Source organism: Klebsiella sp. K47 (assembly GCF_051858335.1).
Classification (GTDB): Bacteria; Pseudomonadota; Gammaproteobacteria; order Enterobacterales; family Enterobacteriaceae; genus Klebsiella; species Klebsiella pneumoniae.
Map to the genome: position 1 here is coordinate 1 of NZ_JBPYUI010000022.1, position 56529 is coordinate 56529.

Here is a 56529-nt window from a genome sequence, read left to right on the forward strand (position 1 = left end):
GGCAGGACGCCCGCCATAAACTGCCAGGCATCAAACAAGTGAAGAGCCCATCCTGTCGGATGGGCTTTTTGCGTTTCTGTCGTCCGGCCAGCGTGCCGGCATGCCTCCCCGGTGGCGCTGCGCTTACCGGGGCTACGTCCCTGTGGCCGGACAAGGTGCGCAGCACCGCCTCCGGGAAAATCCCTCCTATATCACCGTCGATAAATGACTATTGCCTCTCTAACCAACTCACAATAAATGTCGCGATCTGTGGTACATCATTTAAATCCAGCAGCGGAAGTGAGGTCGCGATCGATACATCGCTGGCCACGGCGATGGTATGCTCATCAATTACCAGCTCTTCTACACGATGGCCGCTGTTTTGCCGAAAAAGCAGGATCTTCGGCACGGATTCATGTTTGAACCCCTCCACTAAAACCAGGTCCAGTTTGCTGGCATCCATTCGACTGACCAGCCATGTGAGATCTAATTCCGGCTTCTCTGGCGTCTCGGTCATCAATGCCCACCGCTGTTCGCTGGCGACAATAGTTTGCGCAGCGCCCGCCTTACGCAGTTCATAGCTATCTTTGCCCGGCTTATCCACGTCCATATCATGATGGGTGTGCTTTATCAGTCCCGGGCGTAATCCTAGAGCGCAAAGCTCAGGGATAAGACGCTTTAATAATGTTGTTTTTCCGGTACCGCTCCATGCGGCGATCGCCAGTAATGGGATCATGATGGCTCCTGCATCTGCTGCAAATCTTCGAGCGTATTTACATTAATGAAAGCAGTTTTCACATCGCTGAAATTCACCGGGCGCCCACCCATTTGTCGCATAAAAACCATCACCCTGCGCTCTCCATGTGCCAGATAAGCCTCCAGTTCCGGAATGATTTGACGATGAACTAATGCAACGGCAGGATGATCCCGTTCGCCGTCATGGGCCCAAACGACCGGTGCGTCCCCTCTCTGCTGGATAAAGCGCTCCACCAAAAAGGACGGAATGAACGGCGTGTCGCAGGGGCAAAAAACAAACCATGGGCTCGCGACCTGCTGCATCACAGCAAGCATTCCGGCCAGCGGCCCCTGATAACCCTCCTGTATGTCTCGAAAGACCGGATATCCGCTGGCACGCCACTGTTCAAGATGACGATTGGCGCTAATGACTAACTCATCTACCTGCGGGGCTAATGCTTCCGCGACGTGTCGCCAGAGAGGGCGACCATTTAGCGCCTGTAATCCTTTATCAATGCCGCCCATCCGCGTGGCCCTGCCGCCCGCCAGCACGACGCCGGTTATCGCCTCGCTTTGCATATGAATATCGCCTCTTTCATTGTGGGATTGACCCTGTTAACTTGTCCCTATCAAGAGTAAGGAGCATGACCATGAAATGTAAACGTCTGAATGAAGTAATTGAACTCCTCCAGCCAGCCTGGCAAAAAGAGCCTGAACTGAACCTGATGCAATTTTTGCAGAAGCTGGCGAAAGAGGCCGGCTATGATGGCGAACTGAGCGATCTTTCCGACGATATTCTGATCTATCACCTGAAGATGCGCGACTCTTCCAAAGATGCTGTCATCCCGGGTATTCAGAAGGATTATGAAGAGGATTTTAAAACCGCGCTGCTGCGCGCCCGCGGGGTAATAAAAGAGTAAAAGGTTGTAAGCGCTACCGCGTAAAGTGCAATGAGATGATATCCTGAACTATTCGTACGATTATCGGATGTCAGGATGCACGATAAGGCTTTTACTTTTCAGACGCTTCGCCCGGATACCATTATCGATGGGTTATTCGATCTGGGTATGCGGGTGGACTCCGGTCTCACCCCGCTAAACAGCTATGAGAACCGCGTTTATCAGTTCCAGGACGAAGAGCGCCATCGCTATGTGGTAAAGTTCTATCGTCCTGAGCGCTGGTCCGCAGAACAGATCCTTGAAGAACACCAGTTTGCGCTTCAGCTTGTAGAAGATGAAGTGCCCGTTGCTGCGCCGCTCTTATTTAATGACAGCACGCTTCATCAGCATCAGGGATTCTACTTTGCCGTTTTCCCAAGCCTTGGCGGTCGTCAGTTCGAAGCGGATAACCTTGATCAGATGGAATGGGTTGGCCGCTACCTGGGGCGCCTGCACCAGACTGGCCGCAAACAGCGCTTTACTGCCCGCCCGGAAATTGGCGTGCAGGAGTACCTGCTGGAACCGCGTCAGGTGTTTGAGCAGGCGACGCTGATCCCCTCTGGCCTGAAGGCCGATTTCCTGAAGGCGACCGATAAACTCATTGCTGCCGTCATGGAGCAATGGCACGGCCGCGGGAACACGTTGCGCCTGCACGGTGACTGCCATGCCGGTAATATCCTCTGGCGCGACGGACCACTGTTTGTCGACTTAGACGATGCGCGCACCGGCCCGGCGATTCAGGATCTGTGGATGCTGCTCAACGGCGATAAGGCTGAACAGCGTATGCAGCTGGAGACTATTGTCGAGGCCTATGAGGAATTCAGCCCCTTTAACAGCGATGAAATCGCGCTGATTGAACCTTTACGCGCTATGCGACTGGTTTATTATCTGGCGTGGTTGCTCAGACGCTGGGACGATCCCGCTTTCCCGGTCAATTTCCCCTGGTTAACCGGGGAGGATTACTGGCGGGGGCAGACGTCGACTTTTCTTGAGCAGGTGAAGGTTCTACAGGAACCCCCGCTTCAGTTAACGCCAATGTATTAATGTGATATATCCAGGAGAGAGTAAATCATGAAAAAAGTTTGGCTGGCGCTGGCTGGTATGATTCTGGCTTTTAGTGCATCCGCTGCCCAGATCACCGACGGCAAGCAGTACATCACCCTTGATAAGCCTATTGCTGGCGAGCCGCAGGTGCTCGAGTTCTTTTCGTTCTACTGCCCGCACTGCTACCAGTTTGAAGAAGTGCTGCATGTCTCTGACAATGTGCGCCAGAAACTGCCGGAAGGCACTAAAATGACCAAATACCACGTTGAGTTCCTGGGTCCGCTGGGCAAGGATCTGACGCAGGCATGGGCGGTGGCCATCGCGCTGGGCGTTGAAGACAAAATTACTGCGCCGATGTTCGAAGCCGTGCAGAAAAACCAGACTGTGCAGAGTGTGGCTGACATTCGTAAAGTGTTTGTCGACGCTGGCGTGAAAGGGGAAGACTACGATGCCGCATGGAATAGCTTCGTGGTGAAATCTCTGGTCGCTCAGCAAGAGAAAGCGGCAGCCGATCTGCAGCTGCAGGGCGTACCGGCTATGTATGTTAATGGTAAATACCAGCTGAATCCGCAGGGGATGGACACCAGCAATATGGATGTCTTCGTCGCTCAGTATGCGGATACCGTGAAGCAACTGGTAGAGAAGAAATAAAAAAACGCCGGTCACTGACCGGCGTTACTTTATCTGTTTTGCAATAGCTACCGTTCTTTGTCCCGCATGATGTCAGTCAACTGACGGTCTTTCTCTTCCCATAGGCCATTCAGCCAGCGCTGGAAGCTGCGCTTAAAGTTCTTATCGTTAACGTAATCGCCGTGCAGCTCTTCGCCAATAGGGACCAGATTGATACGGACCACAATGCGCGTCAGGCGGCCGCTTAACATATCGTAAAATGGTCTTGTATGATTATCCGGGTAGCACAGCGTGACGTTCAGCAGTTTATCGAACTGCGAACCGAGTACGTTGAGCGCCATGGCGATACCAGCGGCTTTCGGCGGTAACAGGTTGTGGTAAGGAGAGCGCGTTTCGCGCTTTTTTTCTTCGGTAAAACGCGAGCCTTCTACAAAATTGACGATAGTCGTCGGATGCGCGCGAAATTTTTCACACGAACGGCGGGTGGTTTCGACATCTTTACCGCGGCGCTCCGGGTGACGAATAAGATAGCTGCGCGAGTAGCGGCGCATAAAAGGCATATCCAGCGCCCAGCAGGCGAGGCCAATGAAGGGTACCCACGCCAGCTGTTGTTTAAGGAAGTACTTATTCATCGGAATATGCTTGCGGAACAGCACGCACAGCACCACGATGTCTGCCCAGCTGTGGTGGTTGCTGATCAGCAGATACCAGTTCTTTTTGTTCAGGCCTTCCAGACCCTGGACGTCCCATTTTAGCCAGGGATTGAGATGCAACAGCAGCGCCAGCCCTTCGCACCAGCAGTACATCATAAAATTGCAAAAAACGGATATAGAGCGCCATACCGCTGGAATGGGGACCAGCAGTTTAATCAGCCCGGCGACGATGATCGGTACAGAGCAGATAATGGTGACTAAGATGGTTAAGGCGATACTCAGCGGAAGTGTTATCGCAGCGAGTAATCTCGACATAGTTAGTTTATTCAGAAAGTTAGGCTGACAAAGAGCGCCTTTAAGCTGCGCAAGAGGCTGATTTTACCAGAAAACGCGGCAAATGACGGGTCTTACCAGAACAGAAAAAAACAAGGATCTTCTATCCACATGGAAGATTAGGTCATCAAATTAATGCCAGGATCGTTGATCTGTTTTTAAGTGGTTGATAAATAGTAAATAATACTATTTATTCATTTATTTTCAGGGGCGGATAAGCTGACGTTGTAAAACTATGCACAAAGTTATCCACAAGCTAAGTTGTCGCGCGATCGCGACGAGCGTTGAATCTTTTCCGCGAATTGCGGGAAAAATTCAGGATTTCATGCCCGTCTGTGGCATCCTTTATCCATAATCTGATAAACAGGCACGGAAATTATGGTTCAGATCCCAGAAAACCCTCTCATCCTCGTTGACGGCTCCTCCTATCTTTATCGGGCGTATCATGCGTTTCCGCCGCTGACTAACAGCGCAGGGGAGCCCACCGGGGCTATGTACGGCGTACTGAATATGCTGCGCAGTTTGATACTGCAGTATCAACCGACTCATGCCGTCGTGGTCTTTGATGCGAAAGGGAAAACCTTCCGTGATGAATTGTTCGAGCATTACAAATCTCACCGCCCGCCGATGCCGGACGATCTGCGCGCGCAGATTGAGCCGTTGCATAAGATGGTGAAAGCGATGGGGCTGCCGCTGATGGCTGTCCCGGGCGTCGAAGCTGACGATGTGATTGGCACCCTGGCGCGGGAAGCGGAAAGGGCAGGTCGCCCAGTCCTGATCAGCACCGGCGATAAAGACATGGCCCAGCTGGTGACGCCGGGCATCACCCTGATCAATACCATGACCAACACTATCCTCGGACCGGATGAGGTGGTTACTAAGTACGGCGTCCCGCCGGAGCTGATTATTGATTTCCTGGCGCTGATGGGCGACTCCTCGGATAACATTCCCGGCGTGCCGGGCGTGGGCGAAAAGACCGCCCAGGCGCTGCTGCAAGGCCTCGGCGGTCTTGATACGCTGTATGCGGAACCGGAGAAGATCGCTGAACTGAGCTTCCGCGGCGCGAAAACGATGGCGGCGAAGCTCGAGCAGAACAAGGACGTGGCTTATCTCTCTTATCAGCTGGCGACCATCAAAACCGACGTCGAGCTGGAGCTCACCTGCGAAGAGCTGGAGGTGCAGCCGCCGGCGGCAGACGATCTGCTGGCGCTGTTCAGACAGTATGAATTTAAGCGCTGGACCACCGACGTTGAGGCCGGAAAATGGCTGCAGGCTAAGGGGGGCAAACCGGCTGCGAAACCTGCAGTGCCTGCAGCAGCGGCAGAAGCGGAAGAAGAGGTTGAAGCCGCTACTGCACTTTCAGCAGAGCATTATGTCACTATCCTTGATGAGGCTACGCTGCTCACCTGGATCGATAAGCTGAAGCAGGCGCCGCTCTTTGCCTTTGATACGGAAACCGACAGCCTGGATAACATCTCCGCCAACATGGTTGGTCTTTCATTCGCTGTTGAGCCAGGCGTGGCCGCCTATGTCCCGGTAGCGCATGATTATCTTGATGCGCCGGATCAGATCCCGCGCGAGCGCGTGCTGGCGCTGCTTAAACCGCTGCTGGAGGATGAGAAGGTGCTCAAGGTCGGGCAAAATCTCAAATACGATCGCGGCATTTTGGCTAATTACGACATTGAGCTGCGCGGGATTGCGTTCGATACCATGCTCGAGTCTTACATTCTCGACAGCGTGGCGGGCCGCCACGATATGGACAGTCTTTCCGACCGCTGGCTGAAACATAAAACCATTACCTTCGAAGAGATCGCTGGCAAGGGTAAGAATCAGCTCACCTTTAACCAGATTGCGCTGGAAGAGGCTGGTCGCTACGCGGCGGAAGATGCCGACGTTACGCTCCAGCTGCATCTGAAGATGTGGCCGAAGCTACAGCAGCATGAAGGCCCGCTGAATATCTTCCAGCATATTGAAATGCCGCTGGTGCCGGTGCTGTCTCGCGTTGAGCGCAACGGCGTTAAAATCGACCCCGCCGTGCTGCATGCGCACTCGCAGGAAATTGCCCAGCGCCTGGTTGAGCTGGAGCAGCGAGCACATGAGATCGCCGGGGAAGCGTTTAATCTCTCCTCCACCAAACAGCTGCAAACGATCCTGTTTGAAAAACAGGGTATCAAGCCGCTGAAGAAGACGCCGGGCGGTGCGCCGTCCACCTCTGAAGAGGTGCTGGAAGAGCTGGCGCTCGATTATCCGTTGCCGAAAGTGATTCTGGAGTATCGTGGGCTGGCGAAGCTGAAGTCGACCTATACCGATAAGCTGCCGCTGATGATTAACCCCAAAACGGGCCGCGTGCATACCTCCTATCATCAGGCGGTCACCGCCACCGGCCGTTTGTCGTCTACCGATCCAAACCTGCAAAACATTCCGGTGCGTAACGAAGAAGGGCGCCGTATTCGCCAGGCGTTTATCGCGCCGGAAGATTACGTCATTGTCTCGGCGGACTACTCGCAAATCGAGCTGCGCATTATGGCGCACCTGTCGCGGGATAAAGGCCTGCTGACCGCCTTCGCGGAAGGGAAGGATATTCACCGGGCGACGGCGGCTGAAGTATTTGGCTTACCGCTGGACAGCGTCAGCAGCGAACAGCGGCGCAGTGCGAAAGCCATCAACTTCGGTCTGATCTACGGCATGAGCGCCTTTGGCCTGGCCCGCCAGCTGAACATCCCGCGTAAAGAAGCGCAGAAGTACATGGATCTTTATTTCGAACGTTATCCGGGCGTCCTGGAGTATATGGAGCGCACCCGCGCACAGGCGAAGGAGCAAGGGTATGTTGAAACGCTGGATGGCCGTCGACTCTATTTGCCGGATATCAAGTCCAGCAATGGCGCTCGTCGTGCCGGCGCGGAGCGTGCGGCGATTAACGCCCCGATGCAGGGGACGGCTGCGGATATTATCAAGCGGGCGATGATTGCCGTTGATGAATGGCTGCGGAGCGAGAAACCTCGCGTGCGGATGATCATGCAGGTTCACGATGAACTGGTCTTTGAAGTGCATAAGGATGAGCTCGATGCCGTATCGAAAAAGATCCACGAACTGATGGAGAACAGCACTACGCTGGCGGTACCGTTGCTGGTGGAAGTGGGCAGCGGCGAAAACTGGGATCAAGCGCACTAAGTATACTAAGCGCAATGCGATTTTCTGTAAGTAAGCAACATAACTTATAGAGTTTTGTGAGGATCATTTGAATTTGCTATGTAAATAGTGAAAAAAAACTACAAAAAATGCTTTATCCGTGAGCGAAAGAAGAGTAAAGTTATTCGCGTAGGGTACAGAGGTAAGATGTTCTATCTTTCAGACCTTTTACTTCACGTAATCGGATTTGGCTGAATATTTTAGCCGCCCCGGTCATTTATGACCGGGGCGTTTTTTATTGCGCGAAAGAAAAGTTTTAGGCTGTGAAAACAACGTAGTATGAACGTCCGGATAGGGCGCTACGCGCCGTTATCCGGAAAAAGCGGGGGTTACTCGGCGTCTTCGACGGCTTCTTGCGGCGGGATTTCGTTAAACCAGCTATCCAGCTTCTGTCGCAGCTTATCGACGCCAGATTTTTTCAGCGAAGAGAAGGGTTCAACCTGGACATCGCCATTGAAGGCCAGTACCGCTTCACGCACCATATTCACTTGCGCTTTACGCGCGCCGCTGGCGAGCTTATCGGCTTTGGTGAGCAGTACCAGCACCTGAATATCGCTCTCTACCGCCCATTCGATCATCTGCTGATCGAGATCTTTAAGCGGATGACGTATGTCCATCAGCACCACGAGACCCTTCAGGCACAGACGTTTTTCCAGGTATTCCCCCAGCGCGCGCTGCCACTTGATCTTCATCTCTTCGGGTACTTGCGCATAACCATAGCCGGGCAGGTCGACAAGGCGCTTGCCCTCAGCGACTTCGAACAGGTTAATCAGCTGCGTACGCCCCGGGGTTTTGGAGGTACGCGCCAGGTTCTTCTGATTAGTCAGCGTATTCAGCGCGCTGGATTTTCCCGCGTTGGAGCGGCCGGCGAACGCCACTTCAATACCGGTATCGGCAGGAAGATGGCGGATATCTGGCGCGCTAGTGACAAAGTGCGTCAGTTGATAATTCCAGTTGGTCAAGACGGTCGTCTCCGTTAAAACAGGCTATGGCAGGGATTATACCTGAACAGCAGAAAAAGGCTGTTTTTACCGCACGCCGTTCCTGTAAGTAAAAACCATATGGTTTGTGAGACATTGACTATTCTTTGTATAGGACATACCTGAGGAAAATAAGAAAAAACATATTTAAAGTGTTGAAAATTAATTAATTATAGAAATAGAGAATTCTGAAAATAGATTTTTAACTGCCAGACTGGTTGTCGATTTTTGTCAACAAGGTAAAGTAATACACAACGGCGGGGATGCTGAAAGGATTAGGACTCAGGACGAGGAGTCAGGAAGCGCCAGGAGGCGAAGACCACAGGATAGTCAGGATGACGCGCGTCTTGGAGACGTTTTACAGGGAAAAGGAAGAAACAGGGACCGTTGGACGCTAAGGGAAAGACAGGGTGAGTCGTTAGCGAACAGGGAAAGAAGAGCCCGTTAAGGGTGGTCAGTGAGGAAAAAGGCGACAGAGTAATCTGTCGCCTTTTTTCTTTGCTTGCTTTCTGCTAGATTCCGCCTCAATTCTATACTGAATACTACTGTCTGAAGATTACACATCATGAAAAAACCGACATCCGCCACCCGTGGCAAATCCGGCCGCAAGTCGCGTGAAGAGTTAAATCAGGAAGCTCGCGATCGCAAACGGCAGAAGAAACATCGTGGCCACGCGGCAGGCAGTCGCGCGAACGGCGGCGATGCGGCTTCAGCGGGTAAAAAACAGCGTCAGGCGCAAGATCCGCGCGTGGGTAGCAAAAAACCGATCCCGCTGGGCGTGAGCGAAAGCAGCGCTCCAGCCCCCAAGCAGCATAAACCAAAGAGCGAGAAACCTATGCTTTCACCGCAGGCTGAGCTGGAGTTGCTGGAGAATGATGAGCGCCTGGACGCGCTGCTGGAACGTCTGGAAGAGGGCGGCACCCTTAATGCTGAAGAGCAGAGCTGGGTGGACGCCAAACTGGATCGCATTGATGAGCTGATGCAGCAGCTCGGCCTCTCTTACGATGATGAAGATGAAGAAGAGGAAGAGCGTCAGGAAGATATGATGCGTCTGCTGAAGGGTGGAAACTAACATTTGCATCCCATCGGATTCCCGGTACTCCTTATAACCCTTCTGGTTATATGTTATCTGCTGTGGTTATTCGTTAAACTACAACGGTTGTCGCGGCGTCAGAAATGGCTGCGCAACCGGCTCATGACCCGCGGTGCGGTGGGGCCGGGACGGCGTACCCGTCGGCGGCACCATCGGAAGGAGTGAGCATGTCTGAGCAGATAATCGACTGGGATCTGGCCCTGATCCAGAAATATAACTATTCCGGGCCGCGCTATACCTCGTATCCCACCGCGCTGGAGTTTTCACCGCAATTTGGCGCGGCGGAATTCGATGCCGCTGTGGCCCGTTACCCACAGCGTCCCCTGTCGCTGTACGTGCATATCCCGTTTTGCCATAAGCTGTGTTATTTCTGCGGCTGCAATAAGATAGTCACCCGCCAGCAGCATAAGGCCGATCAATATCTCGATGTCCTTGAACAGGAGATCATCCACCGCGCGCCGCTGTTTGCCACTCGCCAGGTGAAGCAACTGCACTGGGGGGGCGGCACGCCAACTTATCTCAATAAGTCGCAAATCAGTCGCCTGATGGATCTGTTGCGCAGCCATTTCCATTTCAGCGCGGAAGCCGAGATCTCCATTGAGGTCGATCCGCGTGAAATCGAGCTGGATGTCCTCGATCATTTACGCGCTGAGGGTTTCAACCGCCTGAGTATGGGCGTACAGGACTTCAATAAAGAGGTTCAGCGTCTGGTTAACCGTGAGCAGGACGAAGCGTTCATCTTTGATTTGCTCAACCATGCGCGGGAGATTGGTTTTACCTCGACCAATATCGACCTCATTTATGGCCTGCCGAAGCAAACGCCGGAGAGCTTCGCCTTTACCCTGCAAAAGGTCGCCGAGCTCAATCCTGACCGCCTGAGCGTGTTTAACTATGCGCATCTGCCCACGCTCTTTGCCGCTCAGCGGAAGATTAAAGATGCCGATCTGCCCTCCGCTGAGCAGAAGCTGGAGATCCTGCAGGAAACCATCGGCTCGCTGACGACGGCAGGCTATCAGTTTATCGGCATGGACCATTTCGCCCGTCCCGATGATGAATTAGCGGTCGCGCAACGTCACGGCGTACTGCATCGTAATTTCCAGGGCTACACCACTCAGGGCGATACCGATCTGCTGGGGATGGGCGTTTCGGCGATCAGCATGATTGGCGACAGCTACGCCCAGAACCAAAAAGAGCTCAAGCAGTACTACCAGCAGGTAGCAGAGCAAGGGAACGCCCTGTGGCGCGGGATCGCGTTAACTCGCGATGACTGTCTGCGTCGCGACGTGATTAAGGCGTTGATCTGTAACTTCCAGCTGGATATCGCGGCGGTCGAGGCGCAGTGGGACGTGGATTTTGCGTCTTATTTCGCCGAGGATCTGAAGCTGCTGGCGCCGCTGGCGCATGACGGGCTGGTGGCTGTGGATGATAAGGTCATTCAGGTGACGGCGAAAGGTCGCCTGCTGATCCGCAACATCTGTATGTGCTTTGATGCCTACCTACGGCAAAAGGCCCGGATGCAGCAGTTCTCACGGGTTATTTAATGTTTTCCCCCTCTCCCGCAGGAGAGGGGGAACAATTAGCTGAACAGCCCGACCAGCGCAGCGCACAGCACGGCAGCGACTGCCGTTTGTGGCGTGTGACTCGCAGCGGCGCCGCTCGATATCATACTCACCAGTGATTCAAACATGATGCTCTCCCCTAATGCCGGGGACGATCATACTCAACTCATCGGAACAGTAAAGTACAAAATAGCAGCACTTTGCGCCGATCGGCTATTTTTCATCATGCTGTTGAACCCTACTCCATACCCAACTCTTTTAGCTTACGCGTCAGGGTATTACGTCCCCATCCCAGCAGGCGCGCAGCCTCCTGTTTGTGCCCCTGAGTATGGCGCAGGGCGGTCGTTAGCAGCGTGCGCTCCATTTCGGGTTGCGCTTCTGAGAGCAGGTTTTGATGACCGGATCGCAACGCCCGATCGGCCCACTGACCCAGCAGCGTCGCCCAGCTGTCAGGCTGCATCTGCGTTGGGCTATCAGGAATCGTGGTCTCAAACAGTTCGCTCGGCAGATCCTGCGTCAGCACCTCCTGGCCGGCGGCCATGACGGTGAGCCAGCGACAGGTGTTTTCCAGCTGACGGACGTTGCCTGGCCACGCCAGGCGGGTCAGCGCTGTCTCCGTTTCCGGATGCAGCTGTTTGGCTTCAACGCCGAGCTCGCGGGCGGCTATCTGCAGGAAATGGCGGGCCAGGCGTGGAATATCTTCCCGGCGCTCGCGCAGCGGCGGTAAATGCACCCGGATGACGTTCAGGCGGTGGAACAAATCTTCACGAAATTTCCCCTCCTGCACGCGCTGTTCCAGGTTCTGGTGGGTGGCGGCGATGATCCGCACATCGACCTTGACCGGCGCGTAACCGCCCACGCGATAAAACTGACCATCCGCCAGCACGCGCAGCAGACGAGTCTGGACATCAAGCGGCATATCGCCAATTTCATCCAGGAACAGCGTACCGCCGTCAGCCTGTTCAAAGCGACCCTGACGGACGGTATTGGCGCCGGTAAAGGCTCCTTTTTCATGGCCGAACAGCTCGGACTCAATCAGGTCCTTGGGGATCGCCGCCATATTCAGCGCGATAAACGGCGCTTTTGAGCGTGGACTATGGCGATGCAGGGCATGTGCGACAAGCTCTTTACCGGTACCGGATTCGCCATTGATCAGCACGCTGATGGATGAGCGCGACAGGCGGCCAATAATGCGAAAGACATCCTGCATAGCTGGCGCTTCGCCGATGATGTCGGCGGTTGGGCTACTTATCGGCGCATTTCGCGGCTGCTGCTGCTCTTGATAGTGGCTTATCGCCCGGTCGACGAGGGCGACGGCTTCATCGATATCAAAAGGTTTGGGCAAATAATCAAACGCGCCCTGCTGATAAGCGCTGACCGCGGCGTCCAGATCGGAATGCGCGGTCATTATGATGACCGGAAGCATTGGATGGCGCTGCTTAATCTGTTTGAGCAGCGCCAGACCATCCATTCCCGGCATACGGATATCTGACAGCAGTACATCCGGGGTTTTGGTGGTGAGGGCATCTAGCACCTCATTGCCGCTTTCGAACGTTGTGCAGCTCAAGCCGGCTCCGGTGAGCGCGCGTTCAAGCACCCAGCGGATGGAGCTATCGTCATCAACGATCCAGGCTATCCCTCGTTGCATAAACACCTCTACTTCCGAATAGGCAGGTATACCGAAAATTCGGTATGACCCGGCCAGCTGGTGAATTCAATTTTGCCGGAGTGCTGATCGATAAGGCTACGGGCGATAGATAAGCCCAGGCCGGTACCGCCTTCGCGGCCGCTGACCATCGGATAGAACAGCGTATCCTGGAGATGGGGCGGAATACCCGGGCCATTATCTTCAACGTCGATGCGGGCGGCGAGGCGATAACGCACCCCGTGCAGCGTCAGCTGGAAAGCGGTGCGGGTGCGAAGAATAATTTCGCCCCCTTCCGGCCCCAGAGCCTGCAGCGCATTACGGACGATGTTCAGCAACACCTGTTCAATTTGATCCGGGTCGTGGGGTAGCTCTGGTAGGCTGGGGTCGTAATCGCGGATCAACTTCACGTTGTCCGGCAACTCCATGGAAACCAGTTTAACTACCCGTTCGGCGACTTTGTGGATGCTTTCGGTAACGTGCATGCCCGGATGCTGTGGTCCGAGCAGGCGGTCGACCAGATTTCTTAGCCGGTCGGCCTGCTCAATGATCACTTTGGTATATTCCGTTAGCGCCGGGTCGGGCAGCGCTTTGCTGAGCAGCTGGGCCGCGCCGCGCAGGCCGCCTAACGGGTTTTTTATCTCATGCGCCAGGCCGCGGACGAGGTCGCGAGCGGCGACCTGCTGCGCATGCTGCAGCTGCTCCTGGCTCAGGCGGCGCTGATTATCCATCGGGGCCATTTCCAGCAGAATAAAGCCTTCCGGCAGCCGCTGGGCGGTCAACGACAGGATGTGCGAACGGCCATCGATAACCAGCGTCACTTCGTTATCGGTAAACCCCTGGCCCGCCTGCAGGCTCTCCTGCATCAGCCCGATATTCAACGAAAAATAGCTCAACAGCTCAGGTAATGGGGTGCCAAACAGTTTGCGCGAGCTCTGCGCCAGCAGCTGCTGCGCCGCAGGGTTGGCAAAGTGCACCGCCAGGTCATCATCGACCAGTAAAATACTGTTGATAAGGGAGTTAAGGATCTGCCCAGCATCGGGCAGTGTGCCTGTTGCCATTCGACAGTCTCCTGAAAATGAATGCACCAATTTAGTGCAGTATAGCTTTTTATCGGTAAAAAGCTCGCGAGATCAGCGTGTTGGTGGAGAAAAAAGCCCATCCTGAGATGGGCTGAAAGTTTCCACGGCAACAAAATATCCCGGGCATCTCGCGCCACAACACGACATACCCTGGATTTACAGCAAAATTAGACGCTGTAGTACAGTTCGAACTCAACCGGATGCGGAGTCATGCGTACGCGGTCGTTCTCTTCCATACGCAGGGCGATGTAGGCATCGATAGCGTCATTGGTGAACACGCCGCCAGCGGTCAGGAACTCGCGGTCAGCATCCAGGGCCTGCAGGGCTTCTTCCAGAGAACCGGCAACCTGCGGGATCTCTTTCGCTTCTTCCGGCGGCAGGTCATACAGGTTTTTATCCATTGCTTCGCCCGGATGGATTTTGTTCTTGATACCATCAAGGCCAGCCATCAGCAGCGCCGCAAAGCACAGGTACGGGTTGGCAGCCGGGTCCGGGAAGCGCACTTCGATACGACGCGCTTTCGGAGAGGTCACCACCGGAATACGGATAGAGGCAGAGCGGTTACGGGCAGAGTAAGCCAGCATAACCGGCGCTTCGTAACCCGGGACCAGACGCTTGTAGGAGTTGGTGGTCGGGTTCGCCAGGGCGTTGATGGCTTTAGCGTGTTTGATTACGCCGCCGATGTAGAACAGCGCCTGCTCAGACAGACCGGCGTATTTGTCGCCGGAGAACAGGTTGGTCCCGTTTTTCGCCAGAGACATATGGCAGTGCATGCCGGAGCCGTTGTCGCCGAACATCGGTTTCGGCATAAAGGTCGCGGTTTTACCAAAGCGGTGAGCGACGTTGTGAACAACGTATTTGTAAATCTGAATTTCATCCGCTTTTTTGGTCATGGTATTGAAGCGGGTTGCCACTTCGTTCTGACCTGCGGTTGCTACTTCATGGTGATGGGCTTCAACAACCAGACCCATCTCTTCCATGATCATACACATGGTGGAACGGATGTCCTGAGAAGAGTCTACTGGCGGAACCGGGAAGTAACCCCCTTTCACGCCCGGACGGTGACCTTTGTTACCGCCTTCGTATTTGGTAGAGGAGTTCCACGCACCTTCAATGTCATCGATCGCGACATGGGAGCCGGAGATAGAGGCACCAAAGCGGATGTCGTCGAACAGGAAGAATTCTGGTTCTGGCCCGAACAGGACGGTATCAGCGATGCCGGTGGCGCGCAGGTACTCTTCAGCGCGTTTCGCGATGGAGCGCGGGTCACGGTCATAGCCCTGCAGGGTGCCTGGCTCGAGGATATCGCAGCGGATGATCAGGGTCGGTTCTTCGTAGAACGGGTCAATGACCGCGGTGGACGCGTCCGGCATCAGGACCATGTCAGATTCGTTGATACCTTTCCAGCCACCAATCGAGGAGCCATCAAACATTTTGCCTTCTTCGAAGAATTCGGCATTTACCTGATGAGACGGAATCGTGACGTGCTGTTCTTTACCTTTGGTATCGGTGAAGCGCAGATCGACAAACTTCACTTCGTGCTCGTTCAGCATCGTCAAAACGTGTTCAGCGGACATACTTAAACTCTCCCGGATTGGTCATTGTCGTCGTGGTAACGAAAACTTCATACTGCTTAAAAGTGGCGTTGTTGCCTTAAAAAATATAAAGCGAAATCTGTGCCAACTTTTAAATGCCCTATAAAACGCTGTATCATGCGCACCATAGTGCAAAAGGACTGCACCATGATGGAGATAATGCACCAAAATAGTGCTTCAGTGTGAACATTGAGCACCATTTTGGTGCAATTTTTGTTACGGTGCCCTTTTATCGCTCCGTGAAAGCGGTCACAAAGAAACTCTGCAATACTTGTTTGCGGAGGATGTTTGTGATCCTGTTCAGTCCTTCGCTTAATACGTGTACAATAACGCGCTATTTCTAATGCCTGAGGCAAAGTTGTGATCGAAAATCTGCGTAATATCGCCATCATCGCGCACGTTGACCATGGTAAAACTACCCTGGTTGACAAGCTGCTACAGCAATCCGGTACGTTCGACGCACGTACTGAAGCACAAGAACGTGTGATGGACTCCAACGATTTGGAGAAAGAGCGTGGGATTACCATCCTCGCGAAAAACACCGCAATCAAATGGAATGATTACCGTATCAACATCGTTGATACCCCAGGGCACGCCGACTTCGGAGGTGAAGTTGAGCGTGTTATGTCCATGGTTGACTCTGTGCTGCTGGTGGTAGATGCCTTTGATGGCCCGATGCCGCAAACGCGCTTCGTGACCAAAAAAGCTTTTGCCCACGGTCTGAAGCCGATCGTGGTCATCAACAAAGTTGACCGCCCGGGCGCGCGTCCGGACTGGGTTGTCGATCAGGTGTTCGACCTGTTCGTTAACCTCGATGCGACCGACGAACAGCTGGACTTCCCGATCGTTTACGCGTCCGCGTTGAACGGTATCGCGGGTCTGGATCACGAAGACATGGCTGACGACATGACCCCGCTGTACCAGGCGATTGTCGATCGCGTGCCGGCGCCGGACGTTGATCTTGACGGTCCGCTGCAGATGCAGATCTCCCAGCTGGACTACAACAACTACGTTGGTGTTATCGGCATCGGCCGCATCAAGCGCGGTAAAGTGAAGCCGAACCAGCAGGTCACTATCATCGATAGCGAAGGCAAAACCCGTAACGGTAAAGTCGGTAAAGTGCTGACTCACCTGGGTCTGGAGCGAATTGAGAGCGACGTAGCTGAAGCTGGCGACATCATCGCGATCACCGGTCTGGGCGAGCTGAACATCTCCGACACCATCTGCGACCCGCAGAATGTCGAAGCGCTGCCGGCCCTGTCCGTTGATGAGCCGACCGTTTCCATGTTCTTCAACGTCAACACCTCTCCGTTCTGCGGTAAAGAAGGTAAGTTCGTTACCTCTCGCCAGATCCTGGACCGTCTGAATAAAGAGCTGGTGCACAACGTGGCGCTGCGCGTTGAAGAAACCGAAGACGCTGATGCGTTCCGCGTTTCCGGCCGTGGTGAACTGCACCTGTCCGTTCTGATTGAAAACATGCGTCGTGAAGGTTTCGAGATGGCGGTTTCCCGTCCGAAAGTTATCTTCCGCGAAATCGACGGCCGTAAACAAGAGCCGTTCGAGAACGTGACGCTGGACGTCGAAGAGCAGCACCAGGGTTCTGTCATGCAGGCGCTGGGCGAGCGTAAAGGCGACCTGAAAAACATGAATCCGGACGGTAAAGGCCGCGTACGTCTCGACTACGTGATCCCAAGCCGCGGTCTGATCGGCTTCCGTTCAGAGTTCATGACCATGACCTCCGGTACCGGTCTGCTGTACTCCACCTTCAGCCACTACGACGACGTTCGTCCGGGCGAAGTGGGCCAGCGTAACAACGGCGTACTGATCTCCAACGGTCAGGGTAAAGCGGTAGCGTTCGCGCTGTTCGGTCTGCAGGATCGCGGTAAGCTGTTCCTCGGCCACGGCGCTGAAGTTTACGAAGGCCAGATCATCGGTATTCACAGCCGTTCCAACGACCTGACGGTAAACTGCCTGACCGGTAAGAAACTGACCAACATGCGTGCGTCTGGTACTGACGAAGCCACGGTTCTGGTTCCGCCGGTTAAGATGACCCTGGAGCAGGCTCTGGAGTTCATCGATGACGACGAACTGGTAGAAGTTACTCCGACCTCTATCCGTATCCGTAAACGTCACCTGACCGAGAACGACCGTAAACGCGCGATGCGCGGTGCAAAAGAAGAGTAATTTTTCTTCTTGTTGTTCGCTAAACCCCGCCTCACCGGCGGGGTTTCTTTTTTTCATTCCTGCATCACACGCCAATAGTCAAATCCAGCCTTTCCCGCTAAAGTTAATTTTCCACGGCGCGGAAGGAGACAAAAATGCTCTATATCTTTGATTTAGGTAATGTGATTGTCGACATTGACTTCAACCGGGTATTGGGAGCCTGGAGCGATTTAACCCGCATCCCGCTGGCGACGCTGAAGCAGCATTTCACCATGGGTGAGGCTTTCCATCAGCATGAGCGCGGCGAGCTCAGCGATGAAGACTTTGCCGCCGCCATGTGCCATGAAATGAATATGCCCCTCAGCTATGAACAGTTTGCTCACGGCTGGCAGGCGGTGTTTGTCGCGCTGCGCCCGGAGGTGATTACCATCATGCATAAACTTCGTGCCCAGGGGCATCGGGTGGTGGTGCTCTCCAATACCAATCGTCTGCACACCACGTTCTGGCCCGATGAATACCCGGAAGTGCGCGCGGCCGCCGATCGCATTTATTTGTCGCAGGAGATGGGATTGCGTAAGCCTGAAGCGCAAATTTATCTGCGAGTACTGGAAGAAGAGGGGTTTTCCGCCGCAGATACGGTCTTTTTTGATGATAACGTCGATAATATAGCAGGGGCCAACCGGTTGGGGATCACCAGTATCCTGGTGACTGGTAAGGAGACCATCCCTGACTATTTCGCGAAACAGCTATGCTAAAAACCGTTCATCAAAAATTACTCCACCATACCCGGCCGCTGCTGGCGTGGCTAAAGCTGCTGTGGCGGCGCATTGATGAAGACCATATGACCACCCTGGCGGGGAACCTCGCCTATGTGTCATTACTGTCCCTGGTGCCGCTGATTGCCGTCGTGTTCGCGCTGTTTGCGGCCTTTCCTATGTTCTCCGAAGTCAGCGTGCAGATCCGTCATTTTATCTTCGCCAATTTTATTCCGGCGACCGGGGATGTAATCCAGGGATATATCGAGCAGTTCGTGGCCAACTCCAGCCGCATGACCGCCGTAGGCGCCTTTGGCCTGATCGTCACCTCGCTGCTGCTGATGTACTCGATCGACAGCGCGCTAAACACCATCTGGCGCAGCACGCGCAGCCGCCCCAAAGTTTATTCCTTTGCCGTTTACTGGATGATCCTGACCCTCGGCCCGCTGCTGGCGGGCGCCAGCCTGGCGATCAGTTCCTATCTGCTGTCGCTGCGCTGGGCAAGCGACCTGGACGGCGTAATTGATAATCTGCTCCGCCTATTTCCGCTGATCCTCTCCTGGGCAGCGTTCTGGCTGCTCTATAGTATTGTACCGACAACCCAGGTACGTAACCGCGACGCGGTGATCGGGGCGCTGGTGGCGGCGCTGCTGTTTGAGGCAGGTAAAAAGGCGTTTGCCCTCTATATCACCACCTTTCCGTCCTATCAGCTAATTTATGGCGTGATTTCGGTGGTGCCGATTTTGTTCGTCTGGGTGTACTGGACCTGGTGTATCGTCTTGCTTGGCGCTGAAATTACTGTCACTCTCGGTGAATACCGCAAACTTAAAACAGAAGAAACAGAACAACCATGATTGCATTAATTCAACGCGTATCCCGTGCAAGCGTTACCGTGGCGGACGAGGTGACGGGCGAAATTGGCCCGGGGCTTCTGGTGCTGCTGGGCGTCGAGAAAGACGATGATGAACAAAAGGCGAATCGCCTTTGTGAACGCGTGCTGGGCTACCGCATCTTCAGTGATGCGGAAGGGAAAATGAACCTGAATGTCCAGCAGGCGGGCGGCAGCGTGCTGGTGGTTTCGCAATTTACGCTGGCGGCCGATACCGAGCGGGGGATGCGACCGAGCTTCTCGAAAGGCGCTGCCCCTGACCGCGCTGAGGCGCTGTATGAGTATTTCGTCGCCCGCTGTCGCCAGCAGGAAATGCACACCCAGACCGGAAGATTCGCTGCGGATATGCAGGTTTCTTTGGTCAATGATGGTCCCGTGACCTTTTGGTTGCAGGTATGACCCAGCTTCCGGGCAGGCTGCGGGTAACAAAAGAGAGTACGACTATGTATCACCTTCGTGTACCGCAAACAGCAGAAGAGTTAGAGAGCTACTACCAGTTCCGCTGGGAGATGCTGCGTAAGCCGCTGCATCAGCCAAAAGGATCGGAACGCGACGCCTGGGATGCGATGGCGCATCATCAGATGGTGGTGGATGAAGAGGGCAATCTGGTTGCCGTCGGCCGACTGTATATCAATGCGGAAAATGAAGCCTCCATTCGCTTTATGGCCGTTCATCCCTCGGTGCAGGATAAAGGGCTGGGGACGCTGATGGCGATGACCCTGGAGTCGGTAGCGCGTCAGGAAGGGGTTAAGCGGGTCACCTGTAGCGCGCGCGAAGATGCGGTGGAGTTTTTCGCCAAGCTGGGCTTTGTGAATCAGGGGGAGATCACTACCCCGACCACCACGCCGATCCGTCATTTTCTGATGATCAAACCGATCGCGTCGCTGGACGATATTTTGCACCGTGGCGACTGGTGCGCGCAGCTCCAGCAGGCGTGGTATCAGCATATCCCGCTGAGTGAAAAAATGGGCGTACGCATTCAGCAGTACACCGGGCAGAAATTTATAACCACCATGCCGGAAGCGGGGAACCAGAATCCGCACCATACGCTGTTCGCCGGCAGCCTGTTTTCGCTCGCTACCTTAACCGGATGGGGGCTTATCTGGCTGATGCTGCGCGAGCGGCATCTGGGAGGCACCATTATTCTGGCGGATGCGCATATTCGTTACAGCCAGCCCATTAGCGGCCGCCCCAGCGCCATCGCCGACCTCGGTTCTCTGAGCGGCGATCTCGACCGACTGGCGCGCGGGCGTAAAGCCCGCGTGCAAATGCAGGTGGAGCTTTTTGGCGACGATAAACAGGGCGCCGTTTTCGAGGGGATCTACATCGTGCTGCCGGCGAAGCCCTTTGGTTCGTACGAAGAGGGCGGCAACGAGGAAGAGTAAGCGCCTGCGGCAGTTATCGTCCTGGCGATGCCACACGCCAGGCGATATCCCGCATGGCATCACGCGCGGCGTTGCTGACGCCTCCCAGCTGAAAGAAGCCGTGGATCACCCCCAGATAGCGCTGACAGGAACTCTCCACCCCTTGCTCCGTCAGCCTTCGGTACAGCACTTCGCCCTCATCACGTAAAGGATCGAACTCCGCCGTCAGAATGTGTACCGGTGGCAGCCCGTTAAAATCTTCGCGCCAGAGCGGACAGGCATCCGGATGGTTTGCCGGCGTCGAGGCGAGGTACATTTCGTAGCCGCTCAGTAGCGTGTCCCGGGTAATCACATAGTCATCGCCATTGCTGAGGTAGCTCGCCATGCTGGCGGTGGGGTCAAGCATCGGATAAATCAGGATCAGTTGCGCGGGTTGCCACGCCGCTTTCGCTTTCAGGCGCAGGGCCGTGACCAGAGCGAGGTGCCCGCCGGCACTGTCGCCAGCCAGGGTGATACGTGATGCGTCAACGCCAAGCTGCTCCGCGTGCCGGTGGATAATCATGACACCTTGTTCTGCGTCATCGTGCGCCGCCGGAAAGGTATGCTCCGGCGCCAGGCGGTACTGTACAGCGATCACCCGGCAACCGCTGAACATGGCTAACTGACGGAGTTGGTTATCGTGGGTGGTAAAGCCGCCGCTGACAAAACAGCCGCCGTGGTAGTAGATAAGCGTGGGTAGCAGGCCGTCGGCAGTGGGCGGTGAAACGACGCGGAAGTGCATACCCTCCAGGGTGATATCCTCCACCCGCACTCGCGTTTCCGTCTCCCCGGCGAGTACCGCACTGGCGATATAGCCGGCCCTCCGATCATCAATATGCTGATCGCGTGATGACGGACGACCTGCCGCAATAAATGCCTCAACCAGCGAAGCAATCCCTTTTTCCAGCGCCATATGAAGTTCCTTATACTGTTTTAATATCCAGTGTTATAACCTGGATTATGGCGAAAAGACAGGCCTGTTGAGGTCGCCTGTGCATTATGGAAAGCGGCTCGCAAAAAAGAGTTTACCTGACAAAATCCTGTTTGTTTCCGATTTCAAAAGCTGTAGATTGCTCATAACTTCATCACTGGTGATATACTTGAGGTATATATGAGCATGATGGCTGAAAGGGATATGGGCAGAATTCTTCTCGATTTATCAGACGATGTCATTCAACGTCTCGATGACCTCAAAGTGCAGCGTAACATTCCGCGAGCGGAACTGTTACGTGAAGCGGTTGAACAATACCTGGAGAAACAAGATCGAGCTAAAGATACCATCTCCAGTGCGCTGGGTCTGTGGCAAGACTGCGAAGAAGACGGCATGGAATATCAACGTCAGCTACGCAAGGAGTGGTAATGACCTCCGGATCTGCGCTTTTTGATACCAATATTCTTATTGATTTATTTAGCGGGCGTCGCGAAGCCAAACAGGCGCTGGAGGCCTGGCCACCGCAGAATGCGATCAGTCTGATTACCTGGATGGAGGTGATGGTTGGCGCTAAAAAATATCACCAGGAGCAGCGCACGCGAATGGCGCTGAGCACCTTTAATATCATTAACATCTCACAGGATATTGCAGAGCGAAGCGTTGCGCTGCGGCAGGAGTATAAGCTTAAGCTGCCGGATGCCATCATTCTGGCGACGGCGCAACTCCATCGTCTGGAACTAATTACGCGGAATACGAAGGATTTTGCCGGTATTCCTGGCGTAGTCACGCCGTACGAAATCCACCCTGAATAATTCGAGTGGCAGGAGGACGACAAGTGAGCGACAGACTCGTCTGAAACGAATATCTCCAGCCAAAGGTTGGCCTCTGATAACGGTCAGTGACGCGTGTGAATAATCCCTGCGCACGTTCGTGTCACAAGAAGGAAAACGGGCGACAAGAGCCGCCCGAAATCATACTGCAGAACTTACTCCCCTTCGCCGGGGAACATGAACGGGTTAATTGAGCTTCTGGCGAAGCCCTCCTGTTCCATGCGGGCGTCGAGCACCAGGGAGGCCAAATCGTCGGCGACGGCTTCGACTTTCGGATCCTTCTCCTGATACATAATCTTCAGGTAGGTTCCGCAGTCGCCGCAGCTTTCGGCTTTCACCGCCGCCTGCTCGTTGTCCAGCGACCAGTAGTGCAGGTCGCGGCTCTGCTCGCAGTTGCTGCACTTGACGCGTACTACGTGCCACTCAGTTTCGCACAGGTTGCAGTGCAGATAGCGTAGCCCCTGAGTGGTGCCGATTTGCACGATGCTGGAGACCGGCATCGAGCCGCACACCGGGCAGAACTGGCGCTGTTCGCCGTATTCGGCGCGCGCTTTTCCTGGGATCAGACTGGCCATCTGCGCCCAGTAGAGCGACAGCGCAGCCCAGATGAACGGCGCTTTGTCGCTACTGACGGAGGCGAAATCGGAAACAAACAGCGCGCTGGCCATCTGCTCCAGCTCCTGCTCAGAGGCTTTTTCCAGATTCTCAATGACCGCCAGCGCCGGGCCGCTCATCTCCGGCTTCAGCTCGGCAATCAGCGAGTGCAACAGCTTGTGCCAGTGCTTGTCGCGCGGCAGGACGTGGATATCCAGCGGCGGCTTGCCCTGTTCGCTGGCCGCTTTAATGCGGGCGGTGAGATCCATCTGCAGCGGATGGTCGTACAGCACTACTTCCTGGGCATGGGCAATCAGCGCGGCAAAGCGCAGGTAATCGCCTAGCGGGTTATTAGCGGCCAGCTCGCGCAAGCGTTCAGCGCGGCGGTTATACAGATTTTTCAGCCTGGGGAACAGTAACGGCGGAATTGCTTCCGCCGTGCGTTTCTCGCTCGAACCCAGCTCGTCTTGCGGGATTATGCGAATACTCATTCAGATGACTTTTCCTGTTTCTGGCGGACCTCTCGGTACCAGCGCGGGTGATGTTTCTTCGCCCACGTTTTGGTAACCCAGCCTTCCACCATCGCGGTAATGGTGCCTTTCACCCAGAGGGCGGCGTAGATATGCACCATGATAACCACAATTAACGCCACTGCGGCAAATGAATGCAGCATCAGCGCAAATCGGATCACCGGGATTGAGAAAGCCGGCGCAAAATACGGACGCCAGATGATCACACCGCTCACCAGCAGCAGTACCAGGAAGATAATCGCCGCCCAGAATACGCATTTCTGGCCGAAGTTATAGCGCCCGGTATCGCCCACCTCCTCGTTGACGACGATCTTACGAATATTCTTCGCCCAAAAGATATCATCCCGATTGATTAGGTTGTGATGCCAGTAACGGAAAAACATGATGATAAACGACGCGAACATCACCACCCCGACGAACGGGTGGAGAATTCGCGCCAGCTGCGGCGTGCCGAGGATATGCATCAGCCAGTTAAAGGACGGGAAGAAAAAGCCTAACCCGCTCACCGCCGCCAGGACGAAGCAGAAGGCGGTGACCCAGTGGTTGATGCGTTCCGGCGCCGTGTAGCGCACGATGGTGTCACGTCTTTTCATTTGCGCACCTCGTCTTTCTCTTCATGCAGATTGTCCTCTTCCTCTTCCGCGCGGTTCGGACCGACGCCGACGTAGTGGAAGATACTGGCTGCGAAGGTCGCGGCGAAGCCGACGGCCGCCAGCGGTTTCCAGATGCCTTTCCAGAACTTGACGGTCTGGCTGATCTCCGGGTTTTCCGGCAGGCCGTGGTACAGATTCGGCTTGTCGGCATGGTGCAGCACGTACATGACGTGGGTGCCACCGACGCCGGCCGGATCGTACAGGCCCGCATTGTCATAACCGCGGGTTTTCAGCTCAGCCACGCGTTCGCCGGCCAGCGTTTTCATATCCTCTTTGGAGCCAAAGTGGATTGCGCCGGTCGGACAGGTTTTCACGCAGGCAGGCTCCTGGCCGACGGTCACGCGGTCTACGCACAGGGTACATTTGTAGACGCGGTTGTCTTCCGGGTTCAGACGCGGTACATCGAACGGACAGCCGGCGATACAGTAGCCGCAGCCGATGCACTGCTCGGACTGGAAGTCGACAATGCCGTTGGCGTACTGAATGATCGCGCCTTCTGACGGGCAGGCCTTCAGGCAGCCCGGGTCCGCGCAGTGCATGCAGCCATCCTTGCGGATGAGCCATTCCAGCTTGTCGTTTTGTTCCACCTCCGAGAAGCGCATGACCGTCCATGACTTGGCGGTCAGGTCCGCCGGGTTGTCATACACCCCGACATTGTGACCGACTTCATCACGAATATCGTTCCATTCGGAGCAGGCCACCTGACAGGCTTTACAGCCGATACAGGTGGTGACGTCGATAAGCTTCGCCACCTCCTGCTGGTGGTCCCGCGCCTGAGGCGCGGGGGTGAAACCGTTAGTCGCGGAACGACGAATAATATCTTGCGATTGGTAAGCCATAAGTCGTCTCCGTTACACCTTTTCCACGTTCACAAGGAAAGCTTTGAACTCCGGCGTCTGCGTATTCGCATCACCGACGAACGGCGTCAGGGTATTGGCAATAAAGCCTTTTTTCGCCACGCCCTCATAGCCCCAGTGAATAGGAATGCCGATGGTATCGATATCCTTACCGTCAACTTTCAGCGTGCGAATACGTTTGGTCACCACCGCCTTGGCTTTGATATAGCCGCGGTTGGAGGAAACTTTCACGGTATCGCCGTGGCCGATGCCGAGCTTATTCGCCAGTTTTTCCCCGATCTCTACGAACTGTTCCGGCTGGGCGATGGCGTTAAGCAGCGCATGCTTGGTCCAGTAGTGGAAGTGCTCGGTCAGACGGTAAGTGGTGCCGACGTACGGGAACTTCTCGGCCTTACCCATCTGCTCGAGATCGCCTTTGAAGACGCGAGCGGCCGGGTTAGAGACCACGTTCGGGTGCAGCGGGTTGGTTCCGAGCGGCGTTTCAAACGGCTCGTAGTGTTCCGGGAACGGTCCTTCCGCCATCTTGTCGATAGCGAACAGACGGCCCATCCCTTCCGGCTGCATGATAAACGGACCGACGTCGCTGCCAGGCGCGGCGGCGCTGTAGTCCGGAATATCCACGCCGCCCCATTTGGCGCCGTCCCATTTCAGCAACTGACGCTTCGGATCCCACGGTTTACCCTGCGGGTCCGCGGAGGCGCGGTTATACAGGATGCGGCGGTTGAGCGGCCAGGCCCAGGCCCAGCCCAGGGTATTGCCGAGACCGGATGGATCGGCGTTATCGCGGCGCGCCATCTGGTTACCTTCCGGCGTCCAGCTCCCGGCGAAGATCCAGCAGCCGCTGGAGGTGGTGCCATCATCTCGCAGCTGCGCAAAGGAGCTCAGCTGTTGGCCTTTCTTGACGATCACCGCGCCGGTTGCCGGGTCGGTGATATCCGCCAGCGCTTTACCGTTGCTTTCCATCGCCACTTCTTCCGATGCCGGCTCGTGTGGCGTGGAGTAGTTCCACGTCATGTTGAGCACCGGCTCCGGCGCCGGGCCACCCTCTTCGGCATACATCTTACGCAGGCGAGTGAAGATACCGGCGAGAATTTCACCATCGGTGACGGCGATCCCCGGGGCGTCCGCGCCTTTCCAGTGCCACTGCAGCCAGCGGCCGGAGTTGACGATAGACCCATTCTCTTCGGCGAAGCAGGTGGAGGGCAGACGGAACACTTCGGTCTGGATTTTCGCCGGATCGACATCGTTCGACTCACCATGGTTTTGCCAGAAGGTGGACGTTTCGGTATTGAGCGGGTCGATAGTCACGAGGAACTTCAGCTTCGACAGGGAAGCGACGACCTTGTTTTTGTTCGGGAACGAGGCGACCGGGTTAAAGCCCTGGCAAATATAGCCATTCACTTTGCCCTGATTCATCATCTCGAAGTACTGCAGAACGTCGTAGCTCTTATCCCACTTCGGCAGCCAGTCATAGCCCCAGCTGTTTTCCGCGGTGGCTTTGTCGCCGAAGAAGGCTTTCATCATGGAGACGAAGAACTTCGGATAGTTGCCCCAGTAGTTGACCTGGTCTTTCAGCAGCGGCTTCGGCGTGTTAGCCGTCAGGTAGGTCTGCAGGTCGGCCTGTTTTTCGTTCGGCAGCGACATGTAGCCTGGCAGGCTGGTGGAGAGCAGGCCGAGGTCGGTCAGACCCTGGATATTGGAGTGGCCGCGCAGGGCGTTGACGCCGCCGCCCGCCATCCCCATGTTGCCGAGCAGCAGCTGGATCATCGCCATGGTGCGGATATTCTGCGCACCGATGGAGTGCTGGGTCCAGCCGAGAGCGTACAGGAACGATGCGGTCTTATCCGGCGCGCTGGTTTCAGCAATGTATTCACAGACTTTGAGGAAGTCGGCCTTCGGCGTACCGCAGATGTTTTCGACCACATCCGGGGTATAACGGGAAACATGCTGCTTCAGCAGGTTCCAGACGCAGCGCGGATGTTGCAGCGTAGTATCGCGTTTGGCGAAGCCGTTTTCGTCCAGCTCATAGTTCCAGCTGGTTTTGTCGTACTGGCGTTTTTCTGCGTTATAGCCGCTGAACAGCCCGTCGTCGAAGCTATAGTCCTCACGCACGATCAGGCTGGCGTTGGTGTAGGCTTCGGTGTATTCGCGGTTGAATTTTTCGTTATTCAGCAGATACAGGATCACGCCCGACAGGAAGGTAATGTCGGTACCGGAACGAATCGGGGTATAGAAATCAGCCACCGACGCCGTACGCGTAAAGCGCGGATCGATAACGATGAGCTTGGCGCCGTTATGAATTTTGGCTTCCATCGCCCAGCGGAACCCCACCGGATGCGCTTCTGCGGCGTTACCGCCCATCACTACGACCAGGTTGGCGTTTTTAATATCAACCCAGTGGTTGGTCATCGCACCGCGACCAAATGTTGGAGCAAGACTTGCTACCGTTGGTCCGTGTCAGACACGCGCCTGGTTATCCACCGCCAGCATCCCGAGGGCGCGGGTGAATTTTTGCGTTAAATAGCCGGTTTCGTTACTGGAGGCGGAGGCGCAGAGCATCCCGGTAGTCAACCAGCGGTTGACGGTGGTGCCGGCGTCGTTTTGCGCGATAAAGTTGGCGTCGCGGTCCTCTTTCATCAGCTTGGCGATGCGATCGAACGCTTCGTCCCAACTGATTTGCTGCCATTTATCGGAGCCTGGCGCGCGATATTCCGGGAATTTCAGGCGGCTTTCAGAATGGATAAAGTCCACCAGACCAGCCCCTTTCGGACAGAGCGCACCACGGTTGACCGGATGATCCGGATCGCCTTCGATATGGAAAATGGATGCTTTGGCGTTTTTCGCGCCGTCGCCGAGGCTATACATCAACAGCCCACAGCCGACAGAACAGTATGTGCAGGTGTTACGGGTTTCGCGCGTGCGCAGCAATTTGTACTGCCGTGTCTCCGCGAGCGCAGTTGCCGGGGCAAAGCCCAGCGCTGCTGCCGTGGTTCCCGCCATACCGCCAGCGCAGATCTTAAAGAACTGCCTTCTGCTGACCTGCATGGTTCGCTCCTTGTTTCGACATTGTCACATGTAGTTATTTGCTTTGCGGTGAAGGCCGCAAAGGTTCAGAATTAGGGCAAATTTCCCTCATTCCTGAAGGGATAAAAACAGAATACCACATTGTGTGTATGCCTGTTCCAATACGGTTAAAGCAAAGTGAACAAGAAGCCTCTCGAACAAATCAAAAATGTGACGAATGTCACAGGATATCGCCAGGTCTCCCTCTGGAAACGCGAGGATCTGCAACACCCTCAGCCAGATGAGTTAGCGGAAGAGGTGCCCGTCGCGCTGGTCTACAACGGTATCTCCCACGTGGTGATGATGGCCTCCCCGAAAGATCTGGAGCAATTCGCCGTCGGCTTCTCCTTATCCGAAGGGATTATCGAGCACCGGCGGGAGATTTTCGGCATGGACGTGGTAGCGGTGTGCAACGGCCTTGAGGTGCAGATTGAGCTCTCCAGCCGGCGTTTTATGGGCCTCAAAGCCCGGCGTCGCGCGCTGGCCGGGCGCACCGGCTGCGGCGTATGCGGCGTCGAGCAGCTCAATGATATTGGTAAGCCGGTCCAGCCGCTGCCGTTCACTCAGTCGTTCGATTTAGCCAATCTCGATCAGGCCCTGGCGCATCTTAACGACTTTCAACCGGTTGGCCGGCTCACCGGCTGTACTCACGCGGCCGCGTGGGTCCGGTTGACGGGCGAACTGGCGGGCGGGTTTGAAGACGTTGGCCGGCATGTCGCCCTGGATAAATTGCTGGGCCGGCGGGCGGAAGTCGGCGAGGGGTGGCAGCATGGCGCCGCGCTGGTCTCCAGCCGCGCCAGTTATGAAATGGTGCAGAAGGCGGCGATGTGCGGCGTCGAGATCCTGTTCGCGGTCTCGGCGGCCACCACCTTAGCAGTGGAAGTTGCCGAGCGCTGCAATCTGACGCTGGTGGGCTTTTGCAAGCCGGGCAGGGCGACAGTTTACACCCATCCGCAGCGTTTAATTGCGGGTTAAATATTGGTCAATAAATTTGAACAATGACAGCAAATCCTTCCGCTTTTTGTTTAGCGATGTGCGGGATACTATTTAACACATCAAGGCACAGCGCCTTATCTAAACAACTAAATGAAAGGGTTTATATCATGAAAAGCATCAAAACTTTTGTCGCAGTAATCGCTATGGCCGCCTCTTTCGCTTCCTTCGCTGCTGAAACCGTGACCGCAACCGCCTCCACAATGGACGGCGCGGAAGCGAAAATCGCCGCACAGGCGCAGGCTGCCGGCGCTTCGTCTTACAAAATCACCGAAGCGTTTACCGGCAACCGCGTGCATATGACTGCCGAACTGAACAAATAAGCGTATAGCAACTGTCGAAAGAGCGCCTCAGGGCGCTTTTTTTGTTTTTGTTTTCCGCTTCCCGTCTCTGCGAAATTTGCCAATATTTTCCTCTGCTACGAAAAAAATGTGGCACTAATCACGTTTCCGTTCTTTTCTTAAATCCTCCTTTTTATGGCAAAGGAAAGGTCAGCACGCCTGAATATCTCGATTTTTTAACGCCATGAAATTTAAAGATATTAAAAACAGAAAGCGATGGAGATCACTCTCTTTAAATGGGATATGTATCACAAAAATAGGTGTTTCGCCGTACCTGTCAACTATTCACTGCGGTAATTTAATACGCATTATGTGATCTTCATTGCAAATAGAAGGCTTGTACTCAGGGAAAAATGTTGTCAGGCAAATGAGCGAGGATGCGTCATGAAAATTGGTATCGTTATTAGCGGCGGGGATGTTTCTGGAATGAATAATTTTATATTCCAGATAGCCAGGCAGGCTAATGCTGATATCACGCTGTTTAATGGCGGTATTCCAGGGCTACTGGAGAAAAGTCATCAGGATATGGCGTGGCGCGATCTGGTTGATTATTCAATTACCGCGGTGCCGATCATTACCTCGGGGCGAACCAGTCGCAAACTGCAGCGCAGTGAATATGAAAGCATTGCTAAAAAACTTAAATCTCTGCGTATTGATGTGCTCATTATGGCCGGGGGGGATGGCAGCCTGCAGTTTCTGAATACCCTTAGTGAATTTGAGATTAATTGCTTTGGTGTGGGAATGACTATCGATAATGATGTGTATGGCAGTGATTATACGATTGGTTTTTCCACGGCCTGTGAGCAAATTATTAAAGAAGTCTCTCGTTTAAGAAATACCGGAAGAGCGCTGCCCGGTCGGGTTTTTATGGTTGAGATATTAGGAGGCTATTGTGGAGAACTAACGTTGCAGTCCGCCATTAAATGTAATGCGGATATTGCCCTGATCCCGGAGGCACAGATGCCGTTGGCCGTGCTCGCGGAACGGATTACCCGGAAGCTGAGTACGCAGAATAGCGTCGTTATCCTCTGCTCAGAAGGCTATACCAAAGAGTACTCTCCCGGCTTTCAGGGGGCGATTGATACCATGATTAAACAGCTGGAACCACAAATAGGTGTCCGTATCCGTAAAACGATCGTCGGCTATGGTTTACGCAGCGGTGATCCAACCTGCGAAGAGATTTATCAGGGCACTATTATGGCCAGTGAAGTGGTTCGCTGTATTCAGTCAGGTATGAAAAATAAAGCCATAATAATTAATTCCAGTAACAAACCTATTCCGATTGATTTAGTCAGTATGAAAAAACGTCTGGTCGATACTGAAGGACATCATTATAAACTTGCCAAGCAACTCAATATTATTTGAGGAGACCCTCCATGCTGAAAATTTTATGCGTATGTGGCTGCGGCCTCGGTTCAAGCTTTGCCATTGAAATGACGGCGAAGGCAGTTTTAAAGAAGCTGGAAATTCCCGCTCATATTGAACACACCACCGTTTCCGAAGCTGGGGCTTTTAAATCGGATATGATTCTGACGCAAAAAACCTTTGCCGACATCTTAACCGCCGATGCCAGTGAAGAAGAAATTAAACGTGTCGTGGTATTGAATAAACTTACTGATAAAGAGGAGATTGAAACTAAGATCGTCGCATTCTTAAAAGAACGTCATCTGAAGGTGGCTGATTATGAATAGCTTCGTTGCGTTTATCGTTAAGGATTTACTCGGCCAGGCATCCATTCTTATTGCTTTTATTGCCATGCTTGGCCTGATCCTGCAAAAGAAATCGCCAGGCAAAACCGCGGAAGGGACATTTAAAACGCTGCTCGGTTTCTTAATTATGATGGCCGGGATAAACATCATTGTCGCCACGCTGACCTTCCTGAATGATATCTTCACCCAGGGATTTGGCATGAAAGGCTATATTACCGATGTGGCCGCCATCGCCGGGTTAGCGAATCGGGAATTAGGTTCGGAGGTGGCGCTGACGCTGCTGGTGATCTTTGCCGTCAATATTATTATCGCCCGTCTGACGCCGCTGAAATATATTTTTCTGACCGGCCAGGCGCTGCTGTGGATGGCGACGATCGGCGCCGTGATTGGCTATAAGTCCGGGCTCACCGGCGTACCGCTGATTTTAACCGGGGGCATCTTCGGCGGCGTGATGGCGGTGTTAATGCCGGCCCTGGCGCAGCCGGTGGTCAGGCGCATTACCGGGTCTGACGATGTGGCCCTGGGGCACTTCTGTACTATCGGCTATCTGGTGCAGGCTGCGGTCGCTAAAGTTGTCGGAAAAGGCTCTCGCTCCACGGAAGATCTCGAACTGCCTGATAACTTTAAGTTTCTGCAGGATACCTATCTGGCCATGGCGGTGGTGATGGTGCCGATGTATCTCATCCCGGCTATCGCGGCGGGGCCTCAGTACATCGCGCAGTTCTCCGGCGGCATTAATTACCTGATGTATGCCTTCATGCAGTCCATTCAGTTTGTCGCCGGGGTCTTTGTCCTCTATAGCGGCGTGCGTTTATTACTCAATGAGCTGGTGCCGGCTTTTCGCGGTATCGCGATGCGTATTGTCCCGGATGCAAAGCCCGCTCTCGATTGCCCGGTGCTATTTCCCTATGCGCCGAATGCGGTGATTGTTGGATTTCTGGCAACGACTGTCGGCTCGATTATCGGCATGCTGGTTTTCCCGATGTTCGGCCTGGCGATGATTCTCCCCGGGCTGTTAACCAACTTTTTCGCCGGCGGTACGGCAGGGGTATTTGGCAATGCGCTGGGCGGACGTCGCGGGGCGATGATCGGCGGGGTGATTCACGGCCTGTTTATCACATTTCTGCCGGCCATTCTGGTACCCATGCTGGAGAGCTACGGCTTTACGGGCGTCACCTTCAGCGATTCAGACGTCATCAGCTCCGGTCTGGTATTAGGCCACGCCTTCCAGAATAACTGGCTCTTTGTCGCCTTGTTTATTGTGTTTGTCGCCGCACTGGCATGGTTTGTAAACGTTAAATCCGCTAAGCCGAAAGGGGAAAGTGTTCATGAGTCTGTATAATTTTAATGAGATTTTAAAAATCGCTCAGGAAAGAGATTTTAAAGCGATTGGCTCGTTTAACTTGCACTGTATTGAGATGTTACCGGCTTTTTTCAAAGCCGCGCAAAACAGCCGCAGCCCATTAATGATCCAAATATCAACCGGTACCGCAGAGTATCTGGGGTATCGGTTACTGGTCGATGCCGTGCGTTCATTAGCAGACAGTGAAAATATCCCGACCTGCCTGCATCTCGATCACTGCTCCGATATTAAAGCCATCGAGACGGCAATGAATGCGGGCTTTTCTTCGGTGATGTACGACGGGTCTCACTTAAGCCTCGAGGAAAATATCGGTAACACGCGGATTGTGGTGGAAATGGCCCGGCCGCGGAATATTACGGTAGAAGGTGAGCTGGGGGCGATCGGCGGGTCAGAGGATGGAAAAGCGGTGGCTGCCGAAGATATCTGTTTTACTACCGTCGAAGACGCGACGCGTTTTGTGAAGGAGACACAGGTCGATATGCTGGCCGTCTCCGTGGGCACTGTGCATGGCCTGTACACAGGTAAAGCGCAGATACAGCATGCGCGGCTGAAGGCGATAAGCGAAGCGACGGGCGTGCCGCTGGTCCTGCATGGCGGCACAGGTGTCAGCGATGAGGATATGCGGCTGGCCGTCACCGAAGGGATTAATAAAGTGAACGTCGGAACGGAAATGAACGTGCAGTGGGTCGATCGCTGTAAATCAACGTTTGAGAAAGGAAAAGTAAATGACAGCGTACGGAAATTTTTAATTCCCGCCAACCAGGCAGTGACTGCCGTATTAATGGAAAAAATGGCGCTATTTAAATAGCGTTTTTACCGACACATATCTTTTGTTGCCCTGTCTTCCGCCAGGGAGGGAGCTTGCTATGTTTGAATCATTGAAAACGCTGTGGAAAAAAGAGCAAAACCCGCTGCAGGATTATGATCAACAGTCCCGTCAGCTGGCGGAAGAGATCGCCAGACTGGAAGGCGAATTACAGCGCCAGCCCGATAATAGCGACGTGCAAAAAACATTGATGTTGACTTACAACCGGGCATTATCGGTATATGCCAAAAGTAAGAGCCACCGGCAGGATATCGATGCGCTGTTTCTGCAGATTGATAATTTACGCAATATTATTCGCCGCAATATCTAGGAACAGAGAATGACCATAAAAGAACTGCTTATTGAGGCCGATGCCATTCAGGTTGGCGTTGTGGAGTCCGACTGGCAGCGGGTAATAAAGCTGGCTGCCCGCCCGCTGGAGGCAAAAGGCTTTATTTCGACGGAATATAGCCAGGCGGTGATCGACAATACTTTAAATCATGGCGCTTATTACGTTTTTGATGAAGGGATTGCCATCCCCCATGCCCGCCCCGAATGCGGCGTCAGACGCAACTGCTTTAGCCTGGTGGTGCTGGAAAAGCCTATTCCCTTTGCGGACAGTGAAAAAGCGGACATTGTTATTATGTTTGGCGCCCGGGACAGCAATGCGCATATCGAGGAGGGCATCCGTTCCATCGTCGCGCTGCTGGATAATAATGACACCATGGCCAAACTGCGGACGGCCCGCAGCCGGGAGGAGGTTGTCGCATTACTATGAACAGACATCTGACCCCAGGCTGCAAAACGGCCATTTTAATCAACGGCATTCCGGCGTCGGGGAAGAGCACCATTACCCGTTTGCTGGCGGAGACCTTTAGCCTGCCGGTATTGACGATCGACGGCATCAAAGAGCCGTTTATGGCGCGCCTGGCCCCTGTCGACCGGCCGATGAATCGCCAGCTGGGCTGCGCGGCGTATGAGGTGATCTGGTCGATTGTCGGCGCATCGCCTGCCAGCATGGTCTGGTTGATCGACGCCTGGTTCGGCTTTCAGCCGCGGGAGACCTTGCAGAGACTGCTACAGCAGGCGGGCGTGGAGCAGGTGATTGAGGTCTGGAACCATATCTCTCCGGAGCTGGCCGTCGCGCGCTATGCCTCGCGGCTGGCGACGCGGCCGCCGGGCCACCCCGGAGAAGAGTATTTGCCGGAGCTGGCCCAGCTGGCCGGGCGGGCGCAGCCCATGTCGTTAGGACCTGTACTGACGATAGACCAGCGGCACCCGCTGCAAATCGAACCGGTTATTCAGTGGCTTGAAGGCACGATCGCCGGACAGCACAGCGGTTTTACAGATTACGCTTACTCGTCCTAGGGCATACCCGCCAGGCGCAGCAGCGCGGTCACCACGGCGGCGGCGATAATCACGCCGATCAGCGGGACCTTGCGCCAGGCGAGGAACACAGCGAAAGCAACGCCCAGAACGCGCGCCATACCGGCGAAATGTGCGCCCTCATAGAAAGTGGTGGCCAGGGCGACGGAAAAAAGCAGCACCGTCGCCGCATCGGAAAGCAGCGCCTGCGAGCGCTCGGAAAATGCCAGCCGATTGCCGAGCTTCGCGCCGCCGAGGCGCATCAGATAGGTTCCCAGCGACAGGATGGCGATACCGGCGATAAACAGCGTCATATTGCCCATTATTTTTTCCTCGACAGTAAACCGAACAGCGAAAGCAGCACCGGCAGCCCGGTGGGCACAAACGGTACGGCGGCAAGCGCCAGCGCGGCGCCGCTGGCGGCGCGGATCAGCGTAGTGCGGTTTTTAAAGGCCGGGATCACCAGCGCCAGCAGGATCGCCGGGAAGACCGCATCAAGCCCGATGGTTTCCGGCGCTGGCAGCAGTTTGCCGACGGCCGCGCCGGTTAGCGTACCGAGGGGCCAGATCAGCGCGACGCCAGCGCCGCACAGCCAGTAGGCCGCTTTGCGCTGCGCGGGGGTGGGCTGCGACAAGCCAAAGACCACGCTCTCGTCGTTCATAATGTGGCATCCGATAAAGCCTAAGGCGCGCCGACCAACCAGTTCGCGTACGGTCACCCCGAACGGGATATGACGCGCATTGACTAACAGGCCGGCGGCGGCGGCGGCCAGCGGACTACCACCGCTGGCGACAATGCCGATAAACATGAATTCAGAAGCGCCTGCCAGCACGGACACCGAAAGCAAGAGCGGCACCCATAAAGGGAAGCCGTAAGCCACCGCCAGCGACCCATAGGACATGCCCACCACCCCGACGGCAAGGCAGACCAAAACAATCGCTTTTATCGTGTCTCCGCTGAGACTGGAGAGAGTTTGTTTCATATCACTTAGCCATATCGAACGAATTTCCATTATAATGAACACATAATGATCGTTTTTCAAGGCGAACGAATTGTTCGATATAAAAAACAAGGGGCGGGTATGACACAGCCAATCAGCGTTATCGCCAAAAGTCTGGTGCGGGAGCGGGCGCGGACCGGGCTTTCGCTGGCGGAAGTCGCGCGTCGGGCGGGTATCGCAAAATCCACGCTATCGCAACTGGAGTCCGGCAACGGCAACCCGAGTCTGGAAACGCTGTGGTCGCTCTGCGTAGCGCTGGATATTCCATTTGCCAGGCTGCTTGAGCCGCAGGTGAACAAAACGCAGGTGATCCGCCGCGGCGAGGGGACCAAAGTGGTGGCAGAGCAGGCGAACTATCAGGCCATTTTGCTGGCCGCCTGTCCGCCCGGCGCGCGTCGGGACATCTATTTGCTGCTCACCCAGCCCGGCGCCGACCGCATTTCGCATCCGCATCCGCCAGGCTCGGTGGAACATATTATCGTCACCCAGGGGCGGGCGCGGGTAGGGCTGACGTCGGCGCCGGAAGAGCTCGGCGAGGGCGACTATATCTGCTACCCGGCGGATCAGGAGCATGTTTTTCAGGCGCTGGAGCCGGATACGCAGGCCCTGCTGATCGCTGAGCAAAACTGACATCGCGTCGGCGGGGGACGCGCGCTCGCTGGACGTCATAGCCATATTGCGGGAAACTAGCTTTCCTATGCGAAAACAGGGATTTTTATGTCGCTGAAAGCCATTGCCAAACAACTTGGGATCTCCGTCACGACCGTCAGCCGGGCGTTGAACGGCTACGACGATGTGTCGCAGGAGACCCGCGCCCGGGTTGAGGCTGAAGCGCAGCGCCGGGGCTATCGCCCCAACACTTTCGCCCGCCGCCTGAAAATGGGCACCATCGATGCCGTTGGTCTCGTCTTTCCTGTCCGCCCCGCGCCGCTCAACAATAACGTTTTTCTCGAGATGGTCGGGGAGATCAGCCATGAGCTGGCGCGCCATGACATTGATTTGTTGCTGATCGCCGATGATGAGCAGGCGGATAAACATGGCTATATGCGCATGGTGCAGGGCCGTCGCGTCGATGCATTAATCGTGGCCCATACTCTGGATGACGATCCGCGGCTGGCGCAGCTGCAGGCCTCCGGCTTTCCGTTTCTGGCGCTCGGCCGTAGCCGCCTGGCGCAGCCCTACGCCTGGTTTGATTTCGATAACTATGCCGGCACCTGCCGCGCCACCCGCCATCTGATTCAACAGGGCCACCAGCGTATCGCTCTGCTGGGCGAGAACAACAATCAGGCGTTTATTTTGCAAAGGCGTAACGGCTACCTCGATGCCCTGCGCGAGGCGGGGTTATCCGATGCATGGCTGCGTAGCGTGCCGGCGACGCGCCGCGGCGGCTATCAGGCCACGCTGGAGCTGCTGCGTCTGCCTGAGCCGCCTACCGCGATTATCACCGACTGCAACACCCATGGCGATGGCGCCGCGATGGCGCTCGCCCACCTGGGGCGTTTAACCGGCGACAACCGCGTCGCCCTGGTGGTATACGACGGGCTGCCGCAGGACAGCATCATTGAGACCGATGTCGCCGCGGTGATCCAGTCCACGCGCCAGGGCGTGGGAAGGCAGATTGCTGATATGGTGCGTCGCTTAATCGCCGGGGAGGATCTCGCCACGCTGCAGGTGCTATGGCAGCCGGAATTTTTCCCGGGTGAAACCGCCTGATCTTACCCCTTTTTAACCCGTAATTCTGAAGCCGATCACGGATCCGAAACGTTTTGGTTGGCATCCGAAACGTTTCGGATCAACAGTAAGACATTCCTTGTAATGGAGATGTCTGATGTCTGATTCGCTGATTCACCTGCAAAGCGCCGGTGCCGATGTTGTGATTAAAACCCGCCCTTTCGCCGAAATTGTCTACTGGGGACCGCATTTAAGCCACTTTTCGCCGCAGGATGCCGACAGCCTGACGCGCCCGGTCGCCAACGGCAGACTGGATGTCGATTCGCCAGTGACCTTAATGGCGGAGCTGGGCCATGGTCTGTTTGGCGCGCCGGGCATTGAAGGCCATCGTCAGGGGCTGGATGCCTCTCCGCTGTTCACCACCAGCGAAGTGCGGCACGAGGGCCAGACGCTGACCCTGGTCAGCGAAGATCCGCAGGCCGGCCTGCGCCTGCAGAGCGAGATCGCGTTGGATGCCAGCGGCGTGCTGAGCGTGCGCCATGGCGTGACCAATCTGCGCGTCAGCCCATGGCAGGTGGATCGCCTGGCGGTCACATTGCCGGTCGCCGAACGCGCTCGCGAGGTGATGGCTTTCCATGGCCGCTGGATCCGCGAGTTTCAGCCTCATCGCCTGACGCTGGAGCACGACAGCTTTGTGCTGGAGAACCGCCGCGGGCGCACCTCTCACCAACATTTCCCGGCCCTGATCACCGGCAGCCGCGCCTTTAGCGAGATGCAGGGTGAAGTCTGGGGCGTGCATCTGGCCTGGAGCGGTAACCATCGCCTGCGGGCGGAGGTGAAAACCGATGGCCGTCGCTATCTGCAGGCCGAGGCGCTCTATCTGCCGGGCGAAATGGCGCTGGCGGAAGGGGAAACCTTGTGGACGCCGTACCTGTATGCCAGCTACTCGGCGAATGGGCTGAACGGCATGAGCCAGCAGTTCCATCGTTATCTGCGCGAACGGATTATTCGTTTCCCGGGCAACAAACCGCGCCCGGTGCATCTCAACACCTGGGAGGGGATCTATTTCGACCACGACCCGGACTACATCATGCGTATGGCCGACGAAGCGGCGGCCCTGGGCGTCGAGCGCTTTATTATCGATGACGGCTGGTTTAAAGGGCGCAACGACGACTGGGCGGCGCTTGGCGACTGGTATCTCGATGAGAAAAAATACCCCTACGGCCTGACGCCGGTTATCGATCACGTGAAGTCTCTGGGTATGGAATTCGGTATCTGGGTGGAGCCGGAAATGATTAACCCGGATTCCGATCTGTACCGGGCGCACCCGGACTGGGTGCTGGCGCTGCCGGGCTATACCCCGCTGACCGGCCGCCATCAGTTTGTCCTGAACCTCAACATTCCCGAAGCGTTTGATTATCTGCTGGAGCGGATGAGCTGGCTGCTGGGCGAGCATGCGGTGGACTACGTGAAGTGGGATATGAACCGCGAGTTGGTGCAGCCTGGGCATCAGGGACGCGCCGCTGCGGACGCGCAAACGCGCCAGTTCTACCGCCTGCTGGATACGCTGGTGGCCCGTTTCCCGCACATTGAATTTGAATCCTGCTCCTCCGGCGGCGGACGGATCGATTATGAAGTCCTCAAACGCAGCCATCGCTTCTGGGCGTCTGACAACAATGACGCCCTTGAGCGCAACACCATCCAGCGCGGCATGAGCTACTTCTTTCCACCCGAGGTAATGGGCGCGCACATTGGCAATCGCCACTGTCATGCCACCTTCCGCCAGCATAGTATCGCCTTCCGCGGCCTGACGGCGCTGTTCGGTCATATGGGCCTTGAGCTGGATCCGGTGAGCGCTGATGAAGAAGAGCGCGCCGGATACCGAAAATATGCGGCCCTGCATAAACAGTGGCGCGACGTGATCCATCACGGCGTGCAGTGGCGAATAGATATGCCGGACGCCACCACCCTTGCCCATGGCGTCGTCAGCCCGGATAAAGCGCAGGCGATCTTCCTCGTCAGCCAGCTGGCGATGCCGGACTACACCCTGATGGCGCCGCTGCGCCTGGCGGGCCTGGAGGCGAGCGCCCGCTATCAGGTGACGCTCCTCGATCATCCGAACATTCAGATCACCGGCGAGGGCGGCCACACCATGCGGAAGCTACCGGCATGGATGACGACGCCGCAGACGGTGAGCGGTGAGTGGCTGCAGCAGGCGGGGCTGGCGCTGCCCATCCTCGACCCGGAAAGCGCCATTCTGATTGGTCTGCAACGCGTGTGATGGTATCGGGCCGCGCTGCGGCCCTTCTTGAGGAAAATATAATGAACCCGACCGTCTGTACCCACAAAAACAACCCCAACTTCTGGATTTTCGGGCTGTTCTTCTTTCTCTACTTCTTCATCATGGCCACCTGCTTTCCGTTTCTGCCGATCTGGCTGTCGGACGTCATCGGCCTGAATAAAACCGAAACCGGCCTCGTTTTCTCCAGCCTGTCGCTGTTCGCCATCTGTTTCCAGCCGATCCTCGGAGTGATCTCTGACAAGCTGGGGCTGAAAAAACACCTGATGTGGATCGTGACCGTTCTGCTGGTGCTGATTGCTCCCTTCTTCCTTTATGTTTTCGCTCCGCTGCTGAAAACCAATATCTGGCTCGGGGCGCTGAGCGGCGGCGCCTATATCGGCTTTGCATTCTCCGCAGGCGCCGGCGCGATGGAGGCCTATATCGAACGGGTAAGCCGCAACAGCGGGTTTGAATACGGCAAGGCGCGCACCTTTGGCTGCCTGGGATGGGCGCTGTGCGCGACTACCGCCGGAATGCTGTTCAGCATTAATCCCGAATGGGTGTTCTGGATGGGGTCAGCCGCCGCGCTGCTGCTGGTGGTGCTGGTGGCCATCGCCAAACCGCAGGCCAGTCAGTCCGCGCAGGTAATGGACTCGCTCGGCGCCAATCGCCCGGCGATCGATTTAAAAACGGCGGTGCGCATGTTCCGCCAGCGTAAGATGTGGATGTTTATTCTGTATGTTATCGGCGTGGCCTGCGTGTATGACGTTTTCGATCAGCAGTTCGCCACTTTCTTCAAATCGTTCTTCGCGACCCCGGAAGCGGGCACCCGCGCCTTTGGTTTCGCCACCACCGCGGGAGAAATATGTAACGCCATCATTATGTTCAGCTCGCCGTGGATTATTAACCGTATCGGAGCGAAGAATACCCTGCTGATCGCCGGGATGGTGATGGCGGCAAGAATGATTGGCTCTTCCTTCGCCACCACCGCCGCGGAAGTCGTAGCGTTGAAAATGCTCCATGCGCTGGAGGTGCCGTTCCTGCTGGTGGGCGCCTTTAAATACATCACCGGCGTGTTTGACGTCCGGCTGTCGGCGACCATTTATCTGGTGGGCTTCCAGTTCGCCAAGCAGGTGGCGGCGATCTTTCTCTCCGCTTTCGCCGGCAATATGTACGATCGGATCGGCTTTCAGGATACCTATATGATCCTCGGCGGTATTGCCCTGACCGTCACCTTAATCTCCGCGTTTACGTTAGCGGGTAAGACGAAAACCGAGCCGCTGCGCGATAATGCAATGACCGTTTAAACGACCGGCCTCCCGTCTGGAGGGAGGCCAGTTATTTTTACGCCAGATAAAACACTTCTTTGAGCTCCGCGCTCAGCGGGCTGTTGTCCGGGTTGCTGGGCATCACCTCGCGCATGTATTTCCACCAACGCTGGCATACTTCCGTGCTGGCGACCGCTTCCCAGCGGGCTTCCGATTCAATCTCCACCGTCGCGAACAGGAGATGGCGTTCTTTATCGAGATAAATGGCGTAGTGGTGCGCGCCGTGATCCTTCAACACTGCCTCCAGCTCCGGCCAGATGGGGTTATGGCGGCGCTGGTACTCCTCGTGCGCGTCGGGGTTCACCTGCATGACGAAGGCTTTACGGATCATAAGGCCTCCAGATAGAGCTCGCGAACCTCATCGCGGCTGGCGGGGCGCGGGTTACACGGCGCGCATGGGTCGGCCAGCGCTTTATCCAGCCAGCCTTCGATATCGGCTTTGCTGACGCCAAGCTGGCTAAAACCCTGGGGGATCCCTACGCGTTTGCTCAGCGTGCGGATGGTATTGATGGCCTCCATGCTGGCAGCTTCATCGCTCATGCCGCGAGTATCGACGCCCATCGCCTGCGCCACGCGGGCAAAGCGCGCCACCGCGTTCGGGCGGTTAAAGTTTTCGATGATCGGCAGCAGGATGGCGTTGCATACCCCGTGCGGCAGGTTGTGGGTGGCGCCAGGCTGATGGGCCAGGGCATGTACCAGCCCGAGACCGGCGCTGTTGAACGCCATGCCCGCCAGATACTGGCCAAAGGCCATCTGCTCGCGGGCCTGCAGATCGTGCCCATCGTCTACCGCTTTCGGCAGCCACAGGTTAATCAGACGAATGGCCTCGAGGGCGTTGGCGTCGGTCAGCGGATGGGCGCCAACGGAGACAAAGGCCTCGATGGCGTGGGTCAGGGCATCCATGCCGGTGGCGGCGGTAACGGCTGGCGGAATGTCGAGCATCACGCTGGCGTCGTCGACGGCGATATCCGGGATCAGGTTCGGGTCGATAATCACCTCTTTCACCTGCCGCTCGCTATCGATAATTACCGCGTTGCTGGTCATCTCCGCCGCCGTGCCGGCGGTGGTATTAATGGCCACCAGCGGCACGCCAGCGTTTTTCACTTTGCCGACGCCGGAGTAGGCGGTGGAGGGGCCTGGGTTGGCGGTGAGGATTTTTATCGCTTTGGCGGTATCAATCGGGCTACCGCCGCCGAAGGCGATCAGGTAATCGCAGCGGGCCGCCTGGTAAGCCGCATAGCCTTGCTGCACCAGCGCTTCGGTGGGGTTGGGGAATACCTCGTCAAATAGCTGATAAGCCATCTGCTGTTCATCCAGCGCGGCGAACAGGCTGTCCAGCAGGCCCAGCTTCACCAGCTGACCGTCGGTGACGATCAGCGCCTTGCCCCACTGTTTGCCCGCTACCAGCTTGACCATATCACCGATCGCGCCTGCGCCGTGGAGGCTGATTTTAGGTAGTGCCAACATAAAACTCATGATAATTCTCCTTAATGTTGATTTTGGGAAATCCGTTTCCCCTCACCCCGACCCTCTCCCGCAGGGAGGGGGCCAAGGTGAGGGGGAAATTAACATCGTCTTCGCTGCATCATCCGCCGGGTAATAATCGGCAGGGAGATCACCACGATCAGCATGGCGCCGATAATCACCGACATCACGATGCCGGGGACGTTCAGCAGGCTCAGGCCGAAGGTCACCAGCCCCATCAGAAAGGCGGCGATGATCACCCCGGGCATGCTGCCGGAGCCGCCGAGAATATTGACGCCGCCGAGCACCGCCATGGTGACAACCGCCAGCTCCCAGCCCATCGCCAGGGTGGGGCGGGTACTGCCGAGCCGTGAGGTCAGCAGGACCGCCGCCAGCCCGGCCATCAGCCCAACCAGCGCGAACAGCACCAGGTTATGACGCTTAACGTTAATCCCGGAGAACCAGGCGCCGGTCGGGTTATTGCCGATGGCGTAGGTCCGGCGACCAAAGTTGGTTTTATGCAGCAGGAAGGTGAAGGCGGCCGCGAGGAGGATAAACAGCGCAAACTCAAAAGAGAGCGCCCCCCACACGTACCCCTGGCCGAACCAGGCAAAGCTCTCCGGATAGTGGTTGAGTGCCTGATCGCCCAACAGGATATAGGTGATGCCGCGATACAGGCTCATGGTGCCGATGGTGATCACAATGGACGACAGGTTAAAGCGGGTCACCAGCAAGCCGTTGAACAGGCCGCACAGCAGACCTACGCCCAGGCCGATGACCACCAGCAGCGGAGTGTCCATCCCCGCTGCCGCGCAGAAGCCCATCACCGTTGAGCTGAGAGCCATCGTCGAGGCTACCGACAGATCGATTTCCCGGGCGATAATCAGCATCGCCATCGGCAGGACGACGATCGCCTTCTCGGTAAAGGTAAAGGTGGCGTCCGACAGGTTCCAGATATTGAGGAAGTACGGGGAAGCCACGGCGTTGCCGATAAATACCGCCAGGGTGACCGCCAGTAAAAACCCTTCCCAGCACAGCAGGCGGCGCAGCGGCGACGGCGCGGCCGGGGCGTTTTTCATCTCTTCAGATACCATCATTTTGCTCATGATTTCACCGCCTGTTTCTGTCTGGCTAACGCCGCGTTGCGCAGGATTAACCGCCCGTGACCGCGATTGCCGCGCTCGTTGAGCAGCACCGCCATGACGATCACCGCCCCGGAAATCGCCATTTGCCAGAAGGGCGAGATGCCGATCACCGGCAGGGCGTTATTGATGACCCCGAGGAACAGCGCGCCGCACAGGCAGCCCAGCACCCGTCCGCTTCCGCCCATGGTGCTGATACCGCCGATCACGCAGGCAGCGACCACCTGGAGTTCAAAACCGTTGGCGACGTCGACATAGGCGACGGCGAAGCGCGAGATCCACAGATAGCCGCAGAAGCCGGCCAGCGCGCCGGAGAGACAGAAGCTGACGAACTGCATTTTTCCGGCGTTAATGCCGGTGTAGTATGCCGCCGTCGCGTTGCCGCCCGCGGTGTATAAGGCCCGGCCGGTGCGGCTGTAGCGCAGGAAATAACCCACCAGCAGCAGCGCGGCGATGGCGCACCAGCTCAGTAGCGGCAGCCCCAGGAGGGGGCTGCGCGGCAGACTGAGAAAATCAGCGCTCATCTGATGTGAGTTAACCCAGCCGCCGTCAGTCAGCAGGAAGATAATGCCGCGATAAATGCTCATGGTGCCCAGGGTCACCACAATGGCGGGAATGCCGAGGCGCCAGACCAGCAGGCCGTTAATTACTCCCATCAGCAGGCCCAGCAGAGTCGCCAGCGCCAGCAGCGCTACCACCGGAATACCCGGATAGTGGGCGTTAAGCAGGGCGACGATCATCCCGGTCAGCGCCAGGTTGGCGGCCATCGACAGATCAATGCCTTTGGTGAGCAACACCATCATCTGGCCGAGGGCGAGGATGATAAGGATGGCGGTATCGTTAAACATCTCCACCAGATTGCCCGGTGAAACGAACGACGGCGCCCGGCTGCCGATGGCGCCGATCATCAAAATAATGACCACCGCCAGCAGCGCTTCGCGATGTTTCAGCCATGCGTGTCCCATCATGCCGCCTCCTGGCCGATGCCGCTAGCGGCGCTAACGATGGTTTCCGCCGTCGCTTCCCCGGCCCGGTACTCGGCGACCATCTGCCCTTCGTGCATTACGATAATCCGGTCGGCCATGCCCATCACTTCCGGCAGCTCTGACGACACCATAATCACCGCCAGCCCCTGGCTGACCAGCTCGGACATAAACTGATGCACGGCGGCCTTTGAGCCGATATCGATGCCTTTGGTCGGCTCATCGAGAATGATCACTTCGGGCTGGGTCGCCAGCCATTTGCCAATCACCACTTTCTGCTGGTTGCCGCCGGAGAGGGTCTCCACCGGCTGCCGCCAGCTGAAGGCTTTTACCTGCAGGCGCGAGGCGTACTCGTCGGCCAGCCGCCATTCCCGGGCGTCGTTCAGGACGCCGTTAGGGTTGAGCTTGCTGAGCTGCGGTAAACTGATGTTCTGGGCGATAGGCAGGGCGATGATCGCTCCCTGTTTCTGCCGCTCTTCCGGCACGCAGACGATGCCCGCGCGGATGGCGTCGGCGGGCTGGTGAAAGCGCATGGTTCTGCCGTTCAGGCGGATCTCGCCGGAGGAGGGGCGCGAGACACCGGAGAGCGCCTGCATCAGCTCGGTGCGTCCGGCGCCCACCAGGCCGTAAAAGCCGAGAATTTCTCCCTTGCGCAGGCGGAAGCTGATATGGGCAAACTCGGTAGGATGACAGAGATCGGTCACCTCCAGCACCGTTTCTCCGGGTGTGCAGTCGACTTTCGGGTAGGTTTGGCTGATCGCCCGGCCCACCATCATCGACACCATCCGCTCTTCGGTGATGTCGCTTATCGCCCCGGAGCTGACGTACACCCCATCGCGCAGGATGGTGTAATAATCGGCCAGCTCGAAGATTTCATCGAACTTATGCGAGATAAACAGGATCGCTTTGCCGTCCTGCTTCAGACGCTCAACGATGTGATAAAACTCGAGGATTTCATGCTGGGAAAGCGCGGCGGTCGGCTCATCGAGGATCACCACCTGGGCGTCGAAAGCCAGCGCCCGGGCAATCGCCACCATGTGACGCTGGGCGATGCTGAGGGTTTTCAGCGTGGCTCGCGGGTCGATCTGGACTTCCAGCCGGGTGAGGATCTCGTTGGCTCTGCGGTGCATCGCCGGCCAGTCGAGCGTTTTGAGCAGTCCCTTATACAGATACTGGCCGACGAAAATGTTTTCGCTGACCGAGAGTTCGTCAAACAGCACGGTTTCCTGGTGAATGGCGGTGATCCCTACCTTATGCGCCGACTCCGGCGTTGGCAGATGAATGGGGATCGCTTTATAGAGGATCTCGCCCTCTTCGGGCTGATAAATACCGGTCATCACTTTGACCAGCGTGGATTTCCCCGCGCCGTTTTCGCCGATTAAGGCGGTCACTTTGCCGGGCCAGAGATCAAGCTGCACGTTCTCAAGGGCGCGCACACCGGGAAAAATTTTGGTGATCCCCTTCAGCGACAGCAGTGGCGTTGATGCTGACATGATAGTTCTCCACAAAAATCACCCCTCACCCTAACCCTCCCCCACAGGGGCGAGGGAACGGTCCGGCGTCCGCTGGCCGCATCGCGCAGAGGGCCAGCCGTTCCCCCTCTCCCTCCGGGAGAGGGCCGGGGTGAGGGAACAAGGATTAGAAAATTTTCGAGAACTTATCGATGTTGCTCGCATCGTAGACAAACGGCTTGGCCATCGCGCCATTCCCCTCGGCGTCCAGCTTCACTTTGCCCAGCTTGCCCATACTGGCTTCGGTTTTGGTCGCCGTGCCTTTGACTAAATCGTCGGCCAGATAGGTGGCGGCGTAGCCCAGGTCAATCGGGTTCCAGATGGCGAAGCTTTTGCTGGCGCCGGACTTGATCGCGCCGGCCATTTCCGACGGCAGCCCCAGCCCGGTGACATACACTTTGCCGATTTTGCCCTGGTCCTTCACCGCCTGCGCGGCGGCAACAATCCCCACCGACGACGGCGAGACAATGACTTTCAGGTCCGGATATGATTTCAGCAGACCCACCGCTTCGCGGTAGCTTTTATCCGACAGATCGTCACCGTAGGCGACGGTGACCAGCTGCACCGACGGATACTGCGGTAGCACCTTTTTCATCTCCTCAATCCAGATGTTCTGGTTCGTGGAGGTTGGGGTGGCGCTTAACACGGCCACCTCGCCTTTCTCAACGTTCAGCGCCTGCAGCGCATCGGCGGCAAGCTTGACGTTGGTTTCGCCAATTAAGGCGTTATTTGAGGGGTTAAGATGGATCTGACGGCCTGCCGGCGCCACGCCGGAGTCCCATGAGACCACCTTGATGCCGCGCTGCATCGCTTTTTTCAGCACCGGCACCACCGCGTCCGGATCGTTGGCGGAAATGGCGATCGCATCCACCCCCTGGGCGATCAACCCGTTCAGCACGTCGATCTGCGCCTCGGCGGTGGTAGTGGTCGGGCCGGTGTAGATCACTTTGACATCACCTAACTCCTTGGCTGCCTGTTGGGCGCCAACGTTGGCGGCTTCGAAGAAGCCATTTCCCAGCGATTTCGCCACAAGGGCGATTTTAACTTCGGCTAAGGCGGAACCGGACAACGCCAGGGCGGCAACGGTGAGGATCAAGCTTGTCTTTGTTTTCATTGCTTTTACTCCACATGAGTTAGTTTTGTAGGGTTTGCAGGTGATATTTCGCCCCGTCTCGGTGAGCGGGGCGCGATGTTGTTATGGATAAAGATCTAAAGCGGACTGCAGCGGCTGCACGTTGAAGCGTTTGCCAAGGGCGATAAGCTCGTCGCGGGTGATGGTCTGCTTCATCCCGCCCATCGACAAGACTTTCACCAGCACTTCGGCGGACTTCTCGGCGGTATCGATCAGGCCGAAGGTCTCATCCAGCGTGGGGCCGCTGCCGAAGACGCCGTGGAACGGCCACAGCACCAGCGAGTGTTTTTGCATGGTTTCGGCGGTCGCCTGGCCGATTTCATCGGTGCCCGGCACCATCCACGGCAGAATGCCGACGCCATCCGGGAAGACCACCAGACATTCGGTGCTACCTTCCCACAGCTTACGGGTGAAAAGATCGCTGTGGTTCTCCAGAACATAGGTCAGGGCGATCAGGTTGGTGGCATGGCAGTGCATGATCACCCGGTCTTTGCCGCCGGTCAGTTTGATGCGCTCGCTGTGCGACAGGAAGTGTGCCGGCAGCTCGGAGGTCGGGACGGCATCCTCCGTCAGGCCCCACAGGATATGGTATCCCGCGCCGTCGCTGTCGACCTTCACCACGCCGAGGTTAGCGGCCGGGTCGAGCTGGACGTTACGGAAGAATTTGCCGGAGCCGGTGACGATAAACGGCTGGTTGGCCAGGGTTGGCATCGGCTGGCTGAGGGCGATATAGCGCGGTTTGGCGTGGAAATCCGCCGCGTAAGGTTCGATATCCGCTTCATCCAGACGCAGCGTCAGGTTGCCGCCGTTGCGTTCGTCCCAGCCTTTCAGCCAGGCGTCGGAGGTGGCTTTGATCATGCCCTGGACGAACCAGGCGTCGATAATGGTCTGCATAGTCTTGTCTTTCCTGTTGATTCGGTGCGGGGTTGACCCCCTCACCCAAAATATGTGCGTGCCCCCGGATTGCGCCGTAAACGGCTTATCCGGGCTACCGGTTCGTAGCCCGGGTAAGGCGTCAGCCGCGACCCGGGGAAGCCCGTGCATTACCCGCGCTGGCTCAGAACCGCATTCTCATAAGCCCGTACGCTGTCCAGCCACTGGCTGCCCGCCGGCGTGTCGTGACGCTGACAGTACATCTCCCAGATGGCCTGCCACGGCAGCGATTTTTGCTCTTCGAGCAGCGCCAGGCGGGCGGTGTAATCGCCGTCGTTCTCCAGCTGGCGCAGCTGGGCGGTCGGTTCCAGCAGGGCGCGCAGCAGCGCTTTTTTCATATTGCGGGTGCCAATCACCCAGGCCGCGATGCGGTTGATGGAGGCATCGAAGAAGTCGAGGCCGATGTGCACGCGGTCAAACAGGTTATGGCGAATGATTTCGCTGGCGATGGCCTGGGTTTCATCATCCAGCAGCACCACGTGGTCGCTGTCCCAGCGCACCGGGCGGCTGACGTGCAGCAGCAGGTGCGGGATGTAGAGCATGGCGGCGGAGATCTTGTCGGAAATCACTTCCGTCGGATGGAAGTGGCCGGCATCGAGGCACAGCGCCGTCTGACGGCTGGTGGCGTAACCCATATAGAACTCGTTGGAGCCGACGGTGTAGCTTTCGGCGCCGATGCCGAACAGCTTGCTCTCCACGGCGTCGATATGGTGCGCCGGGTCGAGCTTCTCGCTGATCACCTCATCAAGGGCGTTCAGCAGCCGCTGGCGCGGGGCGAAGCGGTCAACGGTTATATCCTTCATGCCGTCCGGCACCCAGATATTCATCACCGACGGCGTGCCCAGCTGTTCGCCAAAATAAGCGGATACGCGGCGGCTGGCTTTGCAGTGGTCGATCCAGAACTGGCGGATCTCATCGTTGGCGTGCGACAGGGTAAAGCCGTCGGCGCTCAGCGGATGCGAGAAGCAGGAGGGGTTGAAATCCAGCCCCAGTTTGTTGGCTTTCGCCCACGTAACCCAGTTTTTAAAGTGCTCCGGCTTAATCTCATTGCGCGCTACCGGCGCGTCGGATTCCAGGTAAATAGCGTGCAGATTGAGACGCTTTGGCCCCGGGATCAGGCTCAGCGCCTGCTCAAGGTCGGCGCGGAGTTCTTCTGCATTGCGCGCTTTGCCCGGGTAGTTGCCGGTCGCCTGGATACCGCCGGTCAGGCTTCCCGCCGGGTTTTCGAAACCGGCGACGTCGTCACCCTGCCAGCAGTGCATGGAGACGGGCAGACGGTCCAGCTGGCGCAGGGCCTCCTCGACATCCACGCCGACGGCGGCGTAGCGCTGCTTAGCAATTTCCCAGGCTTGTTCAAGTTGAGTGGTCATGCGCAAAGCTCCTTGGTCTGTTGTGGCTGAAACTGCGCCACGAAACGGGCAATTTCACTATCAGGATTGGGGGTAAAAGTGGTGAGCGCCGCGTTGCCGCGCACTACCTGACGAAACTCATCGACATTGGCCAGCTCGTCGAGGGTCATTAACTGGATGCCGATATTGCCGAGGGTGGAGGCCTCTATCGGGCCGGCCACGACGGCGATCCCGCAGGCGTCAGCGCACAGCTGGTTGAGCAGCGTGTTCTGACAGCCGCCGCCGACGATATGCAGCTGGCTGAAGGGGTGGCCGCGCAGCGCCGCCAGCTCGTTAAGCACCCGGGCGTAGAGCAGCGCCAGGCTGTCGAAAATGCAGCGCGCCAGTTCGGCATCGCTTTCAGGAACCGGCTGCCCGGCGTTGCGACAGGCGGCCTGGATCTCGGCGCTCATACTGGCCGGGTTGATAAAGCGGTCATCGTTGCAGTCAATTATGAAGCGGCACGCCGGTAGCGCGGCGGTGCGGGCGATCAGCCCCTGCAGGTCGCTGACGTTTTGCTCTTTTAGCACCCGCTGCAGCAGCCACAGGCCCATGATATTTTTCAGCACCCGATAGCGGCCTTCGGCTCCGCCTTCGTTGGTGATATTGGCCTGCAGCGCCGCGTCGCAGGTGTACGGCGTCAGGCTTTCAAACCCCATCAGCGACCAGGTGCCGGAGGAGAGATAGGCGGCATGGCGGTCGGCCAGCGGGGAGGCGATCACCGCGCTGGCGGTGTCGTGGCTGGCGACAGCGACTACCGGAATTCGGTTACCCTGCGGGCAGATCCAGTGGCCTATCACATTGCCGGGGTGGGTCGGCTTTCCGAACCACGCCAACGGCGCGCCGGTCCAGTTCAGTAGCGTCTCATCCCAGCTATCGCTGTTAATATTGACCAGCTGGGTGGTGGTGGCGTTGGTATATTCCCAGTTCAGATTGCCGGTCAGGCGGAAGCTGAAATAGTCGGGGATCAGCAGGGCATGGGCAGCCTGACTGACCAGCTCCGGCTGCTGCTCCACCAGCGCGCGCAGCTGATAAAGCGTGTTAAACGGCAAAAACTGAATGCCGCTGCGGCGATAGATTTCCGCCCGGCCCAGCTGCGCTTCAGCGTGACGCAGCAGGCCCTGGGTGCGGTCGTCACGATAGGAAATCGGCAGCCCGACGCGCTGACCCTGCTTATCCAGCAGGACATAATCTACCCCCCAGGTATCGATGCCGATACTGTCTATCAGAATGCCCTGCTCACACACTTTCTCCAGCCCGCGGCGGATCTCGCCTTCCAGGCTATCTACATCCCAGCAGTCGAAGCCGTCTACTTTCTGCAGACTATTGGTGAAGCGATGAATTTCGCGCAGCGTCAGGGCGCGCGGCCCGGGCTGATAGCTGGCGAGCATCACCCGCCCGCTGGAGGCGCCTAAATCGACAGCGACACAATGACGAATACTCATGAAACGATCCTTCTTAAAATCATTGTCCGCAGTCTAAAAAAGGCCGTTTACTGACACCTTCTCGCTACGGACAGCCAAAACTGGCCGCTGGCAAGAAAGCAAAGGTGACCGTGAGGGACATCACAGTTTGCGGTTTTAGGGGATGGCGAGGGGGATGTGATGGCCTCCGCAGTTCCGCATCTTTCCGGCTGATTCTTGAAAAAGCGGCAGGATTTACGAATTTCGCGGTCAAAAATTGAAGGCCGGATAGCCAACCCTTCATTACTATCAGCCGGTGACTGATAATTTTTCTCATTACGAGGGTGGCATCATGACCATATTGCACAGTACGGATTTCTTTAAGGCCGGGATCTCGACGGTGGCTATTGAACCCCGCCTCCCTCAGTCGGCCTTTCCGGAACATCACCATGATTTCCATGAAATAGTTATCGTGGAGCAGGGATCGGGTATTCACGTCTTCAATGGCCAGCCCTACACCATTGGCGGCGGTTCGGTCTGTTTTATCCGCGATCACGACCGCCATCTTTACGAGCACACGGATAATCTGTGTCTGACCAATGTGCTCTATCGCGCGCCGGATGCGTTTCGCTTTCTCGCCGGGGTCAGTCAACTACTGCCCCAGGAACAGGAAGGAAACTACCCCTCGCACTGGCGGGTGAATCAAACCGTCCTGCAACAGGTGCGGCATATCGTGGCGCAGATCGAGGCCGTGGGGAGCGAAACGGATACTCATGCCGTCGCCAGCCGTGAGATCCTGTTTATGCAGCTGCTGGTGCTGTTACGTAAAAGCAGCCTTGCGGAAGAGGCCACCAACAACGATGCGCGGCTGAATCAGCTGTTGGCCTGGCTCGAAGACCATTTTGCGCAGGAGATCTGCTGGGAGGAGGTGGCGGCGCAGTTTTCGCTGTCGCTGCGTACGCTGCACCGCCAGCTGAAGCAGCAGACCGGTCTGACGCCACAGCGCTATCTTAATCGGGTGCGCCTGATGAAAGCCCGCCACCTGCTGCGCCACAGCGATGAAAGCGTGACTGATATCGCTTATCGCTGCGGCTTCGGCGACAGTAACCACTTTTCGACGCTTTTTCGCCGGGAGTTCGACTGGTCGCCGCGCGATATCCGCCAGGGGCGCGACGCCATTCTTCAGTAACGCGAGAAGAGTCAACGTATTGCAGACTAAAAACGCGAATAATGCGCCGTTATCCGCGTTTGGAGTGTGAGCCGTGGCCGGTCTGATTTTACGTAAAGAGGAGTTTTTCCCTTCCGCCACACAGGCAGTGGCGGTGGCAGACCGCTACCCGCAAAATGTCTTTGCCGAACATACCCATGAGTTCTGCGAGCTGGTGCTGGTGTGGCGAGGCAACGGGCTGCACGTCCTTAACGATCGCCCCTGGCGCATTACCCGCGGCGATCTGTTCTACATTCGCGCCGAAGATAAACACTCCTATGCTTCCGTTAACGATCTGGTTCTGCAGAACATCATCTATTGCCCGGAGCGGCTGCAGCTCAATTTTGACTGGGCCGGGGCGATCCCTGGCCTCTTCGGCACGCCGTGGAAGCCCCACTGGCGCATGGGCAGCACAGGTATGGCGCAGGCGCGCCAGGTGATTAGCCAGCTTGAGCATGAGTGCGCCCGGCGCGACGCGCAGGGAAATGCGATGGCCGAACTGCTTTTTGCCCAGCTGGCGCTGACGTTGCAGCGCCATCGCTACGCGACGGATGATCCCGCGGCGACGCAGCGCGAAGCGCTGCTGGACAAACTGCTGGCCGCGCTGGCGGCCAGCCTTAGCCGCCCCTTTGTTCTGGAGCGTTTCTGCGAGCAGGAGGGCGGCAGCGAGCGGGCGCTTCGCCAGCAGTTTCGCCAGCAAACCGGGATGACCATCAATCACTATTTACGCCAGCTGCGGATCTGCCATGCGCAGTATCTGCTGCAGCATACCGAGCGCTTAATCGGCGATATCGCCATGCAGTGCGGCTTTGAGGACAGTAACTACTTTTCGGTGGTTTTTAGCCGGGAAATCGGCATGTCACCGGGGCAATGGCGGCAGCGCAGTCGCGCCGCCGCCTGAAGAGCGTCGTTGTCAGGCAGATGATCCGGTGATTAACTGGCCATTCCCAGACCGACGATATTGGCGGCGATGATAATCACCACGCAGCCGAGGCTCAGGACGCTCACCGGACGACGGCCGGCGTTGTTCCACTCCTTCAGCACCAGACCCACCACACCGCCGCACAGCACGTAGAAACTCATGTGCAGCATCCAGCTCATATAATCATACTGCGCCGGAATGCTGGCGTGGCCCCAGGCATAGAAGAAGAACTGGAGATACCACATCAGACCGCCGAGGGCGGAGAGCAGAAGGTTGCTGATGATAAGCGGTTTGGCCAGCGAGAAATCGGCTTTGACTGACAGGTTCTTCACTTTCGCCAGACGAATAAAGCAGAAGCCAAGGTTAACCAGCGCCCCGCCGCCCATAATCACCACGTAGCTTGGCAGCGCTGCGTACAGCGGGTCGACGCCGAGCGCCGCGGCGGCATCATGCATCGGTTTGGCGGCGTTCATCGCGAACGACATCCCTGCGGAGAAGATACCGCACATTACCGCCAGCAGAAGCCCTTTCTTCAGATTGAACTCTTCGGCTTTGATGCCCATTTTGCGCTCTTTCAGCTGGCCTGCGCGGGTGACGATGCCGACGCCAATCACCGCCACCAGCACGCCGAGCAGCGTCATTTGACCGCCCTGGGTGCGCATCAGCACTGCAAACTGACCGTTAATAATCGGCGTCATCAGCGTGCCGACAATCAGCGTGATGCCAATGGCGATGCCAATCCCCATCGACATGCCAAGATAGCGCATGGTCAGGCCATAGTTGATATTACCAATGCCCCACATGGCGCCGAACAGAAAGACCGGCAGCAGCGTGGAGGCGCTAAAAGAGCGGTAGTAGGCCCAGAAGTCGGGTAACAGCGTGGCGCTGATGGCCCAGGGCAGAATCAGCCAGGAGACGATCCCCCCGACCGACCACATGGTTTCCCACGACCAGTGTTTTACTTTCTTGAACGGGGCATAGAAACAGGCGGCACTGGCGGCCCCTATCAAATGCCAAAAAATACCCATCGTAATCGCGTGGTTCATTGATTTTATCCTCATCTTTTTTTATCGGAGACGGCGGCTTCCGATGGGATGAGTGTAAAAATTGGCCGCTTTGGCCGCCTTCAGGACGTTGCCACAGGATGGCGAACCCTGGCAACCATGGGCTTAATTAGTTGTTCTACATCACAAAACGACGGGTATTTCTTCTGGTTATATCCATATGAAAAATACGGCATTGATAAGCATTTTCAATACCATTTAATTAACTATAATGGACAAACTGCTTACGCGGCGTTAACACTTGAGCCGCTCGACAATAATGGAGATGATTATGAGCTATACCCTGCCATCCCTGCCTTACGCTTACGATGCTCTGGAACCGCACTTCGACAAGCAGACGATGGAGATCCATCACACTAAACACCACCAGACCTACGTGAACAATGCCAACGCCGCGCTGGAAAGCCTGCCGGAGTTCGCTAACCTGTCCGCTGAAGAGCTGATTACCAAGCTGGATCAGCTGCCGGCTGACAAAAAAACCGTACTGCGTAACAACGCCGGCGGCCACGCGAACCACAGCCTGTTCTGGAAAGGCCTGAAAACCGGTACCACCCTGCAGGGCGACCTGAAAGCGGCTATCGAGCGCGATTTCGGTTCCGTGGAGAACTTCAAAGCGGAATTCGAAAAAGCCGCTGCTACCCGTTTCGGCTCCGGCTGGGCGTGGCTGGTCCTGAAAGGTGACAAACTGGCCGTTGTCTCCACCGCCAACCAGGATTCCCCGCTGATGGGCGAAGCCATTTCCGGCGCTTCCGGCTTCCCGATTATCGGCCTGGACGTCTGGGAACACGCTTACTACCTGAAATTCCAGAACCGCCGCCCGGACTACATCAAAGCCTTCTGGGACGTAGTGAACTGGGACGAAGCTGCAGCGCGTTTTGCCGCCAAAAAATAAGGTTGCATTGCGCTAAAAGAGAAGCGAGTCTGATGACTCGCTTTTTTTATATCTGTAGCAAGGAGAGCAGCCATGCATTATCCGGTGAATGTCTTTGTCGGCAAAATCAGGGACTACGCGGGCAGTCGCCCCAGCGCGATCGGCAAAATCCAGGTCGACGGAGAATTGCAGCTCGGCGATCTCGGTCTCAATGGGGACCAGCAGGCGGAGAAGAAAATCCACGGCGGGCCGGACCGCGCGCTGTGTCATTATCCGCGTGAACACTATGCCGACTGGATCCGTGACTTCCCCCAGCAGGCCGAGCGGTTCTGCGCGCCGGCGTTCGGCGAAAACCTCTCCACCACCGGGCTTACCGAGCAAAACGTTTATATCGGCGATATTTTTCGCTGGGGCGAGGCGCTGATCCAGGTCACCCAGCCGCGATCGCCGTGCTTCAAGCTCAACTTTCATTTTGCGATCAATGATATGGCGCAGCTGATGCAAAACAGCGGAAAAACCGGCTGGCTGTACCGGGTGATTGCCGGAGGGCAAGTTTCCAGCGATGCGCCGCTCGAGCTGGTTTCCCGGCTGAGTGATGTCAGCGTTCATGAGGCCGGGGCGATTGCCTGGCAGATGCCGTTTGATGATGATCAGTACCACCGCTTATTGTCGGCAGCGGGCCTGTCTGTTAGCTGGAGCCGAACGATGCAGAAACGGCGTTTAAGCGGCAAGATAGAGGATAGTTCGCGGAGATTATGGGGGAAATAATCCCCCATATTAAGTATTCCCGGGATGCTCCCGGCGCAGCGCCGCACAGCGCAGGCCGGGTCGGCGTCAGGTTCGTTTATACAGCGGCAGCCAGATTGTTAAACGCAGACCACCCAGCGGGCTGTCGTCGGCCTTCACCCAGCCGCGGTGCTGCTGAATAGCGGTTTCGACAATCGCCAGCCCCAGGCCGGTGCCGCCGGACTCGCGGTCGCGCGCCTCGTCGGTCCGGTAGAATGGCCGGAAAATCTGTTCGCGATCCTCCGGGCTGACTCCCGGGCCGTCGTCATCGACGTTAACCGTAATCCCGTCTTTATCCACCGAGAAGCTGACGGAAATTTTCGTATGCGAGTAGCGCAGGGCGTTGCGCACGATATTCTCCAGCGCGCTTTCCAGCGCATTGGGGTTACCGTACAGCGGCCATGGGCCCGGCGGATACTCAACGGTGAAAGATTTCCCCATCTGCTCGGCTTCAAACGCCGCATTGTCCAACACTTCGTTCCATAGCTGATTGGCTTTCACCGTCTCGCTGACCAGGGCGTTTTTCGCCTGATTGCGCGACATCACCAGCAGGTCGTTGATCATGCTGTCCAGCCGGTGCGCTTCGGTTTCGATACGCTCCAGCTCCTTGCTCTCTCCGCTGCGGCGGCGCAGCAGGGCGGTGCCCAGCTGCAGGCGCGTAAGCGGCGTGCGCAGCTCGTGCGAGATATCGGACAGTAGCCGTTGCTGGCTGGTCATCATCCGCTCCAGGGCCGTCACCATTTG

At 56.6% G+C, this 56529-nt stretch carries 57 protein-coding genes (1 of these 57 only partly in view); 31 read left to right on the forward strand and 26 right to left on the reverse strand.

The window, feature by feature from the left end; genetic code table 11:
- Nucleotides 1-208: 208 nt before the first annotated feature.
- A complete protein-coding gene (gene mobB / locus RRF55_RS19530) occupies nt 209-715 on the reverse strand; it encodes a molybdopterin-guanine dinucleotide biosynthesis protein MobB (protein WP_021314529.1) in 507 nt (168 codons plus the stop codon).
- Entirely contained in the window at nt 712-1293 is a 582-nt protein-coding gene (mobA, locus tag RRF55_RS19535) for a molybdenum cofactor guanylyltransferase MobA (protein WP_004178039.1), read from the reverse strand. The genes mobB and mobA overlap by 4 nt, the downstream gene beginning before the upstream one ends.
- A 71-nt stretch (nt 1294-1364) precedes the next feature.
- Here mobA and RRF55_RS19540 point away from each other — a divergent pair, with 71 nt between their 5' ends.
- The 3 genes from RRF55_RS19540 to dsbA all read left to right on the forward strand — a co-directional run bounded on the left by RRF55_RS19540 (nt 1365) and on the right by dsbA (nt 3347).
- Complete coding sequence (locus RRF55_RS19540; RefSeq protein WP_002882612.1) at nt 1365-1634, forward strand: YihD family protein; 270 nt, start codon at nt 1365-1367, stop codon at nt 1632-1634.
- 75 nt (nt 1635-1709) lie between these two features.
- Nucleotides 1710-2696, forward strand: coding sequence for a serine/threonine protein kinase (locus RRF55_RS19545; RefSeq protein WP_004187940.1), 987 nt, complete (start codon nt 1710-1712; stop codon nt 2694-2696).
- Nucleotides 2697-2723: 27 nt separating this feature from the next.
- Complete coding sequence (dsbA, locus tag RRF55_RS19550; RefSeq protein ID WP_004146224.1) at nt 2724-3347, forward strand: thiol:disulfide interchange protein DsbA; 624 nt, start codon at nt 2724-2726, stop codon at nt 3345-3347.
- A 47-nt stretch (nt 3348-3394) separates the two neighbouring features.
- Here the strand turns inward: dsbA and RRF55_RS19555 are convergent, their stop codons facing one another.
- The gene (locus tag RRF55_RS19555; RefSeq protein WP_004150336.1) at nt 3395-4294 is read right to left on the reverse strand and encodes an acyltransferase; all 900 of its coding nucleotides are present in this window, start codon (nt 4292-4294) and stop codon (nt 3395-3397) included.
- A 396-nt stretch (nt 4295-4690) separates the two neighbouring features.
- On the opposite strand from RRF55_RS19555, the gene polA reads away from it, so the two are divergent.
- Complete coding sequence (gene polA, locus RRF55_RS19560; RefSeq protein ID WP_004187174.1) at nt 4691-7483, forward strand: DNA polymerase I; 2793 nt, start codon at nt 4691-4693, stop codon at nt 7481-7483.
- A gap of 165 nt (nt 7484-7648) precedes the next feature.
- Entirely contained in the window at nt 7649-7696 is a 48-nt protein-coding gene (locus RRF55_RS19565; RefSeq protein ID WP_071892919.1) for a spot 42 RNA, inhibition of DNA synthesis, read from the forward strand.
- A 134-nt stretch (nt 7697-7830) separates the two neighbouring features.
- Here RRF55_RS19565 and yihA read toward each other — a convergent pair whose 3' ends face one another.
- Nucleotides 7831-8463: a ribosome biogenesis GTP-binding protein YihA/YsxC gene (gene yihA / locus RRF55_RS19570; protein ID WP_002882734.1), complete on the reverse strand. Its 633-nt coding sequence runs from the start codon at nt 8461-8463 to the stop codon at nt 7831-7833.
- Between the two features lie 583 nt (nt 8464-9046).
- Between yihA and yihI the strand changes: the two genes are divergently transcribed.
- Together yihI and hemN are read left to right on the forward strand one after the other, a co-directional pair.
- Complete coding sequence (gene yihI / locus RRF55_RS19575; protein ID WP_002882743.1) at nt 9047-9553, forward strand: Der GTPase-activating protein YihI; 507 nt, start codon at nt 9047-9049, stop codon at nt 9551-9553.
- A 188-nt stretch (nt 9554-9741) separates the two neighbouring features.
- Nucleotides 9742-11115 (forward strand): oxygen-independent coproporphyrinogen III oxidase, encoded by a 1374-nt coding sequence (gene hemN / locus RRF55_RS19580; RefSeq protein WP_032415938.1) that lies wholly within the window; start codon nt 9742-9744, stop codon nt 11113-11115.
- A gap of 35 nt (nt 11116-11150) precedes the next feature.
- Here the strand turns inward: hemN and RRF55_RS19585 are convergent, their stop codons facing one another.
- The 4 genes from RRF55_RS19585 to glnA form a co-directional block, all read right to left on the reverse strand.
- Nucleotides 11151-11261 carry a YshB family small membrane protein gene (locus tag RRF55_RS19585; protein ID WP_004152951.1) on the reverse strand — a complete coding sequence of 37 codons (111 nt, stop codon included), beginning with the start codon at nt 11259-11261 and terminating at the stop codon, nt 11151-11153.
- A gap of 110 nt (nt 11262-11371) precedes the next feature.
- On the reverse strand, nt 11372-12781 hold the full coding sequence (gene glnG, locus RRF55_RS19590; RefSeq protein ID WP_002882749.1) for a nitrogen regulation protein NR(I): 1410 nt from the start codon (nt 12779-12781) through the stop codon (nt 11372-11374).
- An 8-nt stretch (nt 12782-12789) separates the two neighbouring features.
- A complete protein-coding gene (gene glnL / locus RRF55_RS19595) occupies nt 12790-13839 on the reverse strand; it encodes a nitrogen regulation protein NR(II) (protein ID WP_004146229.1) in 1050 nt (349 codons plus the stop codon).
- Between the two features lie 188 nt (nt 13840-14027).
- Nucleotides 14028-15437, reverse strand: coding sequence for a glutamate--ammonia ligase (glnA, locus tag RRF55_RS19600; protein WP_002882753.1), 1410 nt, complete (start codon nt 15435-15437; stop codon nt 14028-14030).
- Between the two features lie 378 nt (nt 15438-15815).
- On the opposite strand from glnA, the gene typA reads away from it, so the two are divergent.
- The 5 genes from typA to fabY all read left to right on the forward strand — a co-directional run bounded on the left by typA (nt 15816) and on the right by fabY (nt 20647).
- Nucleotides 15816-17639 carry a ribosome-dependent GTPase TypA gene (gene typA / locus RRF55_RS19605; RefSeq protein ID WP_002882755.1) on the forward strand — a complete coding sequence of 608 codons (1824 nt, stop codon included), beginning with the start codon at nt 15816-15818 and terminating at the stop codon, nt 17637-17639.
- 134 nt (nt 17640-17773) lie between these two features.
- A complete protein-coding gene (gene yihX / locus RRF55_RS19610; protein WP_004151865.1) occupies nt 17774-18373 on the forward strand; it encodes a glucose-1-phosphatase in 600 nt (199 codons plus the stop codon).
- A complete protein-coding gene (locus RRF55_RS19615; protein WP_004146232.1) occupies nt 18367-19227 on the forward strand; it encodes a virulence factor BrkB family protein in 861 nt (286 codons plus the stop codon). Before yihX ends, RRF55_RS19615 begins: the two co-directional genes overlap by 7 nt.
- On the forward strand, nt 19224-19661 hold the full coding sequence (dtd, locus tag RRF55_RS19620; protein WP_002882809.1) for a D-aminoacyl-tRNA deacylase: 438 nt from the start codon (nt 19224-19226) through the stop codon (nt 19659-19661). The genes RRF55_RS19615 and dtd overlap by 4 nt, the downstream gene beginning before the upstream one ends.
- 44 nt (nt 19662-19705) lie before the next feature.
- Nucleotides 19706-20647 carry a fatty acid biosynthesis protein FabY gene (fabY, locus tag RRF55_RS19625; RefSeq protein ID WP_012543287.1) on the forward strand — a complete coding sequence of 314 codons (942 nt, stop codon included), beginning with the start codon at nt 19706-19708 and terminating at the stop codon, nt 20645-20647.
- Nucleotides 20648-20660: 13 nt separating this feature from the next.
- Here fabY and RRF55_RS19630 read toward each other — a convergent pair whose 3' ends face one another.
- Complete coding sequence (locus tag RRF55_RS19630) at nt 20661-21578, reverse strand: alpha/beta hydrolase (protein ID WP_012737090.1); 918 nt, start codon at nt 21576-21578, stop codon at nt 20661-20663.
- A gap of 204 nt (nt 21579-21782) precedes the next feature.
- Here RRF55_RS19630 and RRF55_RS19635 point away from each other — a divergent pair, with 204 nt between their 5' ends.
- Nucleotides 21783-22025 (forward strand): CopG family transcriptional regulator, encoded by a 243-nt coding sequence (locus RRF55_RS19635; RefSeq protein ID WP_004150355.1) that lies wholly within the window; start codon nt 21783-21785, stop codon nt 22023-22025.
- Nucleotides 22025-22408 carry a type II toxin-antitoxin system VapC family toxin gene (locus tag RRF55_RS19640; protein ID WP_002882817.1) on the forward strand — a complete coding sequence of 128 codons (384 nt, stop codon included), beginning with the start codon at nt 22025-22027 and terminating at the stop codon, nt 22406-22408. The genes RRF55_RS19635 and RRF55_RS19640 overlap by 1 nt, the downstream gene beginning before the upstream one ends.
- Before the next feature lie 173 nt (nt 22409-22581).
- Here RRF55_RS19640 and fdhE read toward each other — a convergent pair whose 3' ends face one another.
- The 4 genes from fdhE to fdnG are packed head-to-tail and all read right to left on the reverse strand — an operon-like array spanning nt 22582 to nt 28105.
- On the reverse strand, nt 22582-23511 hold the full coding sequence (gene fdhE, locus RRF55_RS19645) for a formate dehydrogenase accessory protein FdhE (RefSeq protein ID WP_004150358.1): 930 nt from the start codon (nt 23509-23511) through the stop codon (nt 22582-22584).
- Nucleotides 23508-24143 (reverse strand): formate dehydrogenase cytochrome b556 subunit, encoded by a 636-nt coding sequence (gene fdoI / locus RRF55_RS19650; protein WP_002882818.1) that lies wholly within the window; start codon nt 24141-24143, stop codon nt 23508-23510. Before fdoI ends, fdhE begins: the two co-directional genes overlap by 4 nt.
- Nucleotides 24140-25042 (reverse strand): formate dehydrogenase subunit beta, encoded by a 903-nt coding sequence (gene fdxH, locus RRF55_RS19655; protein ID WP_002882822.1) that lies wholly within the window; start codon nt 25040-25042, stop codon nt 24140-24142. The genes fdoI and fdxH overlap by 4 nt, the downstream gene beginning before the upstream one ends.
- A gap of 12 nt (nt 25043-25054) precedes the next feature.
- Nucleotides 25055-28105 (reverse strand): formate dehydrogenase-N subunit alpha, encoded by a 3051-nt coding sequence (gene fdnG, locus RRF55_RS19660; protein WP_085921749.1) that lies wholly within the window; start codon nt 28103-28105, stop codon nt 25055-25057.
- A gap of 156 nt (nt 28106-28261) precedes the next feature.
- Here fdnG and fdhD point away from each other — a divergent pair, with 156 nt between their 5' ends.
- The 9 genes from fdhD to RRF55_RS19705 all read left to right on the forward strand — a co-directional run bounded on the left by fdhD (nt 28262) and on the right by RRF55_RS19705 (nt 34702).
- Complete coding sequence (fdhD, locus tag RRF55_RS19665; RefSeq protein ID WP_002882828.1) at nt 28262-29098, forward strand: formate dehydrogenase accessory sulfurtransferase FdhD; 837 nt, start codon at nt 28262-28264, stop codon at nt 29096-29098.
- Between the two features lie 128 nt (nt 29099-29226).
- Entirely contained in the window at nt 29227-29439 is a 213-nt protein-coding gene (locus tag RRF55_RS19670) for a YdgH/BhsA/McbA-like domain containing protein (RefSeq protein ID WP_002882830.1), read from the forward strand.
- Between the two features lie 402 nt (nt 29440-29841).
- Nucleotides 29842-30822, forward strand: a complete 981-nt coding sequence (locus tag RRF55_RS19675; protein WP_002882831.1) for a 6-phosphofructokinase — start codon at nt 29842-29844, stop codon at nt 30820-30822.
- Nucleotides 30823-30833: 11 nt separating this feature from the next.
- Nucleotides 30834-31148, forward strand: coding sequence for a PTS sugar transporter subunit IIB (locus tag RRF55_RS19680; RefSeq protein WP_004151864.1), 315 nt, complete (start codon nt 30834-30836; stop codon nt 31146-31148).
- Nucleotides 31141-32508: a PTS sugar transporter subunit IIC gene (locus RRF55_RS19685; protein ID WP_064153644.1), complete on the forward strand. Its 1368-nt coding sequence runs from the start codon at nt 31141-31143 to the stop codon at nt 32506-32508. The genes RRF55_RS19680 and RRF55_RS19685 overlap by 8 nt, the downstream gene beginning before the upstream one ends.
- Nucleotides 32495-33337, forward strand: a complete 843-nt coding sequence (locus RRF55_RS19690; protein WP_002882856.1) for a class II fructose-bisphosphate aldolase — start codon at nt 32495-32497, stop codon at nt 33335-33337. The genes RRF55_RS19685 and RRF55_RS19690 overlap by 14 nt, the downstream gene beginning before the upstream one ends.
- Nucleotides 33338-33395: 58 nt before the next feature.
- A complete protein-coding gene (locus RRF55_RS19695) occupies nt 33396-33665 on the forward strand; it encodes a hypothetical protein (protein ID WP_002882858.1) in 270 nt (89 codons plus the stop codon).
- A gap of 9 nt (nt 33666-33674) precedes the next feature.
- A complete protein-coding gene (locus RRF55_RS19700; RefSeq protein ID WP_002882861.1) occupies nt 33675-34112 on the forward strand; it encodes a PTS sugar transporter subunit IIA in 438 nt (145 codons plus the stop codon).
- Nucleotides 34109-34702, forward strand: coding sequence for an AAA family ATPase (locus RRF55_RS19705; protein ID WP_002882862.1), 594 nt, complete (start codon nt 34109-34111; stop codon nt 34700-34702). The genes RRF55_RS19700 and RRF55_RS19705 overlap by 4 nt, the downstream gene beginning before the upstream one ends.
- On the opposite strand, the gene RRF55_RS19710 is transcribed toward RRF55_RS19705, so the two are convergent.
- On the reverse strand, nt 34699-35022 hold the full coding sequence (locus RRF55_RS19710) for an AzlD domain-containing protein (RefSeq protein ID WP_002882863.1): 324 nt from the start codon (nt 35020-35022) through the stop codon (nt 34699-34701). The two genes, RRF55_RS19705 and RRF55_RS19710, sit on opposite strands and share 4 nt — an antisense overlap.
- A complete protein-coding gene (locus tag RRF55_RS19715; RefSeq protein ID WP_064153643.1) occupies nt 35022-35681 on the reverse strand; it encodes an AzlC family ABC transporter permease in 660 nt (219 codons plus the stop codon). The genes RRF55_RS19710 and RRF55_RS19715 overlap by 1 nt, the downstream gene beginning before the upstream one ends.
- A 99-nt stretch (nt 35682-35780) precedes the next feature.
- Here RRF55_RS19715 and RRF55_RS19720 point away from each other — a divergent pair, with 99 nt between their 5' ends.
- The 4 genes from RRF55_RS19720 (at nt 35781) to RRF55_RS19735 (ending at nt 40958) form a co-directional block, all read left to right on the forward strand.
- Entirely contained in the window at nt 35781-36329 is a 549-nt protein-coding gene (locus RRF55_RS19720; RefSeq protein WP_002882865.1) for a helix-turn-helix domain-containing protein, read from the forward strand.
- A gap of 87 nt (nt 36330-36416) precedes the next feature.
- Nucleotides 36417-37412 (forward strand): substrate-binding domain-containing protein, encoded by a 996-nt coding sequence (locus tag RRF55_RS19725; protein WP_004146243.1) that lies wholly within the window; start codon nt 36417-36419, stop codon nt 37410-37412.
- Nucleotides 37413-37527: 115 nt separating this feature from the next.
- The gene (locus tag RRF55_RS19730) at nt 37528-39651 is read left to right on the forward strand and encodes an alpha-galactosidase (protein WP_439419157.1); all 2124 of its coding nucleotides are present in this window, start codon (nt 37528-37530) and stop codon (nt 39649-39651) included.
- A 41-nt stretch (nt 39652-39692) separates the two neighbouring features.
- On the forward strand, nt 39693-40958 hold the full coding sequence (locus RRF55_RS19735; protein ID WP_002882868.1) for an MFS transporter: 1266 nt from the start codon (nt 39693-39695) through the stop codon (nt 40956-40958).
- 37 nt (nt 40959-40995) lie between these two features.
- On the opposite strand, the gene rhaM is transcribed toward RRF55_RS19735, so the two are convergent.
- From rhaM to rhaB, 9 genes are all read right to left on the reverse strand, one after another.
- Nucleotides 40996-41310 (reverse strand): L-rhamnose mutarotase, encoded by a 315-nt coding sequence (rhaM, locus tag RRF55_RS19740; protein WP_002882870.1) that lies wholly within the window; start codon nt 41308-41310, stop codon nt 40996-40998.
- On the reverse strand, nt 41307-42455 hold the full coding sequence (gene fucO / locus RRF55_RS19745; RefSeq protein ID WP_064153641.1) for a lactaldehyde reductase: 1149 nt from the start codon (nt 42453-42455) through the stop codon (nt 41307-41309). The genes rhaM and fucO overlap by 4 nt, the downstream gene beginning before the upstream one ends.
- An 89-nt stretch (nt 42456-42544) precedes the next feature.
- Complete coding sequence (locus RRF55_RS19750; RefSeq protein WP_002882873.1) at nt 42545-43549, reverse strand: ABC transporter permease; 1005 nt, start codon at nt 43547-43549, stop codon at nt 42545-42547.
- Complete coding sequence (locus tag RRF55_RS19755; protein ID WP_004220853.1) at nt 43546-44553, reverse strand: ABC transporter permease; 1008 nt, start codon at nt 44551-44553, stop codon at nt 43546-43548. Before RRF55_RS19755 ends, RRF55_RS19750 begins: the two co-directional genes overlap by 4 nt.
- Nucleotides 44550-46061 (reverse strand): sugar ABC transporter ATP-binding protein, encoded by a 1512-nt coding sequence (locus tag RRF55_RS19760; RefSeq protein ID WP_004151860.1) that lies wholly within the window; start codon nt 46059-46061, stop codon nt 44550-44552. The genes RRF55_RS19755 and RRF55_RS19760 overlap by 4 nt, the downstream gene beginning before the upstream one ends.
- Before the next feature lie 145 nt (nt 46062-46206).
- The gene (rhaS, locus tag RRF55_RS19765; protein WP_002882880.1) at nt 46207-47193 is read right to left on the reverse strand and encodes a rhamnose ABC transporter substrate-binding protein; all 987 of its coding nucleotides are present in this window, start codon (nt 47191-47193) and stop codon (nt 46207-46209) included.
- Nucleotides 47194-47274: 81 nt separating this feature from the next.
- Nucleotides 47275-48105, reverse strand: coding sequence for a rhamnulose-1-phosphate aldolase (rhaD, locus tag RRF55_RS19770; protein WP_002882882.1), 831 nt, complete (start codon nt 48103-48105; stop codon nt 47275-47277).
- Nucleotides 48106-48254: 149 nt separating this feature from the next.
- Nucleotides 48255-49514 carry an L-rhamnose isomerase gene (gene rhaA, locus RRF55_RS19775; protein ID WP_032433728.1) on the reverse strand — a complete coding sequence of 420 codons (1260 nt, stop codon included), beginning with the start codon at nt 49512-49514 and terminating at the stop codon, nt 48255-48257.
- Nucleotides 49511-50977: a rhamnulokinase gene (rhaB, locus tag RRF55_RS19780; RefSeq protein WP_040182683.1), complete on the reverse strand. Its 1467-nt coding sequence runs from the start codon at nt 50975-50977 to the stop codon at nt 49511-49513. Before rhaB ends, rhaA begins: the two co-directional genes overlap by 4 nt.
- Nucleotides 50978-51287: 310 nt before the next feature.
- Between rhaB and rhaS (RRF55_RS19785) the strand changes: the two genes are divergently transcribed.
- Nucleotides 51288-52124, forward strand: a complete 837-nt coding sequence (gene rhaS / locus RRF55_RS19785) for an HTH-type transcriptional activator RhaS (protein WP_004178008.1) — start codon at nt 51288-51290, stop codon at nt 52122-52124.
- A 73-nt stretch (nt 52125-52197) separates the two neighbouring features.
- Entirely contained in the window at nt 52198-53043 is an 846-nt protein-coding gene (gene rhaR, locus RRF55_RS19790) for an HTH-type transcriptional activator RhaR (protein WP_002882891.1), read from the forward strand.
- Nucleotides 53044-53075: 32 nt separating this feature from the next.
- On the opposite strand, the gene rhaT is transcribed toward rhaR, so the two are convergent.
- A complete protein-coding gene (gene rhaT, locus RRF55_RS19795; protein ID WP_020953285.1) occupies nt 53076-54110 on the reverse strand; it encodes an L-rhamnose/proton symporter RhaT in 1035 nt (344 codons plus the stop codon).
- Between the two features lie 289 nt (nt 54111-54399).
- Between rhaT and sodA the strand changes: the two genes are divergently transcribed.
- Together sodA and yiiM are read left to right on the forward strand one after the other, a co-directional pair.
- Nucleotides 54400-55020, forward strand: a complete 621-nt coding sequence (gene sodA, locus RRF55_RS19800; RefSeq protein WP_002882894.1) for a superoxide dismutase [Mn] — start codon at nt 54400-54402, stop codon at nt 55018-55020.
- A gap of 72 nt (nt 55021-55092) precedes the next feature.
- On the forward strand, nt 55093-55767 hold the full coding sequence (gene yiiM / locus RRF55_RS19805; RefSeq protein ID WP_004181626.1) for a 6-hydroxyaminopurine reductase: 675 nt from the start codon (nt 55093-55095) through the stop codon (nt 55765-55767).
- 66 nt (nt 55768-55833) lie between these two features.
- Here yiiM and cpxA read toward each other — a convergent pair whose 3' ends face one another.
- Nucleotides 55834-56529: the 3' portion of an envelope stress sensor histidine kinase CpxA gene (gene cpxA, locus RRF55_RS19810; RefSeq protein ID WP_002882898.1), read on the reverse strand. Its footprint extends 678 nt past the window's final position; the window shows 696 of its 1374 coding nt (coding positions 679-1374); its start codon lies off the right edge, out of view — the gene reads right to left on this strand; its stop codon occupies nt 55834-55836.

Bases quoted from the DNA above. Each gene is read 5' to 3' on its own strand.
- RRF55_RS19680 (WP_004151864.1), top strand. From the start codon at position 30,834: ATGCTGAAAATTTTATGCGTATGTGGCTGCGGCCTCGGTTCAAGCTTT.
- yihI (WP_002882743.1), top strand. From the start codon at position 9,047: ATGAAAAAACCGACATCCGCCACCCGTGGCAAATCCGGCCGCAAGTCG.
- RRF55_RS19750 (WP_002882873.1), bottom strand. From the start codon at position 43,549: ATGAGCAAAATGATGGTATCTGAAGAGATGAAAAACGCCCCGGCCGCG.
- RRF55_RS19760 (WP_004151860.1), bottom strand. From the start codon at position 46,061: ATGTCAGCATCAACGCCACTGCTGTCGCTGAAGGGGATCACCAAAATT.
- RRF55_RS19635 (WP_004150355.1), top strand. From the start codon at position 21,783: ATGATGGCTGAAAGGGATATGGGCAGAATTCTTCTCGATTTATCAGAC.
- fabY (WP_012543287.1), top strand. From the start codon at position 19,706: ATGTATCACCTTCGTGTACCGCAAACAGCAGAAGAGTTAGAGAGCTAC.
- RRF55_RS19730 (WP_439419157.1), top strand. From the start codon at position 37,528: ATGTCTGATTCGCTGATTCACCTGCAAAGCGCCGGTGCCGATGTTGTG.
- RRF55_RS19670 (WP_002882830.1), top strand. From the start codon at position 29,227: ATGAAAAGCATCAAAACTTTTGTCGCAGTAATCGCTATGGCCGCCTCT.
- rhaS (WP_004178008.1), top strand. From the start codon at position 51,288: ATGACCATATTGCACAGTACGGATTTCTTTAAGGCCGGGATCTCGACG.
- dsbA (WP_004146224.1), top strand. From the start codon at position 2,724: ATGAAAAAAGTTTGGCTGGCGCTGGCTGGTATGATTCTGGCTTTTAGT.
- hemN (WP_032415938.1), top strand. From the start codon at position 9,742: ATGTCTGAGCAGATAATCGACTGGGATCTGGCCCTGATCCAGAAATAT.
- fdhE (WP_004150358.1), bottom strand. From the start codon at position 23,511: ATGAGTATTCGCATAATCCCGCAAGACGAGCTGGGTTCGAGCGAGAAA.
- rhaM (WP_002882870.1), bottom strand. From the start codon at position 41,310: ATGATCCGTAAAGCCTTCGTCATGCAGGTGAACCCCGACGCGCACGAG.
- RRF55_RS19705 (WP_002882862.1), top strand. From the start codon at position 34,109: ATGAACAGACATCTGACCCCAGGCTGCAAAACGGCCATTTTAATCAAC.
- glnG (WP_002882749.1), bottom strand. From the start codon at position 12,781: ATGCAACGAGGGATAGCCTGGATCGTTGATGACGATAGCTCCATCCGC.
- RRF55_RS19545 (WP_004187940.1), top strand. From the start codon at position 1,710: ATGCACGATAAGGCTTTTACTTTTCAGACGCTTCGCCCGGATACCATT.
- RRF55_RS19615 (WP_004146232.1), top strand. From the start codon at position 18,367: ATGCTAAAAACCGTTCATCAAAAATTACTCCACCATACCCGGCCGCTG.
- mobB (WP_021314529.1), bottom strand. From the start codon at position 715: ATGATCCCATTACTGGCGATCGCCGCATGGAGCGGTACCGGAAAAACA.
- RRF55_RS19690 (WP_002882856.1), top strand. From the start codon at position 32,495: ATGAGTCTGTATAATTTTAATGAGATTTTAAAAATCGCTCAGGAAAGA.
- RRF55_RS19585 (WP_004152951.1), bottom strand. From the start codon at position 11,261: ATGTTTGAATCACTGGTGAGTATGATATCGAGCGGCGCCGCTGCGAGT.
- dtd (WP_002882809.1), top strand. From the start codon at position 19,224: ATGATTGCATTAATTCAACGCGTATCCCGTGCAAGCGTTACCGTGGCG.
- RRF55_RS19640 (WP_002882817.1), top strand. From the start codon at position 22,025: ATGACCTCCGGATCTGCGCTTTTTGATACCAATATTCTTATTGATTTA.
- RRF55_RS19685 (WP_064153644.1), top strand. From the start codon at position 31,141: ATGAATAGCTTCGTTGCGTTTATCGTTAAGGATTTACTCGGCCAGGCA.
- fdoI (WP_002882818.1), bottom strand. From the start codon at position 24,143: ATGAAAAGACGTGACACCATCGTGCGCTACACGGCGCCGGAACGCATC.
- mobA (WP_004178039.1), bottom strand. From the start codon at position 1,293: ATGCAAAGCGAGGCGATAACCGGCGTCGTGCTGGCGGGCGGCAGGGCC.
- yihX (WP_004151865.1), top strand. From the start codon at position 17,774: ATGCTCTATATCTTTGATTTAGGTAATGTGATTGTCGACATTGACTTC.
- RRF55_RS19725 (WP_004146243.1), top strand. From the start codon at position 36,417: ATGTCGCTGAAAGCCATTGCCAAACAACTTGGGATCTCCGTCACGACC.
- RRF55_RS19540 (WP_002882612.1), top strand. From the start codon at position 1,365: ATGAAATGTAAACGTCTGAATGAAGTAATTGAACTCCTCCAGCCAGCC.
- rhaB (WP_040182683.1), bottom strand. From the start codon at position 50,977: ATGAGTATTCGTCATTGTGTCGCTGTCGATTTAGGCGCCTCCAGCGGG.
- RRF55_RS19720 (WP_002882865.1), top strand. From the start codon at position 35,781: ATGACACAGCCAATCAGCGTTATCGCCAAAAGTCTGGTGCGGGAGCGG.
- sodA (WP_002882894.1), top strand. From the start codon at position 54,400: ATGAGCTATACCCTGCCATCCCTGCCTTACGCTTACGATGCTCTGGAA.
- RRF55_RS19695 (WP_002882858.1), top strand. From the start codon at position 33,396: ATGTTTGAATCATTGAAAACGCTGTGGAAAAAAGAGCAAAACCCGCTG.
- RRF55_RS19700 (WP_002882861.1), top strand. From the start codon at position 33,675: ATGACCATAAAAGAACTGCTTATTGAGGCCGATGCCATTCAGGTTGGC.
- RRF55_RS19555 (WP_004150336.1), bottom strand. From the start codon at position 4,294: ATGTCGAGATTACTCGCTGCGATAACACTTCCGCTGAGTATCGCCTTA.
- RRF55_RS19630 (WP_012737090.1), bottom strand. From the start codon at position 21,578: ATGGCGCTGGAAAAAGGGATTGCTTCGCTGGTTGAGGCATTTATTGCG.
- glnA (WP_002882753.1), bottom strand. From the start codon at position 15,437: ATGTCCGCTGAACACGTTTTGACGATGCTGAACGAGCACGAAGTGAAG.
- rhaT (WP_020953285.1), bottom strand. From the start codon at position 54,110: ATGAACCACGCGATTACGATGGGTATTTTTTGGCATTTGATAGGGGCC.
- fucO (WP_064153641.1), bottom strand. From the start codon at position 42,455: ATGAGTTTTATGTTGGCACTACCTAAAATCAGCCTCCACGGCGCAGGC.
- fdxH (WP_002882822.1), bottom strand. From the start codon at position 25,042: ATGGCTTACCAATCGCAAGATATTATTCGTCGTTCCGCGACTAACGGT.
- RRF55_RS19755 (WP_004220853.1), bottom strand. From the start codon at position 44,553: ATGATGGGACACGCATGGCTGAAACATCGCGAAGCGCTGCTGGCGGTG.
- polA (WP_004187174.1), top strand. From the start codon at position 4,691: ATGGTTCAGATCCCAGAAAACCCTCTCATCCTCGTTGACGGCTCCTCC.
- RRF55_RS19710 (WP_002882863.1), bottom strand. From the start codon at position 35,022: ATGGGCAATATGACGCTGTTTATCGCCGGTATCGCCATCCTGTCGCTG.
- rhaA (WP_032433728.1), bottom strand. From the start codon at position 49,514: ATGACCACTCAACTTGAACAAGCCTGGGAAATTGCTAAGCAGCGCTAC.
- rhaD (WP_002882882.1), bottom strand. From the start codon at position 48,105: ATGCAGACCATTATCGACGCCTGGTTCGTCCAGGGCATGATCAAAGCC.
- yiiM (WP_004181626.1), top strand. From the start codon at position 55,093: ATGCATTATCCGGTGAATGTCTTTGTCGGCAAAATCAGGGACTACGCG.
- RRF55_RS19735 (WP_002882868.1), top strand. From the start codon at position 39,693: ATGAACCCGACCGTCTGTACCCACAAAAACAACCCCAACTTCTGGATT.
- RRF55_RS19715 (WP_064153643.1), bottom strand. From the start codon at position 35,681: ATGAAACAAACTCTCTCCAGTCTCAGCGGAGACACGATAAAAGCGATT.
- rhaS (WP_002882880.1), bottom strand. From the start codon at position 47,193: ATGAAAACAAAGACAAGCTTGATCCTCACCGTTGCCGCCCTGGCGTTG.
- RRF55_RS19675 (WP_002882831.1), top strand. From the start codon at position 29,842: ATGAAAATTGGTATCGTTATTAGCGGCGGGGATGTTTCTGGAATGAAT.
- glnL (WP_004146229.1), bottom strand. From the start codon at position 13,839: ATGGCAACAGGCACACTGCCCGATGCTGGGCAGATCCTTAACTCCCTT.